The sequence below is a fragment of the Acidocella sp. C78 genome, assembly GCF_907164655.1.
On record NZ_CAJQZK010000070.1, the window covers coordinates 1 to 54,965 of the forward strand.

Below are 54,965 nucleotides of genomic sequence, written 5' to 3' on the forward strand. Positions count from 1 at the left end.
ATCGATGTATTTCTTCAGGATACCGGCGCCGACCGTGTAATTCGGGTCGACGAAATTGCCGAGCCGCACCCGGCCGCACTGGCTCAGCATCATGTAGGCGTCCCACCGGTCGAACCCGTATTCCGCCTCGAGCCACAAGACGAGATCGCGATAGGCGATGCGCGTCGCATCCTCAAGCGGCCGGGCCGAGCCGATCGCCATGATGAAATCCTCGCGCTCCAGCCGCGGCCATTCGAGCGCCCAGTTCTTGATCAGGTCGACACGGATGGTGGTTTCCGAGGCGTATTCCACCGCCGTGCCGCACACCTCGCCATCGCCCTGGCAGCATGGGCATCGCCGATGAACAGCCGCGCGCCCGGCGAGCGCACCGGCAGATAGGTGATGCTGCCCGGCCCCATGTCCGGCAGATCCATGTTGCCGCCATGCGAACCGGGCGTCAGCGAGTTGATGCTGTCGATTTCCGGCGAGGTGGAGAGCGTGCCGATATGCGGCGCATAGGGCAGCACGACGCGCGCGCTCCAGCGCACCTCCTTCTCGTTCACCGGCACCTTGCGGGTGATTTCGGGCAGCGGCGGATTGAGTGTTGCGTAAGGGCTGTGCCGGTGAGCGCGCCGAATTGCGGGATCATGCAGCAGGTGCCGTGCGGATCTTCGCCGCGCGGGCGCATCCGTTCGATATGCACGGCGATCGCATCGCCGGGTTCCGCGCCTTCGATCATGATCGGCCCGTTCTGCGGATTGACGAAGGGCATGCGCAGGCGGCGGCTCGGCTTGTCGCGCTCGGTGCGGATCGCGCCCTCGAAGGCGTCGCGGGTCTCGACCACGATACGGTCCCCGGATCAACCGTCAGCACCGGTTCGGAATAGGGCCGATCGTGTAGTGATACTGGCCCTGCATGTCCTCGGTGAGCTGGTGGACGCGCGGCTTGCGGGCCCAGCCGACGCCCCGCCGCGCCACGATCGATCTCGCAATCCAGTTCGTCGCCTTCGCCATGTCTCCCCTCCATCGCCGCGCGGACACAGCGCCCGCCAGCCGCAAGTGCCGTCGCCTCAACGGCCGGATGATGCGGCGTTTGCGCGCCCCGCGCAATTGCATCCAGCCCCCGGAACCCCACATCCGCCAGCATATCCGTGCCGTCACGAAACAATTTGCCGAAGGAGAAAACGATGGATCTCGGCCTGAGCGGAAAGCGTGTGCTGGTGACCGGCGGCTCGAAGGGCATCGGCTTTGCCTGCGCCGCGGCATTCATCGCCGAGGGGGCGGAAGTCGCGATCTGCTCGCGCCAGCAGGCCAATCTCGATGCGGCGAGGGCGACGTTGCGGGTCGGCGCGGCCTTCGCGGCCGATCTCAGCGATCCTGGTCAGGCGGGCGCAATGGTGGCGGCGGCCGAGGCCGAACTCGGCCCGATCGACATTCTCGTCAACAGCGCCGGCGCGGCGCGGCGCACCCCGCCCGACGAGCTGACCCCAGCCCATTGGCGCGCCGCGATGGACGCCAAGTATTTCAGCTACATCAACGTGATCGATCCGCTGGTGAAGCTGATGGCGGCGCGCGGCGGCGGGGTGATCGTCAACGTGATCGGCAATGGCGGGAAGATCGCCTCGCCGGTGCATCTGGCCGGCGGGGCGGCGAACGCGGCGCTGATGCTGGCAACCGCCGGCCTTGCCACCGCCTATGCGAAACAGGGGGTGCGGGTCGTCGGCCTCAATCCGGGACTGACCGAGACCGGGCGCGTCGCCGAGGGGCTTGCCTCGGATGCGCGGCTCGCCGGGATCAGCGTCGACGAGGCGCGAGCCCGCGGCATCGCCCGGATTCCGCTTGGTCGGATGGCGACGCCGGAGGACATCGCCAATACGGTGCTGTTCCTCGCCTCGCCCCGCGCCAGCTATGTGACGGGCGTGAACATCACAATGGACGGCGCTTCCACCGCCTGCGTCGTTTGACAACGAAAGGTTGGATGACATGACGGATCAAGCCAGACGGCATTATCGCCGCGCCCTGATCGTCGGCGCCGGCAGCGGGCTGAGCGCCGCCCTCGCCCGACGTTTCACCGCGCAGGACATGAGCGTTGCACTCGCCGCGCGGAATCCCGACAAGCTCGCGCCGCTCTGCGACGGTATCGGGGCGCAATCCTTTGCCTGCGATGCCGCCGACGCGGCGGCGGTCGCCACGCTGTTCGAACAGGTGGAAGCCAAGGGCGGTGCGCCGGATGTGGTCGTCTACAACGCGTCGGGACGGGTGCGCGGCCCGGTCGCGACCCTCGATCCCGAGGCGGTTGCGCGCGCCCTCGCGGTTTCGGCCTTTGGCGGCTTTCTCGTCGGCCAGCGCGCGGCGCGGCGGATGCTGGATGCCGGAAGCGGCGCCATCCTGTTCACCGGCGCCTCGGCCAGCGTGAAGGGCTATGCCGAATCGGCCGCCTTCGCGATGGGCAAGTTCGCCTTGCGCGGCCTTGCCCAGAGCATGGCGCGGGAACTCGCGCCGAAGGGCATCCATGTCGCGCATTTCGTCATCGATGGCGGCATCAGCTCCGCCAGCCGCCCGGTGCCGGCGGATGCGCCGGACAGCCTGCTCGACCCGGAGGCCATCGCCGAGACCTATCTCCATGTCCTGCACCAGCCGCGCAGCGCCTGGACCTGGGAGGTTGAACTCAGGCCGTGGGTCGAGCGGTTCTGAGCGTCCGTCCCGCCCGGCGATTGCGCGCGCCGATGGTTTGACGCATGTTCCGCGCACAAAGAAACCAAAGAACGGGAGCCGTCCATGCTGGGCCTGATGCAGCACCATGAACTGATGATCTCGGACTTTCTGGTCCACGCCGCCCGGCATCATCCGCGGGCGGAAATCGTCTCGCGCCTCGCCGGCGGCATTCATCGCCAGAGCTGGGTGGATACGGCGCGGCGGGCCCGCCAGCTTGCCCGCGCGCTCGGCCGGCTCGGCGTGCGGCCGGGTGACCGCGTGGCCACCCTCGCCTGGAACAATCATCGGCATGTCGAACTCTATTTCGCGATTTCCGGCTCGGGCGCCGTGGTCAACACCGTCAATCCGCGCCTCGCGCCCGACGACATCGCCTATATTCTGGAGCACGCCGAGGATGGCGTGCTGTTCGCCGAGGCCGATTTCGCGTCCCTTGTCGAACAGGTTGCCGGCAAGCTGCCGGCGGGATTGCTGCGCCAGGTGGTGTTTCTCTGCGACGCGGCGGACCTGCCCTGCATCACCCTGCCCGCCGGCGTGGCAATCGCCGATTACGAAAGCCTGATCGGCGCCGAAACCGATGACTACGACTGGCCCCGCTTCGACGAGCGGACCGCCAGCGGCCTGTGCTACACCTCGGGCACGACGGGCCGGCCGAAGGGCGTGCTCTATACCCATCGTTCCACCGTGCTGAAGGCGATGGCGGTGAACGCGGCGGATGCGATTGGCCTCAAGGCGGCCGACCGGCTGATGCCGGTGGTGCCGATGTTCCATGTCAACGCCTGGTCCCTGCCCTATGCCGCCGCCGCCGCCGGCACCTCTCTCGTGATGCCCGGCCGCTTTCTCGACGGGCAGAGCCTTTACGACCTGATCGAGGCCGAACGCGTGACCTACGCCTCCGGCGTGCCGACGGTCTGGCTCGGCGTGCTCGCCCATGTGCAGAAGACCGGCGCCCGCTTCACCACGCTCGAACGCATGGCCGTCGGCGGATCTGCCTGCCCGGAGGCGCTGTTCGATGCGTATGACGCGCTGGGCGTCACCATCGTCCATGCCTGGGGCATGACCGAGAGCAGCCCGATCGCCACGGTGGCGACCCCGGTGCCCGGCGTCGATGCCGCAACCGCGCGGCGGCAGCGGCTGAGCCAGGGCGAGTGCTGTTCGGGATCGACCTGCGGGCGCGGCGCGGCGCCGAGGAAGTGCCGTGGGACGGCGAGACCGCCGGCGACATCGAGCTGCGCGGCCATTGGGTAACCACCGGCTATTACCGGATGCCGAAAGGCACGACCGAGGATGGCTGGTTTCCCACCGGCGATGTCGGCATGGTCGACCCCGACGGATTCGTGATCCTCACCGATCGGAGCAAGGACCTGATCAAGTCGGGCGGCGAATGGATCAGCTCGATCGATATCGAGAACATCGCGGTCAGCCATCCGGCGGTCGCCGAGGCCGCGGCGATCGCTGCGAAACACCCGAAATGGGACGAGCGGCCGGTGGTGATCGTCGCGCTGAAGCCGGGCGCGAGCACCACCCGCGAGGAACTGCTCGCGGTCTATGAGGGCAAGGTGGCGCGCTGGGCGGTGCCGGATGACGTGATCTTCGTCGACGAACTGCCGCATGGCGCGACCGGCAAGCTGCTCAAGACCGAGCTGCGCGCCCGCTTCGCCAACCACCTGACCGGCAAGGCGGATAGCGCGACGGGCTGAGCGGCGCCGCCTCCGGCCTCAGCCGCACAGCCGGCGCAGCGCGCGGGCGGCGACCACCAGTGCGGCGAGATCGGGCATCAGGGCGGCTTCGTGCGCGAGTGCGATGGCACCTTCGGCGGCATTGCCCAGGGTAAAGCGCAGGGACGCCGGATCGCCGCCGCCAGCCAGCGTCGCCTCGACCAGCGCGCTCTGGATCTCGTTCAGCTCATCCGCCAGCGCGCCGACCGCCCTTGTCGTCCAGCCGCCACCGGCCGAGACACCGGCAAGCGCCGCGCGCAACGGGTTGAGCATGAAGACCTCGCCGGCGTCGGACCAGATCATGTGCACCATCTGCGGCGCGTGGCCGTGCCGGCCGGCGAGCCGGACCACGATCGGCGCCACCATCAGCTCAGGCAGGGCCACGGTGAAGGCGGCGAGCGGCTGCGGCACCCCATGCGCGACAAGGGCGCGCACGTCTTCCGATTCCGCGAGCCTCGCACAGGAAGCGGCGCCGAGTTCCGCGAGACCGGACCGCAGCGCCTCGACCTCGTCGCCGATCGCGCGCAGGGGCGGGCCGGCCAGCAGGATACGCGCGGCCGCCTCCTGCAGACGGCGCAGGGCGAAGAGCATCGCGAGGCGCTGCGCCGCCGGCACCGCCATGCCCAGCGCCTCGACCTCGTGGCAGCGGGAGGGCAGATCGAACGCGGCGGCAGCGACCAGTGCCGCGAGGGCGATTGCCGGCGGTTCCTGCCCGGATTCGAGCGCGATCCGCCCGAAGGACGCCGCGCCCATCCGGTTGATCAACTCGTTGGTCACCGTCGTGCCGATCAGCGCGCGGCGCAGCCGGTGCCCGTCGATCTCGGCGCGGAAGCGTTCGCGCAGCGTGTGCGGAAAATAGTCGGCGAGAAGGTGGCCGAGTGCGGGATCGTCGACCAGCGTCGAGGCGTCGATCGCAGCGCCGACATGCAGCTTGGCATGCGCCATCAGCGTGCAGAGTTCGGGACGGGTCAACGGCTGGCCAGCGGCCGCGCGCGCCGCCATCGCCACCGCGTCCGGCAGGCCGGCCACCGCGCGGTCGAGCACGCCGGCCGCTTCCAGCTGGCTCATCAGCGCGTTCTGGGCCGGCAGATCGGCGGCGCCGCCAAGCGCATCGAGCGAGATCGCCTGCGATTGCTGGTGATTGTCGCGGAGCACCAGGGCGGCCACCTCGTCCGTCATCGAGCCGAGCAGATCGACCCTCTGATGCGTCGTGAGGCGGCCTGCCTCCATGGCACTCGCCAGCAGGATCTTGATGTTGACCTCGTGGTCGGAGGTCGAGACGCCGGCGGAATTGTCGAGCGCGTCGGTGTTGAGCCGAACGCCGGCCTGCGCCGCCTCGATCCGCCCCGCCTGGGTGACGCCGAGATTGGCCCCCTCGCCGATCACCCGCGCGCGGATCTGCCGGCCATCGACGCGGATCGCGTCGTTCGCGCGGTCGCCGGCATCGGCCTGGCTTTCGGACCCCGCCTTCACATAGGTGCCGATGCCGCCGAAATACAGCAGATCGACCCGCATGGAGAGGATCGCGCGCATGACCCGCTCGGGCTCATGCGCACCGGCTTCGAGCCCAAGCATCGCCGCCGCCGCCGCACTCAGCTCGACGGTCTTGGCGTGGCGCGGAAACACCCCGCCGCCCGCGCTGATCAGCGCTGAATCATAATCGGCCCAGGACGAGCGCTTCAGCCCAAACAGCCGCTGCCGTTCCGCGTGGCTTTTCGCCGGATCGGGGTCGGGATCGAGGAAGATGTGGCGATGATCGAAGGCGGCCAGCAGCTTCGTGTGGCGGCTGACCAGCAGCCCGTTGCCGAAAACGTCGCCCGACATGTCGCCGACGCCGGCGCAGCTGAAGTCCTCCCTCTGGATGTCGTGGCCGAGCTCGTCGAAATGCCGCGCGATATTCACCCAGGCGCCGCGCGCGGTGATGCCCATCGCCTTGTGGTCGTAGCCGACAGAACCGCCGGAGGCGAAGGCATCGCCCAGCCAGAAGCCGCGGGCGACCGCGATCTCGTTGGCGATGTCGCTGAAGGTCGCGGTGCCCTTGTCGGCGGCGACGACGAGATAGGGATCGTCGCCATCGCGCCGGACGATGCGCGGCGGTGTGGTCACGGCGCCGCCTTCGAGATTGTCCGTCACGTCGAGCATCGCGTTGATCAGCAGCCGGTAGCAGGCGATGCCCTCGGCCATGAACGCCTCGCGGTCGGCATTGGCGTCGCCGCTCGGCGCCGGCGGGCGCTTGAGCACGAATCCGCCCTTGGCGCCGACCGGCACGATGACGACGTTCTTGACCATCTGCGCCTTCATCAGGCTCAGGATCTCGGTGCGGAAATCGTCCCGCCGGTCCGACCAGCGGATGCCGCCGCGCGCGATCATGCCGCCGCGCAGATGACAGCCCTCCATCCGCGCGCCATGCACGAAGATCTCGAACATCGGCCGCGGCAGCGGCATGTCGCCGGCATGGGCGCTGTCGATCTTGAGGGCGATCACCGGCGTCGCTTCATCGTGGAAATTGGTCCGCAGCACCGCATCCAGCAGCCGGCGGTAGCGGCGCAGAATGCGGTCTTCCTCGGGATTGGGGACCGCATCGAGCAGGTCGCGCCAGCGCGTATCCAACGCCGCCTCGGCCTCCGGCTCGCGCACCCGGTCAGGGTCGAAGCGGGTGTGAAACAGCTCGATCAGCAAGCGGGTGGCCGCCGGGTTGGCGGCGAGCGCCGCCTCCACCGCGTTCTGGCTGAAGGGGGCGCGCACCTGGCGGCACCATTTGAACATCGCGCGCATCAGCCAGACCTCGCGCCAGTCGAGCCCGGCGCGGAGGATCAGGCGGTTGAACCCGTCGACTTCGACGCGCTGGTCGGATTCCGCCTCGATCGCGTCCAGCACCGCGCCAGCCCGTCCGGCAAGGTCGAAGACGGCGCCATCCGCCGTCTCCAGCGTCAGGCGCTGGAGCATCACCGCGCCGTCACGCGCCGCAAGGCGATATGGCACCTCCTCGATCACCCGCAGGCCGAGGCTTTCGATCAGCGGCACGATGTCGGACAGCGCCACCGCCTCGCCAGCCCGGAAGAGCTTGAGAACCACCCGGTCCTCCGCCATGCCGAAGGGCCGGGCGAGGGCGAGGCGAAAGCGGCCGGAGGCGCGCGCCGCGGAGGCCGCCTCGATATCCCGCACGGCGACATGGGCGGGGGTCGAGGCGGCATATTCCGGCGGAAAGGCATCACCCCAGCCGGCCAGCGTCGCCGCCGCCAGCATGTCGCCCTGCTCGCCGGCCAGCGCATCGGCCAGCCTTTCGCGGAAGCTGCGAGCCGCCTCCTTCATTGCCGCCTCGAGTGCGGCGACATCCAGCGCCCGCGCCCGCTGCGGATCGGCGGCGATGATGAAATTGACCCGCGCCAGCGGCCCATCGCCCATCGCCGTCGCGTAGCCGGCGAGTTCCCCGCCCACGGCGCGGTTGATCATCTCCGCGAGGGCGAGGCGCAGCGCCGTGTCGAACCGGTCGCGCGGCACGAACACGATGGCCGAGACATGGCGCCCGAACGGATCGCGCCGCAGGAAAAGCGCCAGTTCCGGCCGCACTTGCAGCCCCATCACCCGCATCGCCGCGGCGAGGATGTCTTCCGGTGGTCCCTGAAAGAGATCGTCGCGCGGCCAGGTATCGAGAATGTGCCGCAGCGTCCGGCCGTCATGCCCGGAGAGGCCGACGCCCGAATCCTGCATGATCCGCTCCACCTTCTCGCGCAGCATCGGAATGCTGCGGGGGTTGCGGTTGTAGGAGTCGGGCGCGAACAGGCCGGCGAACAGGGTGAGACCGACCGGCCGACCCTGCGCGTCGCAGCGCTTCACCACGACGACGTCGTAGAGCTGGGACCGCTGCACGCGGCTGCGGATGTCGGCCTTGGCGACGGCGACGCGGCCGAACCGGTCGAGCGCCTCCTCCGCCACCGCGCGCCACGATCCGGCATCGCGCAGGATGTCGAACAGCGCGACATCGGGCGCGCGCAGCACGCCAAGCCCCTCGGCGGCGGGGGCGAGGGCGAGATCAGCCGCGAAGCCGATCTGCCGCACCCCGAGGAGGATGAAATTGTCATCGGCGATCCAGCCCAGCAGGTCGCGCTCGGGCCCTTCGGCCAGTTCGGCGAGTTGCGCGGCGAGGTGCCGGTTCATGGCGACGGCATCGGCGACGGCGGCGGCGGCATCCTCCATCGCGCGGGAGATTTCGCCGCCGATCGTCTCCAGCCGGGCCGGATCGGTCTCGGGGCCAAACGCGACCTGGATCATCGATTCCGCGGCGCCGGCACCGATGCGACGCAGCGCCCCGGCCTCGTCGCGCTCGACCGCGAGCACCGGATGCACCAGCGCATGCACGGGCAGATCGAAACGCTGCAGCACCGCAAGGGCGGATTCGACGAGGAACGGCCGGTCGTCGTTGATCAGTTCCAGCACCGCGTTCGCATGGCCCCAGCCCTCGCCGCCACCACGCGGGTTGAAGACGCGCAGCCGGCTTTCGCCCGGCCGGCGTTCCTGGGCGAAGGACCAGAGCGACAGCGCCGCCGCCGCAACCTCCTCCGCCGGTCGCGCCGCGAGATCCGCCGTCGCGATCCCCGCCGCGTAATGATCGAGGAAGACGCAGGCCGCCTCCGCCTGCGGCCCGTGCAGGAAGCGGCGGATGGCGGCGGCAACCCCTCCCAGAAGCGCCTCGCGCGCCGGCCCCTGCCGCGCGCCCACTGTTGCGTCCTGGTTGCCCGAAACGCTGCCAGCCGGGCTCATGACCGGTCCTCGCCGCGGTTCGGTCGGCGCGCGTGCGCGCGGCAGGATGCCGGCGGCACGCAGAACAGACCCGAAATTGCGCGCTGGGTTCTCCTTGTACCGGACAACGCCGCAGCCTTGCCGACACTCGTCGCTGACTCGAGCATGACGCGCTTCCCTTCGTCCGCCGTGTCGCAGGACTGTCGATCCCGGCCGGAGGCTTGTCAATTCACGTCTCCCGCAGCTTGCCTCTCGCCCCGCATGTCCGGTTTGATCCGGCTCAAGGCGGGCGGAGCCGGGAGGGCTAGACTGTCGCCGCAACCTTCAGGGCCCGACGGACATGGACATCAGGCGCGAGCACAAGATCAATTTCTGGTTTCTGATCGCGGCGATGATCGGCGTGCTGCTGATCCAGACCCTCATCGCCCGTCCGCCAGACGTTCGCTCGATCCCGTACAGCACGTTTCTCTCACTGGTGAAGTCTGGCGGGGTGACCGACCTGCGGATCGACCAGGACCGGATCACCGGCCGTTTCACCAATCCCGCGCCCAAGACGCCGGCAACCTTCGAGACCAACCGCGTCGATCCCGCACTGGCAACGACGCTCGGGACCGCGGGCATCAGCTTCGCCGCCACACCCGGGCCCACGCTGATCGAACGCGCGCTCGGCTGGATTCTGCCGGTGTTTCTCTTCGGGCTCATCTGGCTGTTCCTGATCCGCCGCATGGCGGGGGATTCGGGTGTTGGCGGCATGATGTCGATCGGCAAGAGCCGGGCGAAAATCTATGTCGAGAAGGACATCAAGGTGACCTTCGCCGATGTCGCCGGAGTCGACGAGGCGAAGGCCGAGTTGCAGGAAGTGGTCGATTTCCTGCGGGATCCGAAGGAATACGGGCGGCTCGGCGCGCGCATCCCGAAGGGGATCCTGCTGGTCGGCCCACCCGGCACCGGCAAGACGCTGCTGGCCCGCGCCGTCGCCGGCGAGGCGGGGGTGACGTTCTTCTCGATTTCGGGGTCGGAATTCGTCGAGATGTTCGTCGGCGTCGGCGCAGCACGGGTGCGCGACCTGTTCGAGCAGGCGCGGCGGCAGGCGCCGGCGATCGTCTTCATCGACGAACTCGATGCGCTCGGCCGCGCGCGCGGCGGCATCTTCACCGGCGGCGGGCACGACGAGAAGGAGCAGACGCTGAACCAGTTGCTCACCGAGCTTGACGGGTTCGACAGCAGTACCGGCGTCGTTCTCCTCGCCGCGACCAACCGGCCCGAGATTCTCGACGCAGCCTTGCTGCGCGCCGGCCGGTTCGACCGTCAGGTGCTGGTCGACCGGCCCGACCGCAAGGGGCGCATCGCCATACTGGGCATCCACGCGAAGCGGATCACCCTCGCTCCGGATGTCTCGATCGAGCAGGTCGCGGCGCTGACGCCGGGCTTCACCGGTGCCGATCTCGCCAATCTCGTAAACGAGGCGGCACTGCTCGCCACCCGCCGCCGGGCCGATGCCGTGACGCTGGAGGATTTCAACCAGGCGATCGAGCGGATCGTTGCCGGGCTGGAAAAGCGCAACCGGCTGCTCAATCCGCATGAGCGGGACATCGTCGCCCATCACGAAACCGGCCATGCGCTGGTCGCCATGGCGCTGCCGGGTGCTGATCCGGTGCAGAAGATCTCGATCATCCCGCGCGGGATCGCCGCTCTTGGCTACACGATCCAGCGCCCGCTCGAGGACCGCTACCTGATGGACCGGCGGGAGCTGTTCCAGCGGATGACGGTGCTGCTGGCCGGGCGCGCCGCCGAATCGCTGGTGTTCGACGAGGTCTCGACCGGGGCGGCCGACGATTTCGTCAAGGCCACCGAAATCGCCCGCAGCATGGTGCTGCGCTATGGCATGGTGCCGGAGCTGGGGCTGGTCGCCTACGAAACGGATACGGGCAGCGCCTGGCTCGGCGGGGCTGCTTCCGGCGATCTCCGACCGCGCCGGTATGGCGAGCGGACGGCGGATGCGATCGATGCCGCCGTGCGGGACATTCTCGATACCGCCTTCGAAGCGGCGCGGCTGATCCTGCGGCAGAACCGCGCCCTGCTCGACGAGGTGGCGGATGATCTGCTCCGCCGCGAAACGCTCGCCGCCGCCGAACTGCGGCTCGTCGAGGCCCGTGTGATCCGGCCCTCCGCCCTGCCCTTCCTGCCGGCGCCGGATCAGCCGCAGGCGGCGGCGAGCGTCACCACGATCGGGTGATGGTCCGAGCTGCCGCGCGCCAGCACCCGCGTCTCGTGCGCGTGCAAGCCACGCACCATGCAGCGATCGAGCCGGAACGGCACCATCTCGCCGGCACGACAGGTGGTCTGGCGCGGCCCGACATCGCGAAACCCCCTGAGGCGGATCGGGCCGACCGCGTTGTAGTCGCCAAGGATCGCCGCCGGGCCATCGATGAGCCGCGCAATATGACGAAGCTGCAGCCGGTTGAGCATCTGGCCGTGCGAGAGGTGAACGTTGGCAAACGTGATCCCGCCCGCCTCCACCACCAGAGCGAGGCGCGGCGGCACCCGGCCGGGCATCACCGAAGCGGGCAACCGCACCGTTCCGGGCTCGATCAGCGGCACCGGGCTCCATGCCGCGAGTCCGTAGATCCGCCCCTGCATCGGCGCGCGATAGAACCAGCCGCCGCAGAGATCGGTAACCTGCGCGATGGATTCGGTGGCCTCCTGCATCAGCATGAGATCCGGTTTGTGTTCATCGATCAGCGCCGCGACCTCGCGGGCCTCGGCGCCGACCCGGCGAAGCAGGTTCCAGCTGATCAACCGCATCCGCACGTCTCCCGTCATCCGCGCGGCAGGACCCGCCGGCCGCTTGTTGCATATCAGGATATGGTGGCAACGCCCCGATCTTGTGTATGCATGTCGGCATGGCAGCCCATGACGGGTGGCGCGGATGCCGCCGCTGATCCTCCTGGCTCTGGCGATCCATATCGGCATCGCCGCCGCGGTGACCCGGCACGCCCTGCTGCGCAAGGCGGATGTGCGGGCGGCGCTCGGCTGGATCGCCGTGGCCTGGCTTTCGGCGATCATCGGCGGTCCGCTTTACTTCGCCTTCGGTATCAATCGAATCAACCGCCGCGCGGGGCGCCTCTCCACGCAAGCCGAAAACCTCGGCGTCCGCTTCGGCGACGCCGCACCGCCCGAAGCGCCGCCCCCGCTGCAGGCGCTTGCCCGCGTCGGCCAGCGCGTCACCGGCGTGCCTGTGCGGCAAGGCAATGCCGTCGCGATCCTGCATGGCGGGGACCGGGCCTATCCGGCCATGCTCGATGCGATCGGCGGGGCGCGGCACAGCATCGCCCTCGCCTCCTACATCTTCCGCCATGACGATGTCGGTCGCGCCTTCATCGCAGCGCTTGCGGCGGCGCAGGCGCGCGGGGTCGCGGTACGCGTTCTGATTGATGGCGTCGGCGGCGGCTGGCTGCGCGCGGCCACCTTCCGCGCGCTGCGCCGCTCCGGCGTGCCATGCGCGAAGTTTCTCCATAGCTGGGCCCCTGGCGCATGCCGCTGCTGAACCTGCGCAATCACAAGAAGCTGTTGATCGTCGATGGCGAAGCCGGCTTCACCGGCGGTCTGAACATCGGCGCCGAGAATCTTGCGCATGGCGAGGCGCGCAAGCGGGTGGACGATGTTCACCTGCGCATCGAGGGACCACTTGCCCGGCAGTTGATGGCGAGCTTCGCGCAGGACTGGCTGTTCACCACCGGCGAGGCGCTGGACGGCCCGGCATGGTGGCCGGAGATCGCGGACGCCGGCGCAACCCCCGCGCGCGGCATCCGCTCCGGGCCGGACGGCGACCTGTTCAACCTCGAGACGATCCTTGGAGCCGCGCTGACCCTCGCCGAGCGCCGGATCAGAATCGTCACCCCCTATTTCCTGCCTGATACGCGGCTGGAATTCGCCCTCGCCCAGGCGGCGCTGCGCGGGGTCGAACTGCAGATCGTGATCCCGGCGCGGAGCGACCACAGGCTGATGGACTGGGCGATGCGCGCCCATCTGCGCTTCTTTCCCGCCATCCGCCCGCATGTCCGGCTCGGCGCGGCGCCCTTCAACCACGCCAAGCTGGTCACGATCGATGGCGCCTGGTGCCTTGTCGGCAGTTCCAACTGGGATACGCGGAGCCTGCGGCTGAATTTCGAGTTCGACGTCGAATGCTATGATCCCCGGCTCTGCGCCGAAATCGATGCTCTGATCGACGGCAAGGTCGCCGCCGCGGCGGCGTTGCCGCAAGTGCCAGCTTCGACCGGCCTCGCGCCGCTGCGTGACGCGGCGGCGAGGCTGCTTTTGCCCTATCTGTGATTGACGACCGCCTGGCCGGGCGGTGCGCTAGCTTTCAACGCATACAATAGAGGCCCACATCCGATCCGGAAGGATCGCAAACCGATCTACGGCAGCAACCCGAGCGCCGTGCGGGTCAGTTCGCCATCCGGGCGCCGCAGCGCGTCCAGGATGGTGAAATGATCGGCTCCCGCCACCGGCACCAGCGGCCCCGGCGCGTGGCTCGCGGCGCGCAACGCGTGCAGGTCGCGGCTATCGCTCACCAAAGCCGCGAGTTCCCGGCTTCCATAGGCGATGGCGAGCGGCTTCGCGACCACTGGCAGCCGCAGCGGCGACAGCGCGGCCACCTGCTCGTCGGTGAGGTGGAGCTTCTCGTCGAGATAGGTATCGCGCAGCGGCCCAAGCTCGAACACGCCGGAAATGGCGAGGCCGGCCGTCACGCGCGGATGGTTCAGCCCCATCGCCGCGAGATGCCCGCCGGCCGACCAGCCCGAAAGCACCACCGGTCCGGTGACACCTTGGGCGGCGCCGTGTGCGGCCAGCCAGTCCAGCGCCTGATGGATCTCGGCAACGATTTCGGCGAGCGTGACCTCCGGCGCGAGCGTGTAGCCCGGCAGGGCGCAGGACCAGCCATGCGCGCGCACGCCCTCGGCGAGGCAGGCGAAATCCTCCCGCCGGTTGCGCTGCCAGTATCCCCCGTGAATGAACACGAGGCACGGCGCTCCGGGCGTCTCCGCCGGGTAGATGTCCCACAGATTGCGCTCGCGCGGGCCGTAACGCAGGTCGAGCGCCGTGGCGTGGCGGGCGCGGTATTCGCGCGAGGCGGCGATCCGCGCCTCGTTCAGCGCCGGGCTTTCCGGCACCGCTGACGTGTTGTCATAGGCGCGGTCGCGCTCGGTGCGGCTCATCCGGCCCCATTCGGCGCAGAGCCCGCGCAAGGGCGGCATGGTCATGCGTTGTCTCTCCCGGCAGCAGGGTCAGCGATGGCGGGAGACGGCGTAATCCGCCGCCTCCATCATGAGGGCGCGCAGCGGATCGTCCGGCAGGGCGGCCAGCGCGGCCTTCGCCTTGTGCGCGAAGGCGCCGGCTTCGCGAAGGGTCTGCCCGATGGCATCGTGCCTGGCGATGAGATCGAGCGCGGTGGCGAGATCGGTTTCGGTCTGCTCGCCGGTCTCGATGGTCCGCCGCCAGAACGCGCGCTCGGCGTCGTCGCCGCCGGCATGGGCGACCAGAACCGGATAGGTCAGCTTGCCCTCGCGGAAATCGTCACCCACGGTCTTGCCCAGCTCGTTCTGATCGGCCGCGTAGTCCAGCGCGTCGTCGACAAGCTGGAACGCCATGCCGAGTGCCGCGCCATAGGCCGAAAGTGCCGCGCAGATGTCCCGGTCGCATCCGGCGACGACACCGCCAACCTCGCAGGCGGCGGCGAAGAGCGCGGCCGTCTTGCCTTCGATCACCTTGAAATAGCGCGGTATGTCGGTGCCGAGATCGTTCTGGGTCGAAAGCTGGAGCACCTCGCCCTCGGCGATGGTGGCCGAGGCGTTGCAGAGAATCCGCAGCACCTCCAGCGAGCCATCCTCGACCATCAGCTCGAAGGCGCGGGCGAACAGAAAATCGCCCACCAGCACCGAGGCCTTGTTGCCGAAGACGGCGTTGGCGCTGGCCAGCCCGCGGCGCAGCTCGCTATCGTCCACCACGTCGTCATGCAGCAGCGTGGCGGTGTGGATGAACTCGACGCAGGCGGCGAGGCGGATATGGCGCTCGCCGCGATAGCCGCAGAGCCGCGCGGCCGCCAGGGTGAGCAATGGCCGCAGCCGCTTGCCGCCCGCGGCCACGAGATGCGCGGCGAGTTGCGGGATCAATTGGACATCGCTCGCCATGCGGGCGACGATCGTCCGGTTCGTCTCGTCCAGATCGTCCCGCAGGACGGAGGCAAGCCGATTCAGTGAGTCGTCATGCGAATGCATGCGCGCGTTTCCGGCATCCTGTCCCGACGTCAGCAGTCCATCCACAGCCGGTGTCAACCTTGTGTTTCCATTGAGATACGGACAGCATATCGGCCGGAAGGTTGAGGGGTCAAGGCGGCGGGTCATCCGCCCCAACCCGCGGGAGACGAGCGGCGTGGAAACGATCATAGCGTCCAACGACACGATCAGGCTGAATTTCCTGATGGCGCTGCTGCGCGATGCAGGGCTGGCGCCAGTGTTGCTCGATCAGAACATCGCCGCGATCGAGGGCAATATCGGCGCCTTTCCGCGCCGGATCGCCGTTGCCGCGGACGAGGCGGCGCAAGCCCGCCGGATTCTGCTCGAAGCCGGCGAGACATGACCCGCACCGAAGGCACCTTGCTCGCCGGCCGCATCCGATACGCCCAGCCGGCAACCGGGCATCGCAGCGGAATCGAGCCCGTGCTGCTCGCCGCCGTTGTGCCGGCGCGGCGCGGCCAGCGGGTGATCGAGGCCGGAACCGGCGCCGGCGCCGGGCTGCTCTGCCTTTCCCACCGGGTAGCGGGACTATGCGGCGCCGGCATCGAGCGTGACCCTGCGCTGGCCGCCATCGCCCACGCCAACCTGCGCGCGAACGGGCAGGAGGGACTCGCCGTCATTGCCGCCGACATCACCTGCCCGCCTCTCGCCGGGCCGTTCGACCACGCTTTCGCCAACCCGCCCTGGCGCGCCCCGGCCGACACGCCATCGCCCGATCCCGGCCGGCGACTCGCCTATGAGGCGCCAGGCGGGCTGCTGGCGGCCTGGACGGCATCTCTCGCAAGCCTGCTGCGCCCGCGGGGGAGCCTGTCGCTGATCCTGCCCGCCGCCTCGATCGACGCGGCACTCGAGGCCACCCGCGCCGCCGGCTGCGGCTCCCTGCGCATCCTGCCGCTCTGGCCGCGGCCGGGCCGGCCTGCGAAGCTGTTCATCCTCCAGGCCATCCGCGGCGGTCGCGGCCCGACCGTGCTGCTTCCGGGACTCGTATTGCACGAGGGCGAAGGGTTCAGCGAAGCCGCCAATCTCGTGCTGCGCGACGGGGCGGCGATCGATCTCTGAGCCCACGGCCTCATCGCCGCGCGGGATGCAGGCCGGCCGGCAGCACCGGCTCCAGATGCGGCCAGAGGTCCGGGTCGGGCACTTTCACCAGATCGTGCGCCAGCGTGCCGATCAGGTTGCGCGCCGGCAGCGGAGCGAGCGCATCGCGCAGCGTCGTCAGAAGGCGGGCTGGCGCCACCAGGATCAGCCCGCCGAAACTGCCTTCCGGCAGGGCGTTCAGTTCAGAGGCGACGGTGCGGGCAAAATCGGTCTTTTCCATCTGGTGCGGATCATGCCGGGGCTGCACCGCATGATGCGCCGTTGCGCCGGTATGAAACGAGGCGCCGGGGCCATCGCTGCGCAGATCCGACGAACGCAGATGCGCGGTCACGGATTCGAAGCGCCGCTCGGTCTCGAACTTGCCGGGAGGGCGGACCCGCACGAACCGGGCCTGCGCGCCATCGGCGATCACGATCAGGAGATTCTCGCTGCTGGCCATCGTGGCGGGCTCCACACGATCTGATCGGCCGATCCTAGCCCAACGTGCCGGCTGAGGGAGTTGTCTGATCGGGTGAAGATGCGCAGCTTATCAGGCAGACAGGAGCCGGTGCGCGGCCTGTGGGGCCGCCATCCTTGACGATCCGCACGCCAGCCATGCGCAACAACCGTGGCAGCGCGTGGTCCGGTTGATTTCCGTCATGGAAACGTTTCGCAATCGCAGGCACACCGCGCCGCCGGAAATACCGGCAACACAGGGAGTTCACGCGGGATGTATCGTGACCGGATCAGGCAGGAAACACTCTGGGGCAAGGTGATGTCGGCCGAGGAGGCCGCGCTGTCGATCAGGAACGGAATGGTGGTCGGCATGAGCGGCTTCACCCGGGCGGGTGACGCCAAGGAGGTGCCGGTGGCCCTCGCCGAGCGCGCCCGGCACGATCCGCTGCGGATCACGCTGATGACCGGCGCCTCGCTCGGCAACGATATCGACAAGACGCTGGCAGAAGCCAACGTGATCGCCCGCCGCATGCCCTTTCAGGCAGATCCGGCGCTGCGACGGCGGATCAACGACGGCAAGGTGATGTTCATCGACCAGCACCTGTCCGAAACGGTGGAGCAACTGCGTGCGCGCCAGCTTCGCCCGGTCGATATCGCCGTGGTCGAGGCGACGGCGATCAACGAGAAAGGCGGCATCGTGCCGACCACCTCGGTCGGCAACGCCGCGAGCTTCGCGGTGCTGGCGGAGAAGGTGATCGTCGAGATCAACATGACGATGCCGCAGGAACTCGAAGGCCTGCACGACATCTACTTCCCCTCGCGCCGCCCCTATCGCGAGCCGCTCGGCGTGATGCGGCCGAGCGACCGGATCGGCCTGCCCTATGTGCCGATCGACCCGCAGAAGATCATCGGCATCGTCATCACCAGCAAGGCGGACAGCCCCTCGCGCATCGAGCCGCCCGATGACCACACCGCCGCGATCGCCGGGCACCTGCTGGAGTTCCTCGACCACGAGGTGCGCGAGGCCCGGCTCTCACCTTCGCTGATGCCGTTGCAGGCCGGCATCGGCAGCATCGCCAACGCGGTGCTGCACGGCTTCACCGAAAGCCGCTTCGGCAACCTCACCATGTATTCCGAGGTGCTGCAGGACAGCACGATTGCCCTGCTCGACAGCGGCCGCCTCGTCTTCGCCTCCGGCTCGTCGATGACACTGTCGAAACCGCTCTACGAGCGGGTTCTGGGCGATATCGGCCGCTATCGCGACCGGCTGGTGCTGCGCCCGCAGGAAATCAGCAATCACCCTGAAATCGTCCGCCGCCTCGGTATCATCGGCATCAACACGGCGCTGGAGGTGGACATCTACGGCAACGTCAACTCCACCCATGTCGGCGGCACGCACATGATGAACGGTATCGGCGGCTCCGGTGATTTCGCGCGGAACGGCCATCTCTCCGTGTTCGTCACCAAGTCGCTGGCCAAGGGCGGCAAGATTTCGAGCATCGTGCCGATGGTCTCGCATGTCGACCATACCGAGCACGACGTGGATGTGATCGTCACCGAACGGGGGCTGGCCGATCTGCGCGGCCTCGCCCCGCGCGAGCGGGCGTCGCTTGTCATCGACACCTGCGCGCATCCGCTCTACCGCGAGGCGCTGCGCGATTATTTCAACGAGGCAGCCCGCAGCCGGGGCGGGCAGACGCCGCATCTGATAGAGCAGGCGCTGAGCTGGCACGCCCGGCTGCGCGAGACCGGCTCCATGCTGGAGTGAGGCTTTGGTGCCACGCGCGGAAGCTCCGGCGCAACACCGCGGCGTCAGACCCGCATCGGCATGAGAACGAAGATCGCGCTCTCGTCGCCGGCGGCGCGCACCAGGGTCGGCGCGGCGCCGTCGGCGAAGCAGAACTCCACCTTGCCCTTGATCTGCTCCGTCACATCGTTGAGGTAGCGGGCCTGAAAGCCGATCTCGAGCGGTGTCGAATGATATTCGACCTGCGCGGCATCGAGTTCCTCGGTCGCCGTGCCCTGGTCGGGGCTGGTGGCGGAAAGCACCAGGAGGTCGCGCCCCACGGACAGTTTGACCGGCTTGTTGCGCTCGGAGGCGATGGCCGAGACGCGCGCGACCGCGGCCGAGAATTCCGCCGTCTCGACACGCAGCACCTTGTCGTTGCCGATCGGGATGACCTTGGAATAGTCGGGATAGGTGCCATCGATCAGCTTGCTGGTCATCCGCATCGTGTCCAGCTCGAACTGGATGCGGGTTTCCGACAGCCCGATCGAGACATCGCCGGAGGCCTCGTCGAGCAGCTTGCGGATTTCATTCACCGTCTTGCGCGGGACAATCACGCCGGGCATCCCCGCCGCGCCCTCGGGCAGCGGCTCCTCGACCCGGGCGAGACGATGCCCGTCCGTCGCCACGGCACGCAGGACCGGCACACCGTCCGATTCGGCGGCGTGCAGGTAGATGCCGTTGAGATAGTAGCGGGTTTCCTCGGTCGAGATCGCGAACCGGGTGCGGTCGATCAGCCCGCGCAGCGCCTGCGCCGGCACCGCGAAACGGTGGGTCAGCTTGCCGGCGTCGAGCTTCGGAAACTCATCGGTCGGCAGCACGACGAGCTTGGTCGCATAGCGCCCGGCGCGCAGCGCGAGCGGCGCGTCACCGCCCGGATGGTCGAGTTCGATCTCGGCATTGTCCGGCTGACGGCGCACGATCTCATAGAGGGTCGCGGCCGGCGCGGTCACCGATCCGTCCCGCATGGTCGTCGCGGCGACGTCCTCGATCAGCGCGATTTCGAGATCGGTCGCGGCGACCGTCAGCCGCCCTTCCCTCACCGCCAGCAGCACATTGGCCAGGATGGGAATCGTGTTGCGTTTTTCGACCACGTTCTGAACATGGGCCAGCGCCTTCAGCAGCGTTGCCCGATCCGCCTTGAGCTTCATGCGATCCTTCCAGTCAGCCTCGCCGGGCGGCTTCCGCACCCGGGTTTTGCTGCATAGCCCAGTTCGAACCGGAATTGAACCATCCGCGCGCCGGCGGTGGGTGACAGCGACGGAAAGCCGGGCTAAGGCAGGGCAAGCGGGGTGCAGCGCCCGGCTTCAGTTCGACAATCGGCACTCGTTTCAAAGCGGATCGGCACATGACACGACCAGTCCCGCCCGCCCTCGTTCATGGCCGCCGGCTGCCCAACGCGTGGGACGCGGCGGCGATCGCCCTGGTCTTCGCCCTGCTGATCGGGGTCGCGCATGTGGCACAGGGAACGCTGACGCCGCTCGCGCGGATGCAATCGGGCCAGATTCATCTGAACCCGGCGTGGCTGCCCGGCTACGCGCTGCGCACGACGCTGCGGATGTTCGCCGCCCTGCTGGTCTCGCTCGGCTTCACCTTCACGGTGGCAACCCTGGCCGCGAAGAGCCGGCGCGCGGCGATCATCGTCATCCCGATTCTCGACATCCTCCAGTCGATCCCCATTCTGGGCTTCATCTCCTTCACCGTGCTGTTCTTCCTGCACCTGTTCCCGGGGCAGGAACTCGGCGCCGAACTGGCCGTCGTTTTCGTCATCTTCACCAGCCAGGCCTGGAACATGGCGTTCAGCTTCTATCAGTCGCTCACCACCGAACCGGCCGACCTGATCGAGGCCTGCCGCAGTTTCGGACTGACGCCCTGGCAACGTTTCTGGCGGCTCGACGTGCCCTTCGCCGTGCCCGGCCTCGTGTGGAACACCATGCTGTCGATGTCAGGCGGCTGGTTCTTCGTCGTCGCCTCGGAGGCGATCACGGTCGGCAACACCACCTTCACCCTGCCGGGGATCGGCTCCTATGTCGCGGTCGCGCTGCAACACCGTGATTTCGCGGCGATCGTCTATGCGCTGCTGGCCATGCTGGTGGTGATCCTGCTTTACGACCAGCTGCTGTTCCGCCCGCTCGTCGCCTGGTCCGGCAAGTTCCGGTTCGAGACCGTGCCCTCCGCCGGCGAGGCCGAGCCCTGGGTACTGCGGCTGCTGCGCCGGACCTTTCTTCTCCGCGCGGCGGGGGACTGGCTGAGCGACCAGTTCGCCCACGTCGTTCGCCTGCGCCTTGGCAGGGCGGAACGGACATTCGCCTCCGCCGGGCGAGACCGCGCCGCCAGCCGGATCGGCGACGCCGCCTTCTATGCCGTCGTGATCATCGCGGCCGGCATCGCCTCGGCGCAGGTGGTCGCGTTCTGCGCGCGGACGATGCACTGGAGCGATCTTGCCCGTTGTATCGTGCTCGCCTTCTACACGCTGGCCCGCGTGATCGCGGCGCTGGCGATCTCGTGCCTGGTCTGGGTGCCCGTCGGCGTCTGGGTCGGGTTCAGGCCGTGGGCGACGCGCCTGGTTCAGCCGGCCGCACAGTTCCTCGCCGCCTTTCCAGCCAATCTGGTCTTCCCGGTCGTGGTCGCGGGCGTGGTCTATTTCCGCCTCGCCCCTGATATCTGGCTGACGCCGCTGATGATCCTCGGCACGCAGTGGTACATCCTGTTCAACGTCGTTGCCGGCGCCGCCGCGCTGCCTGGCGATCTCCGGGAGGCGGCGGCGAATTTCCGCCTGCGCGGGCTGCTGCGCTGGCGCCGGCTGATCATTCCCGGCATTTTGCCCTATTTCGTCACCGGCGCGCTCACCGCGACGGGTGCGGCATGGAACGCCTCGATCGTCGCGGAAGTGGCGTCCTGGGGCCACACCACGCTGGTCGCGCGCGGGCTCGGCGCCTATATCGCGCAGGCGACGGTTGCGGGCGATACCAGCCGCATCGTGCTCGGCGTGGCGGTGATGGCGGCGTTCGTGCTCGGCTTCAACCGGCTGGTCTGGCGGCCGCTCTACGCCTATGCCAGCCGACGGACCAATTTCGGATAAGGAGGAGAGATGGACCAGCAAACCGCGCCCGGCATCCTGCTCGATGTCCGCAACTGCCGGCAATCCTATCCGAAGGAAGCCAACAGCGAACTCATCGTGCTGGACGACGTCAACGTGACCCTGCGCGAGGGCGAGATCGTCGGCCTGCTCGGACGCTCCGGCTCGGGCAAGTCAACATTGCTGCGGATCATCGCCGGCCTGCTGCGCCCGACCCGCGGCGACGTGTCGTGGAAGGGCGCGCCGGTGAGCGGCCCGGTGCGCGGCGTGGCCATGGTGTTCCAGAGTTTCGCCCTGTTTCCCTGGCTCACGGTGCAGGAAAACGTTGAACTCGGACTGGAGGCGCAGGGCGTGGCCCGGCGCGAGCGCGAGGAGCGCGCCGAGGAGGCGATCGACCTGATCGGCCTCGGCGGGTATGACGGCGCCTATCCCAAGGAACTCTCGGGCGGGATGCGCCAGCGCGTCGGCCTTGCCCGCGCGCTGGTGACCCATCCCGACCTGCTGCTGATGGACGAGCCGTTCTCGGCGCTCGACGTGCTGACCGCCGAAACCCTGCGCACCGACCTCATCGACCTCTGGTCCGAACACAAGCTGCCGGTCAAGTCGATCCTGATCGTGACCCACAATATCGAGGAAGCGGTGCTGATGTGCGACCGTATCCTCGTGTTTTCGTCCGATCCCGGGCGGGTCGCGCACGAGCTGCGGGTTCCGTTTCCGCATCCGCGCAACCGGCTCGACCCCGCCTTCCGCAAGATGGTGGACGACATTTACGCGGTGATGACGCGGCGCAAGTCGCCGGCCGATCTGAAGGCCGAGGCCGCACGCCCGGCGACCGGCTTCGCCACCCCACTGCATCCGATCGGCACCAACCTGATGTCCGGCCTGATGGAAACCCTCGCCGCCCCGCCCTATGACGGGCGGGCCGACCTGCCGGCGCTCGCCTCGGTGCTGCAATACGAGGCCGACGAATTGCTGCCGCTCGGCGAAACCCTGCAACTGCTGCGGTTCGCCGAGCTTGAGGATGGCGACATCCGCCTCACCGAGCAGGGGCGCAACTTCGTCAATGCCGACACCGAGGAGCGCAAGCAGATCTTCGCCGCGGCGGCGCTGGCCAATGTCAAACTGGTCGCCGAAATTCGCCAGGTCATAGACGAGCGCTGGAACCACCGCGCCTCCGCCGTTCGCTTCCGCGACGAGCTTGAGGATCACATGTCGCCCGAGCGCGCCGAGGAAACCCTGCGCACGGCGATCTCCTGGGGGCGCTACGCCGAGATCTATTCCTATGACGAGGAAGCCCAGCAGTTCAGCCTCGAGGATATCGAGGAGGAATAAGCGCCACCAGCCTCGCCCCTGCCCGCTTTAACCGGCGGGAGCGGCACGCCATGTGATTTTGATGAGCACCGGGCCAGAAAGACTGCGTGACGTGCCGGTCGGCATCGATGCGACCGGCACCCGCACCGAGCATGATTCGATGGGCGCGATCAAGGTGCCGGCGGATCGCTACTGGGGGGCCCAGACCCAGCGCAGCCTGCGCCATTTCGCCATCGGCGAACGGATGCCGCTCGCGCTCTACCGTGCCTATGCGCTGGTCAAGAAGGCGGCGGCCCAGGCGAATGCCGAGCTTGGCGCGCTGCCCGGCTGGAAGGCGGCGGCGATCGTCCGCGCCGCCGAGGACGCCATGGACGGCGCGCTGGACGATCATTTCCCGCTGCATGTCTACCAGACCGGCTCGGGCACGCAGTCCAACATGAATCTCAACGAGGTGCTGGCCGCGCGGGCGAACCAGATGCTCGGCGCCGAACCCGGCGCGCACGCGCCGATCCACCCGAATGACGACGTCAACCGTTCACAATCCTCCAACGACACCTTCCCCACGGCGATGCATGTCGCGACCCTCGCGGCGCTGGACGAAGATGTCATTCCCGCGATCGACGCGCTTGCCGGCGCCATCGAGGCCAGGGCCGCCGCCTGGATGGACATTCCCAAGACCGGCCGCACCCATCTGCAGGACGCGGTGCCGCTCACCGTGGGGCAGGAATGGTCGGGCTACGCGCATCAGCTTCGCGATGCGCTGGCGCGGGTGGAAGCAACGCGCGGCGGGTTGCTCGAACTCGCCGCCGGTGGCACCGCGGTCGGCACCGGCCTCGCCGCCCCCGCCGGCTTCGGCCGGGCGATCGCCGCGCGCATCGCCGCGATCACCGGAAAACCCTTCGTCACCGCGCCGAACAAGTTCGCGGCGCAAGCCTCGCTCGATGCGATGGTGGCGACGATGGCCGCGCTGCGCGGCCTCGCCGTGGCACTGATGAAGATCGCCAACGACATGCGCTGGCTCGCCTCCGGCCCGCGCTGCGGGATCGGCGAGCTCGTGCTCCCCGAGAACGAGCCGGGTTCCTCGATCATGCCGGGCAAGGTGAACCCGACCCAGTGCGAGGCGCTGGTGATGGTCTGCATCCAGACGATCGGCGAGGACGCGGCGGTCGCCTTCGCCGGCAGCCAGGGCAATTTCGAGCTGAACGCGATGCGGCCGCTGATCGTCAACAACGTGCTCCGCACCTGCCGGACCATGACGGAATCCTGCACCGCCTTCCGCCGGTTTTCGGTCGAGGGGACCGAACTGAACCGCACGCGGATCGATGAACAGCTCGGCCGCTCGCTCATGCTGGTGACAGCACTGAGCACAGAGATCGGCTATGACCGCGCCGCCGCCATCGCCCATCACGCGGCGGAACACGGCCTGACGCTGCGCGCGGCCGCGACCGGCTATGGCGGGGTCGACCCCGCGACGTTCGACCGGCTCTGCGATCCGGCAACACTCGTCGGTGCCGGGGTGGCGGGCGCCTGAACCCGCCCGGCAAACACTGGCGCCGCCGCGCGCATCCTGGCCGCCACAGCATCGGCCACGGCGCGGATCCGCGGCACGTCGCGCGTATCCTCGTGCTGCACCAGCCAGATTTCCCGCTCCGGCAGAGGCGGTGAATCAAGCCGTGTCAGCCCCGCGCCGGCCGCGACGTGATGCCCGAGCACGGCGATCCCGAGCCCGGCGCGGACGGCGGCGAGCTGGCTCACCCGGCTGTCGGTCCTGAGGGCGACGACGGCTTTCGGCGCCATCGCCGCCAGGGCATCGAGTTCGGGATAGGCGCCGGTCTCGTCGCGCGACAGGATCAGCCGGTGCCCCTCGCCTGCGCTCCCGGGCAGGGCGGGCGCACGATGCGCGGCGAGATAGGCCTCGCTTGCATAGAGGCCGAACGATACCGTGCCGATCCGCCGGCCGAGCAGCGACTGCCCGCGCGGCCGCGCCAGGCGGATTGCAAGATCGGCCTCGCGCGCCGCCAGCGAAAAGGTCCGGTCGTCCGCGATCAGCTCGACCACGATCCCCGGATAGCGGGACGCAAGATCGCAGAGAGCGGGCATCAGCACGGCGGAGGCGAAATCGGCGACGGTGGTCAGCCGCACCATGCCTTCCAGCCGCACATCCCGGCCGCTGACCGCGCGCTCGGCCGCCAGCGCCGCCGCCTCCATCCGCTCCACCTCGGTGCGCGCCGCCTCGCCGGCAGCGGTCAGCCGGAAGCCCCGCGGCGTGCGCTCCAGCAGCCGAACCCCGGCCCGCGTCTCCAGTGCGGCGAGCCGCCGCCCCATCGTCGATTGCCGCACGCCGAGCCGCCGCGCCGCCGCCGACAGCGTGCCCTCGCGGGCAATGGCAAGAAAACTGCGCAAATCGTCCCAATCCATCTTCGGTCCTATGCGAATTCGCATGATGATAACCAAAAATTTTGATATTACCCAACTATTATCGCATGGTTATCTGTGCGGCGAAGGAGATTACGCACATGGACCCGACAATCGACACCCGAACCGCCGGCTACGGCGCGCTGCTGCTCCGCCTGACCCTGGGCTTCCTGTTCTTCGCCCATGACTGGCTGAAATACGCCATCTTCACCCCTGCCGGGACGGAACATTTCTTCGCCAGCCTCGGCCTGCCGGGCTGGTTCGGCCTGTTCGTCATGCTCTGGGAACTGGCGGCCGGCATTGCGCTGGTGCTGGGGATCTGGGCCCGCCTCGCCGCGCTGCTGATCGTGCCCGACCTGATCGGCGCCATCGCGCTGGTGCATATCCATAACGGCTTCTATTTCACGGCGAAGGGCGGCGGATGGGAATATCCCGCGTTCTGGGCAATCGCCCTCGTGGCGCTCGCCCTGATCGGCGATGGTCCCTATGCCCTCGTCCCGACCCCGTTCGGCCGGAGGAGCGCGTGATGCAACCCGTTCTCTTCGTCAGCCACGGCTCGCCGATGCTGGCGCTGACCGAAACCCCGGCGAGGAACTTCCTCGCCGGGCTCTCCGGCATAGTGCCCCGGCCGCGCGCCATTCTCGTTGTCTCCGCGCATTGGGAGACGGACGCGCCGATGGTCAATGCGGTGGCCCGCAACGAGACCATCCATGATTTCTTCGGCTTCCCCCGCGCGCTCTACCAGCTCGCCTATCCCGCGCCAGGCGATGCGGCGCTGGCACAGCGCATCGCCGCCCTGCTCGGCGAGGCCGGTTTCCCGGCCGGGCTCGACCCGGAACGCGGGTTGGATCATGGCGCGTGGGTGCCGCTGCTACTGGCCTTTCCGGCGGCCGATATTCCCGTGCTCCAGCTCTCGGTCCAGACCCGGCTCGGCCCGCACCACGCTTTCGACATCGGCCGGGCGCTCGCGCCGCTGCGGCGCGAGGATGTGCTGATCCTTGGTTCCGGCAGTTTCACCCATGATCTGCGGCGGTTCCGCGGCCAGCCGGTCGACGCGCCGGAGACGCAGGACGTGACGGCATTCAGCGCCTGGATGGACGAGGCCATTGCCGGCAACGACATCGGCGCCCTGCTCGACTATCGCGCCCGCGCGCCGCATGCGCGTGACGAACACCCGACCGAGGAACATCTTCTGCCGCTCTTCGCCGCGATCGGCGCCGGCGATGGCGGCGCGGCGCGGCGGCTGCACAACTCGACCGAACACGCCATCCTGCGGATGGACGCCTACGGGTTCGGTCTTCCGACCTGATACCGCACCGCCCAGCGCAGCGGGATCAGCGAGGCGAGCAGCAGCAGACCGGCGACGACGAGGGCGGTGCCGGATTGCGGCACGTCCGCCGTGCCGTCAGGCCCCAGCGTCGCCGCATAGATCGTGGTGAACAGCAACGGGCCGACCAGCGCGGTCAGCCCGTTCAGGCTGGCGAGCAGCCCCTGCAAGCGGCCCTGCTCGCGCCCGCCGATCCGGTGCGCCATGATCCCCTGCACCGCCGGCATCGCCAGCCCCCAGGCCGAGAGTACCGGCACGCCGATCCAGAACACTCGCGAATCGGGCGCGAGGCCGAACAGCACAAATCCGGCAGCGCCGCCGATCAGGCCGAGGATGAGCGTCCGCGGCTCGCCGAGCCGGCGCACCATTGGCCCGACCATCACACCGCCGACCACGGCAAACCCCACCCCGGCGGCGGCGAGGGCGGCACCGATCAGCAGTGGGCGCCAGCCGAACCGCTCCTGCACGTAGAGCACCATGACCGACGGCACCGCTTGCAGCGCAAGCGTGCCGAGCGCGTAGATCGTCGCCGGGGCAGCCACGCCCGGCCGACGATAGAAGCTCAGCGCATCCAGCGGGTTGAGGCCCCGCCAGCCGATCCGCCGGCGCCGGCGCGGCGCCAGCGATTCCGGCAGCGCGACCAGGCCATACAGGAAATTGGCAAGGGAAAGTCCGGCGGCGAACCAGAATGGCAGCCGCAGCGAAACCGCACCGAGCAATCCGCCGAGCGCTGGTCCGAGCACAAAGCCGATCGCCGCGGCAACACCAGAAACACCGAACGCCGCCGCCCGGCGCTCCGGCGGCGTGACATCGGAGATATAGGCGTTGGCGGCGGCGATATTGGCCGAGGACGCGCCGGAGAGAATGCGCCCGGCGAGCAGCCAGCCCACCGAGGGAGCCAGCGCCATCACGGTGAAATCCACCGCCTGCCCGAGACAGGAAAGCAGGATGACCGGCCGCCGGCCGAACCGGTCGGACAGCGCGCCCAGCATCGGCGAGGCGATGAACTGCATCGCCGCCCAGGCCGCGCCAAAAGCGCCGAAGACATGCGCGCTGAGCACCGACCGGCCGCCCACAAGTCCGGTGATGAGCGCGGGCAACACCGGCAGGACGATCGCCATGGCCAGCATATCCAGCAGGATCGTGGCCATGATGAAACCGAAAGCGGCCCCGCGCCGGCGGGGCGTGGAGCCGCTCATCGGCGATGGCGCGGGGCGTGCGCCATTCCTCAGGCGTAGTCGGCGCTGCTGGTGATGTCGCGCGTGCGGTCCGACTTGATGGCGTGGAACACCGGCGACAGCACGGTGGCCACGAGCACGTTCACGACGAAGGTCGCCAGCGCGATGTAGCAGGGGAACGTCAGGCCGCCGATATGGAACGGATAGATCGATCCCTTGAGGTGGTTGAGCAGTGCGAAATGCGTTGCCAGCCCGATGCCGACGGCCCAGCCCACCAGCAGCGCCCAGCCATTGTAGAACCGGGTGAACAGGCTGAACACGATGGCCGGGAAGATCTGGATCATCCACATGCCGCCGAGCAGCTGCAACTGGATCGCGTATTTCTGCGGCAGGCCGAAAATGAAGATCAGCGCGCCGATCACCATCACGATCGAGAACAGCTTGGCGATCTGCGATTCGGCGCCGGGCGACATGCCGGGGGCAACGAACTCTTTCCAGATGTCGCGGGTGAAGATGTTGGCCGAGGCGATCGCCATGATCGCCGCCGGCACCAGCGCACCGATGGCGATGGCCGCGAAGGCAACACCGACGAACCAGCCCGGCAGCGTCTGGATCAGCAGCGCCGGCACCGCAAAGCTGGGCCCGTAGGTCTTGAAGCCGGCCGCGAATTGCGGCGCCGCGGCGACGCCGGCGGCGATCGCCATGGCGCCGAGCAGCGTGATCAGGCCGAGCATGAATGAGTAGGCCGGCAGAATCACCGCGTTTTTCCGCACCGTCTCGCTCGACCGGGCGGAGAGAATGCCGGTCAGCGCGTGAGGGTAGAGGAACAGCGCCATGGCCGAGCCCAGCGCGAGTGTCGCATAGCCCGAATAGATGCCCGTGGTGTGCGGGCCAGGGGCCGCCAGCAGCAGCTTCGCATGCGCAATCTTGGCGAAGATGTTTCCGAACCCGCCGAGCGAGGACGGGATCGCGATGATCGCGACGATGATCGTCAGATAGATCAGCGTATCCTTGACCACCGCGATCATCGCCGGCGCGCGCAGGCCCGACGTGTAGGTGAAAGCGGCCAGCACGAGGAAGGCGAGGATCAGCGGCAAATGGCCGCCAAACCCGGTGCCGAGATTGAACGCGCCGATCACCACCTGCATGCCGACGAGCTGCAGCGCGATATAGGGCATGGTCGCGATGATGCCGGTGATGCCGACGGCCAGCGCCAGCCAGCGGTTGCCATAGCGGCCGCGAACGAATTCAGGCCCGGTGACGAACCCGTATTTCGCCGCCACCCGCCACATTTTCGGGAACACGACATACAGGATCGGATAGGCGATGATCGTGTACGGCACCGCGAAGAAGGCAATCGCGCCAGCGCCGAACATCAGCGCGGGCACGGCGATGAAGGTATAGGCGGTGTAGAGGTCGCCACCGATCAGGAACCACGAGATCAGCGTGCCGAACTGGCGGCCGCCAAGCCCCCATTCGTGAAGCTGGCTGAGATCGCCGCCGCGCCAGCGCGCGGCGAAGAAGCCCAGAACCAGGACGGCGATGACCAGAACGGCAAAGACAATGCCTGCAGCAAGCATGATTCGGGCTCCTCAGCTCTCGACGCGCCAGACGATCCAGATCAGGATCGCCGACAACACGACCCAGAGGAGCTGGTACCAGTAGAAAAACGGAAAGCCGGCGATTTCCGGCTTTGCGTGATTGAAGAATGGAACCCACAGCGTGGCCACGAAGGGCACCACGAGTAGGATCCGCCAGAACGAAACGCGTGGCTTACGCTCCGTATTGTCATCGGGCATGGGGTAGCTCCGTTTTTCAGTGGGTGTCGATTACGACACTGTTACAGCCCTTTAGACAGACTTGCCTTCCGGCGGCAAGGCTTCCTCAACAATCCGTGAGGTTGCCAGCCTGCAAGCGCGCCGGATGGCCCGCAGATCCGACAGGGCGGCAGCGAAGTCCGTGTTCTCGATGATGAAATCGAATTCCATCTGGTGGGCCAGCTCGCTATCGGCTTCCTCCATCCGGCGCTCGATGGTCTCGGCGTCGTCGCCGCGCGCCACGAGGCGCGCCCGCAGCTCGTCGACGCTGCGGGTGCGGATGAAGACCCCTACCACATCCTTCGGCAGGGCGTTGCGGAGCTGGCGAAACCCCTGCCAGTCAATGTCGAACAGGATGTCCGCCCGGCGGCCAGCGCCGCCTCGACCGGCGCGCGGGGCGTGCCGTAGCGCCGACCGAACACCGTCGCGTGTTCGAGAAACGCGCCAGCCTCGACCATGGCGGCGAACTCTTCGGACGATTTGAAGAAATAGTGTTCGCCATCGACCTCACCGGGCCGCGGCGCGCGCGTCGTCGCACTGATCGACAGCGACATCCACGTATCACCTTCGAGCAGGGCGCGCGAGAGCGAGGTCTTGCCCGCGCCAGAGGGGGCGGCGAGCACGAGGCACATGCCACGCCGCTTCATGCCGGCCTACTCAATGTTCTGCACCTGTTCGCGGAGCTGCTCGATCGTTGCCTTGAGGTCGAGCCCGATCGCGGTCAGCTCCAGCGAGGCGGATTTGCTGCACAGCGTGTTCGCCTCGCGGTTGAATTCCTGCATCAGGAAGTCGAGCCGGCGGCCGACCGCCACGGCGTCGGCGAGCAGCGCGCGGGCGGCGCCGACATGCGCGTCCAGCCGGTCGAGCTCCTCGCGCACATCCGATTTCGTGGCGAGCAGCGCGATTTCCTGGGCGAGCCGCTCCTGTGGCAGCGGGTCGGCATCACCGAGCAGGTCGGCCAGCGCCGCCCGCAGCCGGGCGCGGTGCTGTGCCGCCTGTTCCGGCGCATGGGCCCGTGCTGCGGCGATCAGCCGCTGGATCGCATCGAGCAGGTCGCTGGCGATTGCGGCAAGCCGGCCGCCCTCCTCGCGCCGCGCCTGGTCGAGTGCGGCGAGGGCCGCATCGAACCCGGCCGCGAGAGTGGCGGCGAGAGCTTCCTGCTGCGCCGCCTGCGCGTCATCGGCGGCTTCATCAGCAAGGGCGGGGCGGATCACGCCGGGCAGGGCCAGCAACGCCTCGGCGCGCGGCACCATCGCCCCGGGAATCCGGTCCGACAGCGCAAGGGCGTGGCGCAGAAACCCTTCGAGCGCCGCTTCATCCACCATCATCGCCACCGGGGCCTCGCGCCTGAGTGTGAGCGTGGCCGAAACATTGCCGCGCTTGAGCCGCTTGCCGGCCGCATCGCGCAGCGCCGGCTCGAGCGCGTCCAGCCCCGCGGGCAGGCGCAGCCGCAGATCGAGCCCGCGGCCGTTCACGCTGCGGATTTCCCAGACGAAGCTGGCATTGTCATGGGTGCCCGCGTGGCGGGCGAAGCCGGTCATCGAGGCGAGAGACTTTGTCATGGGCGCAGCGTTTCGCGCACATGATCGAGGGCGACAAGCCGCCCCTCGCGCTCGACATGCCAGAAGGTCCAGCCATTGCAGCTCGCCGCATTCTGTACCGCCGCGCCAACCTGATGGATCGAACCGCGATGGGTGCCGGCGATGATGCTGGCATCGGCCGCGACGGTGGCGCTGACCCGGCGCAACCGGTCGTGCAGCACCGTGCCCGGCGGGATCATGCCCCGCTCGACCAGCACGCCGAAGGCGATGCGCGGCGCATCGCGCCGGCTCGGCATCGCTTTCGTCAGATGCGCCGGCGCCGCCCGCATCTGACGCAGCCGGGCCCAGCCGGCCTCGACATAGGCCGGATGCCGTTCGATGCCGATGAAATGCCGGTTGAGCCGTTTGGCCACCGCCGCCGTCGTCGCCGTGCCGGAAAACGGATCGAGCACCACATCGTCAGGATTGGTCGCCGCCAGGATCACCCGGTGCAACAGCGCTTCCGGCTTCTGGGTGGGATGCAGCTTCAGCCCGTGCTGGTTGCGCAGCCGTTCGCCGCCGGTGCAGAGCGGGATCGTCCAGTCGCTGCGCATCTGGGTGTCGTCGTTCAGCGACTTCATGGCCTGGTAGTTGAAGCGGTAGCGCGACGTCCGCTCGCGCGCCGCCCAGATCAGGGTCTCGTGCGCGTTGGTGAAGCGCCGGCCGCGGAAATTCGGCATCGGGTTGGTCTTGCGCCAGATCACGTCGTTGAGGATCCAGAAACCGAGATCCTGCATGATCGCGCCGAGGCGGAAGATGTTGTGATAGGAGCCGATCACCCAGATCGTCGCGTCCTTGTGCATCAGCCGCCGCGCCTCGCCGAGCCAGGCGCGGGAGAATTCGTCATAGGCCGCGAAATCGCTGAACTTGTCCCAGTCGTCGTCGACACCGTCGACCACGCTGTCATCCGGCCGGCGAAGCTCGCCGCGCAGCTGCAGGTTATAGGGCGGATCGGCGAAGACGCAGTCGATCGATGCGTCCGGCAGCATGCGCATCGTCTCGACGGCATCACCCAGCAGAAGCTGATCGAGCGGCAATTCGCGAATGGCGGTCAAGGGCAATTTGGGCCTCGGTTTGTCTCTCCCTCCTATACCTGACGAACCCGCCGTAGTCGCGTCAATGCCCGATTCGCATCCGGGCGGACGAAGCGGGTTGCATCATCGGCGAATTGGGCCATCCTGCCGCAACAATGCGGAGGATTTCATGCCCTACGAAATGATCATCACCGAAACCGACGGCGCCGTGGCGTTCATCCGGCTGAACCGGCCCGAGGCGCTCAACGCGCTGTGCGACCAGCTCATGACCGAGCTGGGCGACGCGCTGCGCAGCTTCGACGCCGATGCCGCGATCCGCTGCATCGTCCTGACCGGCTCGGAACGCGCCTTCGCCGCCGGCGCCGACATCAAGGAAATGGCCGACCGCGCCTGGCCGGCAACCGGGCTCGACGATTTCATCGGCCGGTCGTGGGAGGTGGTGACCACCATGCGCAAGCCGGTGATCGCCGCGGTCGCGGGCTATGCGCTCGGTGGCGGCTGCGAGCTGGCCATGATGTGCGACATCATTCTCGCCGCCGATACCGCGAAGTTCGGCCAGCCTGAAATCGCCATCGGCGTGATCCCGGGCGCCGGCGGCACCCAGCGCCTCACCCGCGCCATCGGCAAGTCTAAGGCGATGGAAATGATCCTCACCGGCCGGATGATGGATGCCGAAGAGGCCGAACGCGCCAATCTGGTCGCCCGGGTCGTGCCGGCGGCGGAACTGATGGCGGAGGCGACGAAACTCGCGAAGCGGATCGCCGGCATGTCGCCCGTCGCCCTTCTGCAAGCCAAGCGCAGCATCAACGCCGCCTTTGAAACCACCCTGTCCGAAGGCGTCAAATATGAGCGGGCAGCCTTCCTGCCGCTGTTCGGAACCCCGCATCAGCGCGAGGGGATGCAGGCCTTCATCGCCAAGCGCAAGCCGGATTTCGCCTGACCCTGGATGTTCCCCGTCTCCCGCGCCCGGCCGTCAGCGATGCAGGCGAAGGCGATAAGAGCGGGCGCCGGGGCTGAAAATTCGAGGGGGCTGAAAATTCGAAGTCTCAGGATCGCGACACCAGGAGCTGGACGGAGAACAGACGATCCGGATCCGTCCAGCTTTCGGCCACAATCCAGCCGGCCTGCGCGGCCAGCGCGGCGAAGCGGGCCTCGGAAAACTTGTAGCTGTTCTCGGTGTGGATCGTCTCGCCGGCGGCGAAGTCGATCCTGAGCCCGGCAAGGCGCACGCTCTGCGGCACCCGACTTTCAAGATGCATCTCGATCCGGCGAAACCTGTCATTCCACACCGCCCGGTGGCGGAACAGCGCGGGGTCGAAATCGGCCTCCGCCTCCCGGTTCAGCCGGGTGAGGATGTTGAGGTTGAACGCCGCCGTCACTCCTTCGGCATCGTCGTAGGCGGGGATCAGGATATCCAGCGATTTTTCGAGATCCACCCCGATCAGCAGCGGCGATCCGGGCCCGAGCGCCGTGCGCGCCCGGGCGAGAAACGCGACCGCCTCGTCATGATCGAGATTGCCGATCGTCGATCCTGGAAAGAAGCCGAGACGCTGCAGTCCCGCAATCGCCGCCGGCAGGCGCACCGGGGCAAGAAAATCGGCGGCGAGCGGATGCACCGCGATCGCGGGATGACGCCGCCGCATCCGTGCGGCAAGCGCGGCCAGCGCCGGGGCGGCAATATCGATCGGCACATAAGCGGCGCTCTCCAGCGCCCCGAACAGCAATTCCGCCTTCTCCTCGTCGCTGGCGCCATATTCGACCAGCGCCGCACCGGGTTCCACCCATGCGCCGAGCGCCGCCGCAACCCGCGTCAGCAAGGCGCGCTCGGTGCGCGTCGGGTAATATTCCGCGAGCCGTGTGATCGCCCCGAACAGGGCGCAGCCGGCCTCGTCATAAAACAGTTTGGGCGGAAGGCTCTTGCGCGGCGCCGTCAGCCCGGCGAGCGCCTCGGCGACGATACCGGCCTCTGGCGATGCAAGACCCGACACCGTTCAGCAGTCCCACGCGAGACGAAGCCCGCGAACTGCCAGCGTTTGTCCGGATGGAAGAAGTTCCGATAGCTCCGCCGCGCGTGCCCTTCCGGCGTTGCCATTGAAGACCCGCGGAGAACCATCTGATTTATCATGAATTTCCCATTATATTCACCGATCGCGCCGGCAACCGGCCGGAATCGCGGATAGGGGCGATAGGCGCTTTCGGTCCATTGCCAGACATATCCGGTCATCTCCGCGAGGCGCGGATCCGCCGCCGCTGCTTCCCACTCCGCCTCGGTCGGCAGTCTGGCGCCGCGCCAGCGGGCGTAGGCGTCCGCCTCATACCATGAAACATGCATCACCGGAGCGTCGGGATCGAGCCTCAGCACGCCTTCGGGCCAAAGCTGGACCAGACATCGTTGTCGCGCCGCCAGTAGAGCGGCGCCGCCCAGCCGCCAGCGCGCGCCGCTTCCCATCCATCCGCCATCCACAGCGTGCTGGTCCGGTATCCGCCTTCCGCCATGAAGGCCAGCCAGTCGCGATTGCGTACAAGCCGGTCGGCCAGGCGATAGGGTTCCAGCCAGACTTGATGACGGGGCCCTTCATTATCGAAATGGAACCCGGCCTCGGCGAACCCTATCTCGACGAGCCCGCCCGGAAAATCGACGAAACCTTCGCCGCCGGGCACCGCCGGCGGCCGGGTGAAATGGGGAACCGGCGCCGGAGCGAAACGGTTCTGGGCAAAGGCATGGGTGATGTCGGTAACCAGCAGTTCCTGATGCTGCTGCTCGTGATTGAGGCCAAGCACCACCAGATCGGCCGGGGCCCCGCCACGCTCGATCAGCTCCCGCATCGCGGTGTCAACATGCGCGCGATAGGCGGTCACCCGCGCCCCCTCGGGCCGGGTGATCAGCCCGCGCTCCGGCCGTGGTTGCCGTTCACCAACCGACTCGTAATAGGAATTGAACAGGTATTGGAACGCCAGATCGAACACGCGATAGCCGGGAGCGTGGGGCAGCAACACGAACTGCTCGAAAAACCAGGTGGTGTGGGCGCGGTGCCATTTCGCCGGGCTCGCATCCGCCATCGACTGGATGCACTGATCCTCGGCGGAAAGAGCCCGCGCCAGATCCTCGGTATGGGCGCGAACTTGTTCGTATGACCGAACCAGGCCGGGCGGGGTATAGCCATCCATCACAAATCCCTCCGATGCCTGGACCCAGACTGAACGACCGGGCGCGGTTTGTCAGCGTTTTTTTGCCGCGGAAGGCGGGGATTCAGGCGGCGCCCGGCAGGCCTTTCGATGTCGAATATTCGAAGTGCAACGCCTGTTCGGGGTGAACGATCGGATGAATCGCGTGCGCCGCCATCGCGGCTTCAGAGAAACCCTGCAAGATCAGCTTCAGTTTCCCTGGATATTCCGCCACGTCACCGATCGCGAAAATCCCGCGCGTGCTGGTCTCGCACGTCGATGGTGTCACGAGAACGTGATGAAGAGAGAGTTCGAGCCCCCAGGTCGCCACCGGGCCGAGATCGGTCGCGAGGCCGAAAAACGGCAGCAGGATGTCGGCGTCGAGATGCCGTGTCGCCCCGTCGAGATCGGCGACCTCGACGCTGCCCAGCGTGCCATCGGCACCATGCAGCGCGTGGAGCTGATAGGGGATCACGAGATCGATCTCGCCCTGTGCCGCCGCCACGGCGAGCTGGGCCGCACTTTCCGGCGCGGCGCGGAATTTCGGCCGCCGGTGCACCACGGCGATGCTGGCCGCAATGCCCCGCAGCGCCAGCGCCCAGTCCACCGCCGAATCACCGCCGCCGGCGATCACCACCCGCTTGCCGCGCAGCGCCTCGCGCCGCTTCACGTAGTATTGCACCGCACCGCTCGCCTCGTAGGCGGCGAGCCCGGCAAGGGGCGGGCGATTCGGGCCGAAGGCGCCGGCACCGGCGGCGATGATGATCGCCTTGGCGCGGACGAGATCGCCCTGGTCAGTGCCGATGGTGAAATCGCTGCAGGCGCCGGAAATCGCCGTCACCAGCCGGCCGAGCAGGCGCGGCGCGGCAAAGGGGGCGATCTGCCGCTCCAGATTCTCGATCAACCCCGCCGCCTCGATCGCCGGCAGGGCGGGGATGTCGTAGATTGGTTTCTCCGGGTAGAGCGCGGCGCACTGGCCGCCCACCTCGCCCAGCGCATCGATCAGCACGGCGCCGAGTTTCAGCATCCCGCACTCGAAGACGGCGAACAGGCCCGCGGGGCCCGCGCCGATAATGGCCACATCTGTGGTGATCGTCTCTGCCATGCCCCATGCGTAGCCGAAACCGCGCACGGGTCAACTTGCAAAGACCGGCTGATCGGGCAGGATCGAACAATGGGGATTCGAACGATATCGCTCGGCGGCGAGGACGCCACCGCGGCGCTTGCGCGACAACTGGCGGCACAGGCTCGCGCCGGCGACGCCCTCCTGCTCTCCGGCCCGCTTGGCGCCGGGAAATCGACCCTTGCCCGCGCCTTCATCCGCGCCCGCGCCGGCGATGCCACGCTCGACGTGCCGAGTCCGAGTTTCACCCTGGTGCAGACCTACGAACTCGATCCGCCGGTGGCGCATTTCGACCTCTGGCGCCTCGGCGGCCCGGAGGATGTCGCCGAACTCGGGCTGGATGCGGCCCTTGCCGGCATCGTCCTGATCGAGTGGCCCGACCGGCTCGGCCCCCTCGCGCCGCAGGAGGCGCTGACGATCGCGCTTGAGTGGGACGAAGGCGATCACCGCACGGCCACGATTCGCGGGCCGGACGCCCTGCTCGAAAGATTTCTGCCATGATCCCGAAGGTCCGGTTCGTCGGCGCCGATCGCCCGTTCCTGCTTGAGCTTGCCCGCGCCTGGCTGGAAGAGGCGGCGTATGCCGGCCGCGACCCGGCCGATGGCGTGCTGTTCCTGCCCACCCGCCGCGCCGCCCGCGCCGCCGCCGCCGCCTTTCTCGAAGCGAAAGGCGGGCCCCTGATCATGCCCCGCATCGCCGCGATCGGGGCGGCAGACGAAGCAGCACTCGGCATCCTCGCCGGGCTCGACCTGCCGCCGGCGATCGCCGCCGAGGAACGCCGCTCTGTCCTCGCCCGGCTGATCCTCGGCATGGGTGGGCGCGACGGCGCGCCGACCACCCTCGCCGCCGCGCTGCTGCTCGCCGACGACCTTGCCCTCCTGCTCGACACCGCCGCCCAGGCCGAGATCGAGCTTGCGGACACGCTGCCAGGAATCGTGGCACCCGAACTCGCCGAACACTGGCAGCGCACTCTCGATTTCCTGTCGATCGTCACGCGCGCATGGCCCGCGATTCTCGCCGAGCGCGGCGCGGTCGATCCGGCGGTGCGCCAGCGGATGCTGCTCGATGCGCAGGCCGAGCGCTGGCGCCTTGCGCCGCCGCCGCACCCGGTCTGGCTCGCCGGACTTGCCGCAGCACCACCCGCCCTGACGCGGCTCGCGCGTGTCGTTGCAAGTCTCGAACAGGGCTGCGTGGTGCTGCCCGGCTTCGACCCCGACCTGCCGGACGAGGCATGGTCGATGCTCGATCGCACACCGTCCCATCCCCAGGCCGGCCTTCGCCGCCTTGCCGAGGCGATCGGCGCGCACCGCGCCGAAATCCATCCCCTGCGCGACGGGGAGACGACCGGCCGGGCCGGCCGGATCGCACTCCTCCGCAACGCGTTCCTGCCGATTCCACCGACGGCGGATGCTGTGGCGGCGGCGGGCGATGGACTCTGGCGGCTCGATGCCGCCGATGAACAGGACGAAGCGCGCGCCATCGCGCTCACCCTCCGCCACGCGCTGGAAACGCCGGGGCGCGATGCGGCGCTGGTCACGCCCGATCGCGGCCTCGCCTTGCGCGTTGCCGCCGAGCTCGAACGGCTCGGCATCCGCGCCGAGGACAGCGCGGGCGAACGTCTCGCCGACACGCCGCCGGCAATCGTGCTGCGTCTGCTCGCCACCTGCGTCGAGAGCGACTACGACGCCGTGCCCGTGCTCGCGCTGCTGAAACATCCGCTGGTGACGGCGGGTCAGCCGCCGGGGCAGTGCCGTGCCCTCGCCCGCCAGCTCGACCAGCTGCTCCGCCGTGCCCTGCCCGGCCCCGGCTTTGCCGCGATGCGCCACGCCGCCGATCACGAGGCCTCGCCGGATGACGCGCTTCCGGCCTTTCTCGCCGATCTTCAGCTGCGCCTCCGGCCGATATCGTCCGGCCCGGCGAGCCTGCCGCCGGCAACCCTCCTCGGGGGGCTGATCGGAGCGGCGGAAGCGATCACGGACGATCTCTGGGCCGGCGAGGCCGGGGCGGCGCTGTCGGAGCATCTCGCCATCCAGCTCGCGGCGCTCGACGGGCTGGCGGATGTCGAACCCGCGGAACTGGTCCCGCTGCTCGATGCGGTGCTGGGCAATGCCCGGCTGCGCCGCCCGCGTGCGCACGATGCAAACCCGCGGGTCGCCATCTGGGGCATGATGGAGGCGCGGTTGCAACGGGTCGACACGCTCGTTCTCGGCGGGATGGTCGAGGGTGTGTTTCCGGCGGAGCCAGATCCCGGCCCCTGGCTGTCCCGACCCATGCGGCGCGCCGCCGGTCTGCCGGACGATGCCGAGAGGATCGGCGAGGCGGCGCACGATCTCGGCATCCTGATCGGCGCCTGCGACGAGGTGGTGCTATCGGCGCCACGCCGGCGGGGCCGCGCCCCGGCGGTGCCCTCACGATTTCTGGCCCGGATCGAACTCGGCTGCGTGGTGGCGGACACGTTTTGCAGCCTCATCCGGCTGCCCACTGGTCGGCCGGGCTCGACCAGCCCTCCACCCCCATGCCCCGACTGCGTCGCCCGGAGCCGCGCCCACCAGTGGAGGTGAGGCCGGTCACCTACTCGATCTCGAAGATCACGACGCTGCTTGCCGACCCCTACGCCATCTATGCCGGCGAGGTGCTGAAGCTGCGCCCGCTGAACCCGCTACAGGCCGAGACCGACGCGGCGATTTTTGGCACCATCACGCATGACGCGCTGATGGAGGTGGCGGCGACGCCGGGCTGGGCCAGGGACGAGGATGCGCCGCGCAGGCTCGCCCACGCCTTCGCCACCGCCCTGCGCGCACGGCGCCTGCGCCGGGCCCTCGAGGCGTTCTGGCTGGTCAGGCTGGAGCGCATCGCCGGCTGGATCGTCGAGATCGAACGCGCGCGGCTCGCCGAGCAGGGTGAGGCCGACGATATCAGGGTGGAACTCCCCGGCGCGTGGCGGTTCGGCCGTTTCACCGTCAACGGCCGGGCCGACCGGATCGAGCGGCGGGGCGATACAATCGCGATCATCGATTACAAGACCGGCAGCCCACCCGCCGACAAAGCGGTGGAGCAGGGCAAGGCTCCGCAATTGCCGATCGAGGCAGTCATCGCCGAGACCGGCGGCTTCCCCGGTTTTGCCGGCAAGGTTGGGGAACTCGCCTACTGGAAACTGTCCGGCGGGGCCACCGAGGGCGAGACGAGGGCGCTGTTCGGGGACAAGGCCCAATCGCTCGAGGCGGTGATCGAGGCGGCGCGCGCGCAGATTCCCGCTCTGCTCGCCCACTACGCCGATGCCGCGACGCCGTTTCTCGACGCGCCGCATCCCGGCCGCAAACCCAAGGATCAGCCCTTCGCCGGCATTTCCCGCCGTGCCGAGTGGCAGGAGGACGCATGAGCGACGCCATCGCGATGGCCGAGGCGGCGCAGCGCGCGGCCTCCGACCCATCGGTTTCCGCCTTCGTCGGCGCCTCGGCCGGATCGGGCAAGACCAAGCTGCTGACCGACCGGCTGCTGCGGCTGATGCTCTCCGGCGCACCGCCCAGCCGCATCCTCTGCCTGACCTTCACCCGCGCGGCGGCCGCCGAGATGGCGATCCGCCTGCGCCGGCGGCTCGGCGACTGGGCCATCGCCACCGACGACAAGCTCGATGGCGATCTCACAGCGCTCGACATGCCGACCGATGCGGCGACGCGGCAGCGGGCGCGGATGCTGTTCGGCCAGGTGCTTGACCTGCCGGGCGGCATGCGGATCGACACGGTCCATGCCTTCTGCCAGTCGCTGCTGCGCCGGTTTCCGCTGGAGGCGCAGATCTCGCCGCATTTCGCCGTCGCCGACGAGGCCGAGGCCGCCGGCCGCCGCCGCGCCGCGCGCGAGGCCGTTCTGGGTGATGACAGCCGCAATGCGGAAGCCGCGCTCAGGCTTCTCGCGGGGCAGATTTCGGAAACCGATTTCGCCGGCCTGACCGACCGGATGCTGACCGACGCGCAGGCAAGGCTGGCGGGGCTCGCGTCCCGCTATGGGGATGTCGGGAGCATCGCCGCCATGCAGGCGGCCGCGCTCGACGCCCCCGATGAAGACGAGGATGCGATCCTGCTCTCGATCGTCGCATTCGACGATCGCGACATCCGTGCCACCCTTCGGGCGATGAGCGAACGCAGCTCGCCGAAAGCGCGGGAAAAGGCCGCCGCCCTGCTGGCCTGGCTGAACCTGCCGCCAGCGCAGCGCGCCGCCCGGCTCGATATCTGGCGGGATGGCTTCTTCACCGGCGCCGGCGCGCCGCGCGCGATGACAACGTTGTTGAGTAAGACGCTCGATGCCGCGGAACCGGCGCTGCGGACATCGATCGAGGCCGAGCAGGCACGGCTGCTGCGGATGATGGACCGCCTCGCGGCGCGGCGCCTCGCCGATCTTTCCGCCGCCCTCACCCGGCTCGCGCTGCCGATCCACGCCGCCGAACAGGGGGCGAAGCAGCTCAATGCGCGGTTCGACTATGCCGACCTGATCGCCCGCGCGGCACAGCTCCTGGTCGATCCCGGCGCCGCCTGGGTGCTCTACAAGCTCGATGGCGGGATCGACCATATCCTGCTCGACGAGGTGCAGGACATCGCACCGGCGCAATGGGCGGTGATCGACGCGATCGCGGCCGAGTTCTTTGCCGGCACAGGCGCGCGGAGCGACGGGGCGCGCACCATCTTCGCGGTCGGTGATCGGAAACAGTCGATCTACTCCTTCCAGGGCGCCGATCTTGCGAGTTTCGACGCCTGGCGGGCGGGCATCGGCGCCCGCGTGTCAGCCGCCGGCGCGCGCTGGCATGAAGGCAGCCTCGCGACCTCGTTTCGCTCCACGGCACCGGTTCTCGCCCTGGTGGACAAGGTGTTCGAGAGCGGGCCGGCGCGCGCCGGCGTGGTGATGCCCGGCGAGACGCTGGCGCATGGCGCAAGCCGCGCCGGACAGGCCGGCTCGGTCACGCTGTGGCCGCTGATTGCCGCCGACCCCGATCCCGACCTCGCTCCCTGGGCGCCGGCCGAGACCTATGCCGAACAGGCCTCGGCACGGCGGCGGCTTGCCCGGGCGGTGGCGGGATGGATCGCCGCCAATATCGGCACGATGCGCCTTGAGTCGCGCGGGCGCATGCTTGCCCCCGGCGATGTCCTGATCTTGGTCAGGCAGCGCAACGAATTCGGCGTCGCCCTCACCCGCGCGCTGAAGGAGGCCAATGTCGAGGTTGCCGGGCTTGACCGCATGGTGCTGACCGAAACCCGCGCCGTGGCCGACCTGATGGCCCTTGCCCGCGTCGTGTTGCTGCCGCAGGACGATGTCGAACTCGCGACAGTGCTGGCAAGCCCGCTCGGAGGCTTGTCCGACGAGGAGCTGATGCGGCTTGCGCTCGGTCGCAAGGGCTCGCTGCGCGACGCGCTGTTCGCCCGCGCCGACGAGTGCGCTGGCTTCGCCGCCGCGCGCGACCTGATCGCCGAGGCGCAGGCGCGGGCGGATTTCGTCGCTCCCTACCGCTTCTTCGCCGAGGTGCTCGGGCCGATGGGCGGCCGGGCCCGGCTGCTCGCCCGGCTCGGGCCGGAGGCCGCCGAGCCGCTCGACGAACTGCTCGCCACAGCACTCGACCATGGCAGCCGCGAAACGCCAAGCCTGCAAGGCTTTCTCGCAGCGCTCGATGCCGCCGCCGCCGAGGTCAAGCGCGAGGCGGAGGCGGCCGGCAACGCGGTGCGGCTGATGACCGTTCACGGCGCGAAGGGCCTGCAGGCGCCGCTGGTCATCCTGCCGGACACGACCGGACAGCCGGGCAAGGAGGCGCGCGAGATGATCCATTGGCTCGACGCCCCGCAGGATGGAGGTCAGGTGCCCATCTTCTGCCCCCGCGCCGACATGCGCAGCGCGGCGGTAGAGCAGGCTCTTGCCCGGAGCGCCACCCGCGCCGCCGAGGAATACAACCGGCTGCTCTACGTGGCCCTCACCCGCGCCGAGGACCATCTGATCGTCTGTGGCGCGGCGCCGAAAACCAAGCTTCCGGACTCATGCTGGTACGAGAGCGTGCGCGCCGGTTTCACCAGGCTCGACGGCGTTGCCGACCGCGCGGCGGAACCCCCGCTGGAGGGCAGCATCCTCTGCCTCGAAACCGCGCAGACGGCAGCGCCGGACCGGGCCGCCGCTATCGCCACGACGGTCGCTTCACCATTGCCGCGCTGGATCGGCCCGCAAACCGGCTGGCGCGCGGCGCCGCCGCCCGAGCCCGCACTCCGGATCGACCGCCTGGTGCCGAGCCGCAGCGCCGAAGGCGAAAGCTCGGGGCTTGCCGCGGCCTCGCCGCTGGCCGGCCGCGAGACCGGCCGCGCCGCCGCCCTTGCACGCGGGCGGCTGATCCACGCGCTGTTGCAGCATTTGCCCGATCTTGCCCCCGCCGGCCGGCGCGAGGCCGCGCGCCGCTATCTGGCCCAGCCAGGCCACAGCCTTGACGCCGCCGAACAGTCCGCCCTGATCGACGCGGTTTTCGGGGTGCTCGACCATCCTGAGCTGACGCCGCTGTTCGGCCCCGCCTCGCGCGCCGAGGCCCCGGTGGCCGGCATTGTCGGTGGCGTCGAGATCGGCGGCCTGATCGACCGGCTTGCCGTGCTGCCCGACCGGGTGCTGATCGCCGACTACAAGACCGACCGCCGGCCGCCGGACGATCCGGCCGGAATTCCCGAAGCCTATGCGGCGCAGCTCGCCGCCTATGCCGCGGTTCTCGCCGGAATATATCCCGATCGGCGGGTCGAGGCGGTGCTGGTCTGGACATCGCGGGGCCGTGTCATGCCGGTGCCCGCCGCGACGCTGGCCCGGCATGCGCCGAAGCCGGAGCAGCCATAAGCTTGATCGTCACCGGGCGAGACGCCATTCTCGTATGCAACATATCGCTTCAAGGAGCATTATCATGGGTGCAGCCACGAAAGCCGTGTCCGACGCGGAGTTTTCAACCTCGGTTCTCGACTCGAAGGAGCCGGTTCTGGTCGATTTCTGGGCGGAATGGTGCGGTCCCTGCAAGATCATCGGGCCGTCGATCGAGGAACTCGGCAGCGAATATGCCGGGCGCGTCACCGTCGCCAAGGTGAATATCGACGAGAACCCGATGACGCCGACCCAATATGGTGTGCGCGGCATCCCGACCCTGATCCTGTTCAAGGACGGCAAGCCGGCGGCCCAGCATGTCGGCGCCGCGCCGAAGAGCGTGCTGAAGGCCTGGCTCGACAAGAACATCTGACAGACCTGCGGGCGGGCACGGCGCGCCGCGTCCGCCCGGTCACGATCGGGCGCGCCATCCGGACCAATCGGATGGCGCGCGAACCGGCACGACCGACGCCCAGCTACTGCCGCCGGACTGAGCCGTTCAGAGATGCGGCCCCAATAGCGCGAGATCCGCCGCGCCGAGCCGGTCCTTCGCCGTTTGTGCCTGGTGCCAGTAGGGATAATGCAGCGGGCGCTGGCTTACCGCATCCAGCATCGAACGTTCCTCCTTGGTCAGCGTCAGGCTCGCGGCCCGCAGGTTATCCGCCAGCTGCTCCTCGTTGCGTGCGCCGATAACGAGCGCGGTCACCGCCGGCCGCCCGAGCAGCCAGGCGAGCGCGACCTGCGCCGCGGAAACGCCATGCGCGCCGGCAACCTCGATCAGCGCCTCCACGATGTCCCAGAGCCGGTCTTCGTCGTGGATCGGCGGTTCGCTCCATCCGGCAAGCTGGCGTGTGCCGGGCGGCGTGTCCTGGTTGCGACGATGCTTGCCGGAGAGCAGCCCGCCAGCGAGCGGACTCCAGACCAGCACGCCCAGTCCCTGATCGACCGCGAGCGGGATCAGCTCGTTCTCGGCCTCCCGCGCCTCCAGCGTGTAGTGGATCTGCTGGCTGACGAACCTTTCGCGATTCGTTCGCTCGGCGATCGCGAGCGCCTTCATGACATGCCAGGCGGAATAGTTCGAGCAGCCGACATACCGCACCTTGCCCTGGCGGATGAGCATGTCGAGCGCCTGCATCGTCTCCTCGAGCGGGGTCAGGCCGTCCCATTCATGAACCTGATACAGATCGATGACATCGGTGCGCAGCCGCGCCAGGCTCGCCTCGCAAGCCTGGATGATGTGATGGCGCGACAGGCCGCGGTCATTCGGCCCCTGTCCCATCGGAAACCGCACCTTGGTCGCTATCAGCAGCCCCTGCGGCCGCTTGCCGCCCAGCGCCTCGCCGATGATCTCCTCGGAGCCGCCGGTGGAATAGATGTCGGCGGTATCGATGAGATTGACGCCGGCATCGACGCACATGTCGATCTGCCGCCGCGCCTCGGCACGCCCGACATTGCCGACCTTCCCGAACACGCCGCGTCCGCCCATCGTCATGGTGCCGAGCGTCAGCGTCGAAATCTTCAGGCCGGACCGGCCGAGCTGGCGATATTCCATCGGGATGCTCCATTGAATTGTTGCGGCAGATGTCGTGCGGTGCCGCCAGCGGAACAAGGGCACGGCCTGTGAGCGGCCATCGCGCGGCGCCCGCGATGCGCCTTCGTAACAACTGTCATCGAGGCTTCACACTAAAGCGCCTCAGGCTCGTCTACACGCGGTGTGACGGGAGGCGGCCCGCAATGTGGGCGCGCCCTGTCGTGTTTGTCGGGCAAAACGATCCGGCCGAAGTCCTCCCGCGCCGGCACCGGCCTGGGAATGCTCCGGGCGGAGTCTCGGAGAGTCAGCATGACCTTGGATTATATCATTCACCTCGCGAATTATTCCGACGGGGTGCTTTACGTTCTCGCCGGTCTTTTCGTCATCGCTGTCGCGGTGATCATCGATCGGATGTGGTATCTTCGCCGCGCGATCCTTCGCGGCAGCTCGATCGTCCGCCGCATGGCCGCCATGGGCCGTGTGAATGAGGACGATCTCGTGACGCTGCGCGACTATGCCGGCCGGATGCCGGAAGCGCTGCTGCTCGATACCGCCCTGAACCACATGCACGATACCAACCACGCCGCGATGAACAGCCGGATGGACGAGGCGATCATGCTGGTCGCACCCCGGCTCGACCGGCGGATGTGGGTGCTGGACACGATCGTGACGCTCGCCCCGCTGCTCGGCCTGTTCGGCACGATCATCGGCATGTTCCACGCCTTCTCGGTGCTCGCCACGCCCGGCCATGCACCGGCCGAGGTGACCGGCGGCGTGGCCGATGCCCTGGTGGCCACCGCCTGCGGCATCTTCATCGCCATGGTCGGCCTTGCCACCTTCAACATGCTGCAGAACCAGGTCCGCCTGATCATCCACCAGCTCGAGACGATCCGCACCATGGTGCTGAACCGCACCGATGGCGCGCCGGTGGTGCCCCATGCCGGCAGCCGCCCCGCGGTTCGCAGCGCGGTGGCGGCCTGATTTCATGAACATGCGCTATTTCGAGGCCCGGAAAGCGCGCGTCGAGATCATCCCGATGATCGACGTGATGCTTTTTCTGCTGGTATTCTTCATCATCGTCACGCTGCAGATGATCCCGGATGCCGGAATCCCGATGCAGCTGCCGAACTCGACGCAGACGACGCATCTCAAGCACCCCAAATTCACCGTGAACATTCTTGCCGATGGCAGCATCCAGGTGAAGAAGCAGGTGCTGACGCCGGACCAGCTCACCGCCATGTTCCAGGGCGATGGCGATCCGTCCAAGACCGAGGTGACCATCGCCGCGTCGAAGGCAGTGGCCTTCCAGCATTTCGTGACGGTGATGGACGCCGCGCGAAAGGCTGGCGTGACCGATATCGGCATCGCGGCACAGCCGGTTGCCGGAGCTGCGGCTTCTGCCGCCAGAGGAACGACCGCGACAGCAGCGCCGGCAGCCCCCGCCGCCGCCGCCGCGCCGTCCAGCGGCAACTGACCCGACGGGTTGGCCGGGCCTTGAACGGCCCGGCCGGCCTTCAGTCGAGAAACATCTTTCCAGGATTGAGGATACCGCGTGGATCGAGCGCCTGCTTGATCGCCCGCATCACCCCAAGCGCCGCCGCCCCGTGCTCGCGCGGCAGGAACTCCCGCTTGCCGAGCCCCACCCCATGCTCGCCGCTCGCCGCCCCGCCGAACGAAAGCGCCTGGGCGACAATTTCACGATCAAGCTCCCAGGCTTTCGCCCGGCCCTCCTCGCCTTCAGGATAGAGGATCAGCACGTGGAAATTGCCATCGCCGACATGGCCGACGATGCAGGCTTCGAGGCCGGAGCGCGTCACCGCCTCGCGCGCCAGCGAAACCGCCTCGGCCAGCCGCGAGATCGGCACGATCGTGTCGGTCGCAAAGGCGCCCTTGCCGGGATAGGCCGCGCGAGCCGCCCAATAGGCATCGTGGCGGGCGCGCCAGAGCCGGTTGCGCGCCTCGGTTTCGGTCGCGAAGGCGAAGCCGCTGCCGCCATGGGCCCTGGCAATTTCCTCGGCCATGGCCCCCTGTTCGGCAACACCCTGCGCGCTGCCGTGGAACTCGAACATCAGCGTCGGGCCGGCGATGAGATGATCGAGCTTCGAATAGGCGATCGAGGCCGCCATCTGCGCGGTATCGGCGAATTCGATGCGGGCGACCGGAATGCCGGTCTGCATGATCTCGATCACCGCGGCCACCGCCGCGTGCTCGTCGGCGAAACCGCAGACGGCGGCGCCGATCGCCTCGGGAATGCCGTAGAGTTTCAGCTGCACCTCGGTGATGATGCCGAGCGTGCCCTCCGAGCCGATCAGCAGGCGGGTCAGGTCATAGCCGGTGGACGATTTGCGGACCCGCCCGCCAGTGTCGATCACCGTGCCATCGGCGAGCACGGCGCGCAGCCCCAGCACATTGTCGCGGATCGTGCCGTAGCGCACCGTGGTCGTGCCGGAGGCGCGCGTCGCGCACATTCCGCCGATTGTCGCATCCGCTCCGGGATCGACCGGGAAGAACAGCCCGTGATCGCGCAGATAGGTGTTGAGCTGCCGCCGCGTCACCCCGGCCTCCACCCGGCCGTCGAGATCCGCGTCGTTCACCTCGATCACCCGGTTCATCCGCGTCAGATCGAGGCTGATGCCGCCACGCACCGGGGTCACATGGCCTTCGAGCGAGGTGCCCGCGCCAAACGGCGTGACCGGCACGCCCGCCGCGTGGCACAGCCGCAGCAGCCGCGAAACCTCCTCGGTCGACTCGAGAAACGCCACCGCATCCGGCAGGCTGGTGGCCGCGTTGGCCTCGCCATGCGCGTGGGTTTCGCGGATATTGGCGTTAAGGCTGAGCCGCTCGCCGAAAATGGCGCGGGCGGCATCGATCGTGCTCTGCGTTTCCATGATGTCAGGCTAACGGCATTTCATCGCAAAGTCATGTGCCGGAACAGGCGCATGCCGCCCCGACCCGACTTGCCCAACCGGCGCGGAGCGAATACCGCATGTCGCCATGCAGATGACAGCGATGAAACTCCTCTATCTGGGTGACGTGGTGGGCCGGTCCGGGCGCGAAGCGGTCATCGCCGCCCTGCCGCGGCTGAAACGGGAACTCGGCGCCGATGTGGCGGTGGTCAACGGCGAGAACGCTTCCCACGGCTTCGGCCTCGCGCCGGACATGGCGGACGCCCTGTTCGCCGCCGGGGCGGATGCCATCACCCTCGGCAACCACGCCTGGGACCGCAAGGAGATCATCCCCTATATCGCGCAGCAGAAGCGGGTGATCAGGCCGCTCAACTTTCCCCCCGGCACGCCGGGCGATGGCGTGGTCGACATCACCCTGCCGGATGGAAGGCGCGTGCTGATCGCCCAGGTGATGGGCCGGCTGTTCATGGACCCGATGGACTGCCCGTTCCGCGCGCTGGAAGGGGTTCTGGCGCGCGTGCGGCTCGGCGTCACCCACGCGGCGATCATGGTGGATTTCCATGGCGAGGCGACGAGCGAGAAAATGGCCTTTGCCCATCGCTTCGACGGCGCCGTAACCGCCGTGCTCGGCACCCATACGCATATCCCGACCGCCGACCACCACGTCATGGCCGGGGGGACCGGCTTCATGGCGGATGTCGGCATGTGCGGCGATTACGACAGCGTGATCGGCATGACCAAGGAGGCGGCCATTGGCCGGTTCATCCGCAAGATGCCGGGCGAGCGGCTGCACCCGACCGAAGGCGAGGCGACGGTGTGCGGCGCGCTGATCCGCATCGCCTCGGACGGGCGGGCACTGGCGGTCGAGCCGGTGCGCCTCGGCGGCCGGCTTGCACCCGCCATGCCCTCACGCTGAGCGCCGGCCGGGCAGCATCCGCCGGATGATGCGCTCGCCGCGCATCTCGTGCCGCACGGCGCCGCCGACATGGGCGAGCAGCAACAGGATGATGGCGATCCCTCCCCAGAAATGGAGAAATTCGAAAACCTCCTGCACGCCATGATTCTTGCCGACGAGAACCGGCAGCGTGAACAGCCCGAAGAATGGCACCTTGCGGCCATGCGCCTCGACGAACAGGATGCCGAAAACCGGCATCGCCAGCAGCAGCGCGTAGAACAGCATCTGTGTCGCATGCGCCGCGATCTGGAACGGCCGGCCGATCGTCTCCGGCAGAGGCGGCACGCCGGAGCGGCGCCGGATGAACAGGCGAACCACCATCAGCGCGAGAATGGCAAGGCCGAAGCTCATGTGGATGACCGCAAGCGGCCGGTGAACGGATTTCGAAATCAGGTCGTAATGCAGCAGCAGCCCGGCAATCACGAGTCCGATGACGGTTGCGGCGATCAGCCAGTGCAGAACCTGGATGGATGGGCGATAACGGGCGTCCATGGATTGACCTCGAATGATGTTCGTATTGATTGACTACAGGAAAATGGCGCAGCAATGGCAGGCTCGTTGCGGCAACCATACAATTTCGTGAGCCCGGTCCTCGCGGTTCATGCCGACTGGAGCGTGAGCCCCGCGAAGCGCTGGATGAGCGTCGCCAGGCGAGAGGGTGGGCGCTGGCGGATCGGGGCGCCGGAGCCAGTGGGCGAAGCCGCAACCCTTGCCGCCCGCCTGCTCGAACGCGCCGCCGGTGCTGCTGTTGCGCTCGGCGTCGACTTCCCGCTCGGCCTACCCCGTGCCTATGCGCGCGCCGCCGGCATCGACGATTTCGCGGCGTGGCTTGCACGGCTCGATCCCGCCGCGCCCCTGTTTCACCCCTGCGCTAATCTTGCCGAAATCAGCCTCGGGCGACCGTTCTACCCGCTGAAAACCGTCGCCGGCGCCGGGCAGATGGCCCGCCTCGCGGCCGCGCTTGGGCTGGACGACGCGGCTTCGCTGCGCCGCGCGGTCGATTGCCGGACCGCGCGGCGGCCGGCCGGCGCGCCACTGTTCTGGACGATGGGGCCAACCAGTGCGGCAAGGCGGCCATTTCAGGCTGGCGGGATTGCCTGCTGCCCGCCCTGGCACAGGGGCTCACACTGCGCCTCTGGCCCTTTGCCGGAGCGTTTCACAACCTGCTCGCACCGGATGGTATCGCCGTTGCCGAGACCTATCCCGCCGAAGCCATGGTGCAGACCGGCCTCAGACTGGCCGGGAGCAAGCGTCGACAATCGGACCGGTCGAGCCTCGCCCCTGCCCTGCACGCCTATTTCACCGCTTGGCGTCACGATCCCGTGCCGGAGTTGATCGCCCGGATAGACGATGGATTCGGCGCCGCACCTGAGGGCGAGGATGCATTCGACTCCCTGCTTGGCGTGCTGGGGCTGGTCCGGGTGATCGATGGGGCGCCAGATGGCACGGAGACGGGGCTTCCGGGCGATTCGGCCATCATCCGCGCGGTCGAGGGCTGGGTTCTGGGCCAGGTCGATCCGCCGCTGCCTCCCGCTCCCGCATGAGCGTCGCCTCCTCGTCGCGGCCGGATGCGGCGAGCGCGGCAATCACGCCGGCGCGATCGGCCGGCGGGCGGTTCTGGCTGAGCTTGCGCTTCGCGATCACGGAGTCGATCCGCATCACGAGCCCGACGATCCCCTTCAGCTGGGCGACGATGAAGTCGTCCGGCGCATCATCCACAAGCCACGGCACGGGCTGCGATGCCTCCTCGCGGTCGGTCAGAGTCGCCACGATCTGGCGCAGCAGCACCGCATCCTCGACGATCTCCACCGGCCCGCGCGCATGCACCGCCTCGTAATTCCAGGTCGGCACGACACGGCCAGTCTCCCGCTTGGTCGCATACCAGCCGGGCGAGACGTAGAAATCATGTGCCTGGAAAATCGCCATCGTCGGCGCGCCATCGCGCAGCGCCTGCCACTGGCGGTTGGCGCGGGCAAGATGCCCGACCAGCGTGCCGTGAGGCGCCGGATCGGTGCGATGGAACAGCGGGAGATGCGTCGCCTCCAGCCCCGCCGCGCCCGCCGTCACCAGGATCGGCAGGCGACAGGCGCGGATGATGCCGGCGATGACCGCCGGATCATCCTCGGCGAAGGCCGGCGGGGTATACATCGGCGCTGATCAGCCCGCGCCGCAGGCGATCAGCGTCGCCCGAACCGCCTCCACCGGCACCTCGCGGCTGGTGAACGCGCCACCGATGCCGCGGGCCAGCACGAAGGCAAGCCTGCCATCGCGCATCTTCTTGTCACGCTGCATATGGCCGAGCAGCGCATTGGCGCTCCAGCCGCCGATCCGGTGCGGCAGGCCGACCGCTTGCAGATGCGCGGCGATGCGCGGCGCGATCGCCGCATCGCAATGGCCGAGCCGGGCCGAAAGATCGAACGCGCAGACCAGGCCGATCGCCACCGCTTCGCCATGCAGCAGCGCCGTGCCATAGCCGGTCTCTGCTTCGAAGGCGTGGGCGAAAGTGTGGCCGAGATTGAGCAGCGCGCGGCCGTCCTGCTTCGCCTGCTCACGCGGGTCGGCCATTACCACCCGTGCCTTGAAGGCGACGGCGCGGGCGATCGCCTCTTCCTGCAAGCCCTGATCGCCCCCGAGCAGCGCCGCGCCATGCGTCTCGCACCAGTCGTACAGCGCGGGATCGGCGATCAACCCCGCCTTGACGATTTCCGCATAGCCGGCGGCGGCCTCCCGGCGCGGCAGGGTCGCCAGCGTATCGCTGTCGATGATCACGAGGCGGGGCTGGTGAAACGCACCGACAAGGTTCTTGCCATGACGTGAATTCACGCCAGTCTTGCCGCCGACGCTGGAATCCACTTGGGCGAGCAGCGAGGTCGGGATCTGCGCAAAAGGCAGCCCGCGCAGCACGCTCGCCGCAGCGAACCCGGCGAGATCGCCCATGACACCGCCGCCGAGCGCTATGATCGCGGTCTGCCGTTCGGGCTGCAGCGCGAGAATGTCCTCGACCAGCGCGGCGAAACGCGCAAGGCTCTTCGATCCCTCGCCGGGCGGAACGATGAGCCGCTCATGGATGAAGCCCGCATCGTCGAGCGCGCGCTCAAGCCGCGGCAAATGGGTCTGCGCGACATTGGCATCGGTGACCACCACGGCACGGCGCGCCGGCAGCGCCCCGGCAAGGCGGGCGCCCGCGCCATCGAGCAAGCCGCGGCCGATCACGACGTCATAGCCGGCGTCGGGCAGGTCGATCCGCACTGTCTGCGCCGGCGCGTGGCGGGCAAGGGCGGCGGCAACGGTCTGCGTGGTCATGTCCGGCGAGTCCTCGGTGCTGTCAACGATGATGTCGGCTCCGGCATAGACCGGCCCGCGCAGCGCGGAAAGCCGCGACAGAATTTCGCCAGGGTCGCCCTGATTGAGCAGTGGCCGGTGGGTCCGGCCGCGCACCCGGCCAAGCAAGACGCCGATGGTCGCGCGCAGCCACACCGAGACCGCTCGCGCCGCGATCACAACGCGGGTGTCCGGGTCCATGAAAGCGCCCCCACCGGTCGCGAGCACGACTGGTGAACCGCCGAGCAGGCGGGCAATCACTTCCCGTTCGCGGGAGCGAAAAGCTGCCTCGCCTTCGGTTGCGAAGATCTCGGCAACCGTCTTGCCCGAAACCGCCTCGATTTCGGCATCGGAGTCGTGGAACGGCAGCTGGAGCCGCGCCGCCAGCCTCCGGCCCACCGCCGATTTCCCCGCGCCCATCAGCCCGATCAGCACGATGCTGCACCCTCGATAAGCGCCGGGCACGCCAGCGGCATGAAAACTCTTGTCGGACATCGTTGCGCGGATTACCACAAAATCCGCATGGCACTAGAGCGGCATATCGAAGCTTTCCTCGAATCGATGGTTGCCGAGCGCGGGCGGCGCAGAACACCGTTCTCGCCTATCAGGCCGATCTCGCCGATTTCGCGGCATTCTGCACCGCGCACGGCAGCGGACCGGCCGCCGCTGATGCCGCGATCGTGACCGACTATCTCGCGAGCCTGGCCGCGGCAGGCCTCTCCGCCCGGACCCAGGCGCGGCGCCTCTCGGCGCTGCGGCAGTTCCAGCGCTTCCTGCTGCGCGACGGGCAGCGCCCCGACGACCCCACCGCCCTCACATCCTCGCCGAAGCAGCCGCGGACGCTTCCAAACACGATCACCGAAGCGGAAGTGAGCGCGCTGCTCGCTGCGGCGGCTGCTCTCTCCGGCACCTCGGGGCGGGTGGCCGAGGCGGGGCTGGAAATTCTGTATGCGACGGGGATGCGGATTTCAGAAATGCTGGCCCTGCCCGCCAATGCGCTGCCGCAGGATGGCAACATGCTGCTGATCCGCGGCAAGGGCGGACGCGAGCGGATCGTGCCACTTTCCGAAGCCGCACGGGACGCGGCGAGGAAATTGCTGGACACCAATCCCGAGCGGCCGGCGCGCTACCTCTTTCCCGGCCGCCGCAAAGGAATGCCGATGACCCGACAGGCCTTCGCGCGTCTGCTGAAGCGGGTCGCGCTCGCCGCCGGGATCGATCCCGGCCGGCTTTCGCCGCACGCCCTGCGCCATGCCTTTGCGACCCATCTTCTCGCCCACGGCGCGGATTTGCGGAGCCTGCAGACGCTGCTCGGCCATGCCGACATCTCGACAACACAAATCTATACGCATGTGCTCGCGGCGCGACTGCAAAAACTCATGGAAGACCATCATCCGATGGCCCGCGGCGGTTCAGGGCCCGGCGAACAACACTCCTGAACACCCGGCCCTATTTCGCGAGCAGCCGACGGGCAATCGACTGCAGGGCCGCCGCGGTGGGGGATTGCGGGAATTCGGAGAGAAACAGACGCTGGCCGCGGATCGCCTCACCGATATTCTCGTCCCGCTGGATGATGCCGAGCAGCGGAGGATCAAGGCGCAGGAAGCCGCGGGCGGCACGCGCCAGAGCGGCATGAGCCCTTCGGCCGGCGCGTTCGGTCTCGATCTGGTTGATCACGATCCGCGCGTCCACGGGCGCGCCACGCTCCGCCCGATCGCGCTGGAGCAGCTTGAGAACGGCATATCCATCGGTCAAACTCGCCGGATCGCCGGTCGAGATCAGAACCAGCGTGTCGGCCAGCGCCGCGAGATGGCGCGATGCAGGCTCGACGCCTGTGCCAAGGTCGAGCAGGACGATGTCGTATCTGGCCCTCGCGTCGAGCAGATTGCGAACAAGGCGCTCGATCACCGCCGGCTCGATGCCGGAGAAAGTGCCCGAGCCCGCCTCTCCCGCCAGGAGATCGAACCCGCCCTGCCCGACCGTGACAACGCTATCCGCCAGTGAGGCCTCGTTGCGCAGAAGCGCCCCGATATCGGACTCGGCGAGATGACCGATCTGGATATCGGCATTGGCGAGCCCAAAATCAGCGTCGAGAACCAGAATACGCGCCCCGCGTGCGCTCATCGCCTGCGCCAGCGAGAGGGTAAGCCAGGTTTTGCCAACGCCGCCCTTTCCCGAGGCAATGGCGATCAGGCGCGGCTGCCGGTGCGGCGCTGGCGTCACGGGATGACGCTGCGCGCGGTCATTGAGAGCAGACATGCCGGCGGGGCGGAGAAAGACGGGCTCAGGCCGCATGAGCAACAGCGTCGCTGGCGGTGCTGGCGGCGAGCAGGCGCTCGACGATGAAGGCGGGAGTTACAGGCTCAAGCGCATCGCTGACGCGGCCGGAGGTTCCGGCCTCGGTCAAGGTGAGGGGCACGGCCCCGGCCGTCGCCACCAGGCCGCCGAGACGGCGGGATATGTCGAGCCGGGTCGGGATCAGCGAGGTTGCACCCGCCTCATGAAACCGCGAGGCGATCTCGACGCTGTCGGTCGCATCGAGGCCGGCCGGCAGCACCAGCGCCACGGTGCCGCCAACCTCCTCTGCCATCGAACGGAG

The 54,965-nt window shown here is 68.5% G+C and carries 51 protein-coding genes and 3 pseudogenes (1 of these 54 running past the window's edge); 26 read left to right on the plus strand and 28 right to left on the minus strand.

The annotated features are described in order from the left end of the window. The 4 genes and pseudogenes from ACIDOCELLA78_RS85540 to ACIDOCELLA78_RS85555 form a co-directional block, all read right to left on the minus strand. Positions 1-291, minus strand: a pseudogene (locus ACIDOCELLA78_RS85540) (acetamidase); the annotation flags it as partial. After that, on the minus strand, positions 252-542 hold the full coding sequence (locus ACIDOCELLA78_RS85545) for an acetamidase/formamidase family protein (RefSeq protein ID WP_249675369.1): 291 nt from the start codon (positions 540-542) through the stop codon (positions 252-254). The pseudogene ACIDOCELLA78_RS85540 and the gene ACIDOCELLA78_RS85545, both read right to left, overlap by 40 nt. Further along, positions 539-823 carry an acetamidase/formamidase family protein gene (locus tag ACIDOCELLA78_RS85550; RefSeq protein WP_249675372.1) on the minus strand — a complete coding sequence of 95 codons (285 nt, stop codon included), beginning with the start codon at positions 821-823 and terminating at the stop codon, positions 539-541. Before ACIDOCELLA78_RS85550 ends, ACIDOCELLA78_RS85545 begins: the two co-directional genes overlap by 4 nt. Before the next feature lie 22 nt (positions 824-845). Further along, a complete protein-coding gene (locus ACIDOCELLA78_RS85555) occupies positions 846-992 on the minus strand; it encodes a hypothetical protein (RefSeq protein ID WP_249675375.1) in 147 nt (48 codons plus the stop codon). A gap of 173 nt (positions 993-1,165) precedes the next feature. Between ACIDOCELLA78_RS85555 and ACIDOCELLA78_RS85560 the strand changes: the two genes are divergently transcribed. The 4 genes from ACIDOCELLA78_RS85560 (at position 1,166) to ACIDOCELLA78_RS85575 (ending at position 4,390) form a co-directional block, all read left to right on the plus strand. Continuing rightward, positions 1,166-1,942, plus strand: a complete 777-nt coding sequence (locus ACIDOCELLA78_RS85560) for an SDR family oxidoreductase (protein ID WP_201728146.1) — start codon at positions 1,166-1,168, stop codon at positions 1,940-1,942. Between the two features lie 19 nt (positions 1,943-1,961). Further along, complete coding sequence (locus ACIDOCELLA78_RS85565; RefSeq protein WP_201728147.1) at positions 1,962-2,672, plus strand: SDR family NAD(P)-dependent oxidoreductase; 711 nt, start codon at positions 1,962-1,964, stop codon at positions 2,670-2,672. An 84-nt stretch (positions 2,673-2,756) separates the two neighbouring features. Next, entirely contained in the window at positions 2,757-3,938 is a 1,182-nt protein-coding gene (locus tag ACIDOCELLA78_RS85570; protein ID WP_283770816.1) for an AMP-binding protein, read from the plus strand. Beyond that, a complete protein-coding gene (locus tag ACIDOCELLA78_RS85575) occupies positions 3,839-4,390 on the plus strand; it encodes an AMP-binding enzyme (protein WP_283770817.1) in 552 nt (183 codons plus the stop codon). Before ACIDOCELLA78_RS85570 ends, ACIDOCELLA78_RS85575 begins: the two co-directional genes overlap by 100 nt. Before the next feature lie 18 nt (positions 4,391-4,408). Here the strand turns inward: ACIDOCELLA78_RS85575 and ACIDOCELLA78_RS85580 are convergent, their stop codons facing one another. Then, positions 4,409-9,169: an NAD-glutamate dehydrogenase domain-containing protein gene (locus ACIDOCELLA78_RS85580; RefSeq protein ID WP_201728148.1), complete on the minus strand. Its 4,761-nt coding sequence runs from the start codon at positions 9,167-9,169 to the stop codon at positions 4,409-4,411. 319 nt (positions 9,170-9,488) lie between these two features. Between ACIDOCELLA78_RS85580 and ftsH the strand changes: the two genes are divergently transcribed. After that, positions 9,489-11,384 carry an ATP-dependent zinc metalloprotease FtsH gene (gene ftsH / locus ACIDOCELLA78_RS85585; protein WP_201728149.1) on the plus strand — a complete coding sequence of 632 codons (1,896 nt, stop codon included), beginning with the start codon at positions 9,489-9,491 and terminating at the stop codon, positions 11,382-11,384. Here the strand turns inward: ftsH and ACIDOCELLA78_RS85590 are convergent. Beyond that, the gene (locus ACIDOCELLA78_RS85590; RefSeq protein ID WP_201728150.1) at positions 11,345-11,953 is read right to left on the minus strand and encodes an endonuclease/exonuclease/phosphatase family protein; all 609 of its coding nucleotides are present in this window, start codon (positions 11,951-11,953) and stop codon (positions 11,345-11,347) included. The genes ftsH and ACIDOCELLA78_RS85590 overlap by 40 nt on opposite strands. A 124-nt stretch (positions 11,954-12,077) precedes the next feature. Here ACIDOCELLA78_RS85590 and ACIDOCELLA78_RS85595 point away from each other — a divergent pair, with 124 nt between their 5' ends. Both ACIDOCELLA78_RS85595 and ACIDOCELLA78_RS85600 read left to right on the plus strand, forming a co-directional pair. Continuing rightward, entirely contained in the window at positions 12,078-12,695 is a 618-nt protein-coding gene (locus ACIDOCELLA78_RS85595) for a phospholipase D-like domain-containing protein (RefSeq protein ID WP_249675378.1), read from the plus strand. Further along, positions 12,683-13,480, plus strand: a complete 798-nt coding sequence (locus ACIDOCELLA78_RS85600; RefSeq protein WP_249675381.1) for a phospholipase D-like domain-containing protein — start codon at positions 12,683-12,685, stop codon at positions 13,478-13,480. The genes ACIDOCELLA78_RS85595 and ACIDOCELLA78_RS85600 overlap by 13 nt, the downstream gene beginning before the upstream one ends. Before the next feature lie 86 nt (positions 13,481-13,566). On the opposite strand, the gene ACIDOCELLA78_RS85605 is transcribed toward ACIDOCELLA78_RS85600, so the two are convergent. Together ACIDOCELLA78_RS85605 and ACIDOCELLA78_RS85610 are read right to left on the minus strand one after the other, a co-directional pair. Further along, positions 13,567-14,412, minus strand: coding sequence for an alpha/beta hydrolase (locus tag ACIDOCELLA78_RS85605; protein WP_201728151.1), 846 nt, complete (start codon positions 14,410-14,412; stop codon positions 13,567-13,569). A 24-nt stretch (positions 14,413-14,436) separates the two neighbouring features. Continuing rightward, complete coding sequence (locus tag ACIDOCELLA78_RS85610) at positions 14,437-15,426, minus strand: polyprenyl synthetase family protein (RefSeq protein ID WP_201728152.1); 990 nt, start codon at positions 15,424-15,426, stop codon at positions 14,437-14,439. A gap of 154 nt (positions 15,427-15,580) precedes the next feature. On the opposite strand from ACIDOCELLA78_RS85610, the gene ACIDOCELLA78_RS85615 reads away from it, so the two are divergent. After that, positions 15,581-15,787, plus strand: coding sequence for a DUF2007 domain-containing protein (locus ACIDOCELLA78_RS85615; protein WP_201728153.1), 207 nt, complete (start codon positions 15,581-15,583; stop codon positions 15,785-15,787). Beyond that, positions 15,784-16,503: a tRNA1(Val) (adenine(37)-N6)-methyltransferase gene (locus ACIDOCELLA78_RS85620; RefSeq protein WP_201728154.1), complete on the plus strand. Its 720-nt coding sequence runs from the start codon at positions 15,784-15,786 to the stop codon at positions 16,501-16,503. Before ACIDOCELLA78_RS85615 ends, ACIDOCELLA78_RS85620 begins: the two co-directional genes overlap by 4 nt. Positions 16,504-16,513: 10 nt before the next feature. Here ACIDOCELLA78_RS85620 and ACIDOCELLA78_RS85625 read toward each other — a convergent pair whose 3' ends face one another. Further along, positions 16,514-16,981, minus strand: coding sequence for a host attachment protein (locus ACIDOCELLA78_RS85625; protein WP_201728155.1), 468 nt, complete (start codon positions 16,979-16,981; stop codon positions 16,514-16,516). A 270-nt stretch (positions 16,982-17,251) separates the two neighbouring features. Here ACIDOCELLA78_RS85625 and ACIDOCELLA78_RS85630 point away from each other — a divergent pair, with 270 nt between their 5' ends. Beyond that, on the plus strand, positions 17,252-18,745 hold the full coding sequence (locus ACIDOCELLA78_RS85630) for an acetyl-CoA hydrolase/transferase family protein (protein WP_201728156.1): 1,494 nt from the start codon (positions 17,252-17,254) through the stop codon (positions 18,743-18,745). A 44-nt stretch (positions 18,746-18,789) separates the two neighbouring features. On the opposite strand, the gene dnaN is transcribed toward ACIDOCELLA78_RS85630, so the two are convergent. After that, a complete protein-coding gene (dnaN, locus tag ACIDOCELLA78_RS85635) occupies positions 18,790-19,914 on the minus strand; it encodes a DNA polymerase III subunit beta (protein ID WP_201728220.1) in 1,125 nt (374 codons plus the stop codon). Between the two features lie 197 nt (positions 19,915-20,111). Here dnaN and ACIDOCELLA78_RS85640 point away from each other — a divergent pair, with 197 nt between their 5' ends. The 3 genes from ACIDOCELLA78_RS85640 to ACIDOCELLA78_RS85650 all read left to right on the plus strand — a co-directional run bounded on the left by ACIDOCELLA78_RS85640 (position 20,112) and on the right by ACIDOCELLA78_RS85650 (position 24,684). Continuing rightward, positions 20,112-21,845 carry an ABC transporter permease subunit gene (locus ACIDOCELLA78_RS85640; protein ID WP_201728157.1) on the plus strand — a complete coding sequence of 578 codons (1,734 nt, stop codon included), beginning with the start codon at positions 20,112-20,114 and terminating at the stop codon, positions 21,843-21,845. Between the two features lie 9 nt (positions 21,846-21,854). Next, a complete protein-coding gene (locus tag ACIDOCELLA78_RS85645) occupies positions 21,855-23,174 on the plus strand; it encodes an AAA-associated domain-containing protein (protein ID WP_201728158.1) in 1,320 nt (439 codons plus the stop codon). Between the two features lie 61 nt (positions 23,175-23,235). After that, entirely contained in the window at positions 23,236-24,684 is a 1,449-nt protein-coding gene (locus ACIDOCELLA78_RS85650) for a lyase family protein (protein WP_201728159.1), read from the plus strand. Here the strand turns inward: ACIDOCELLA78_RS85650 and ACIDOCELLA78_RS85655 are convergent. Beyond that, positions 24,603-25,571, minus strand: coding sequence for a LysR family transcriptional regulator (locus tag ACIDOCELLA78_RS85655; RefSeq protein ID WP_201728160.1), 969 nt, complete (start codon positions 25,569-25,571; stop codon positions 24,603-24,605). The two genes, ACIDOCELLA78_RS85650 and ACIDOCELLA78_RS85655, sit on opposite strands and share 82 nt — an antisense overlap. A gap of 98 nt (positions 25,572-25,669) precedes the next feature. Between ACIDOCELLA78_RS85655 and ACIDOCELLA78_RS85660 the strand changes: the two genes are divergently transcribed. Together ACIDOCELLA78_RS85660 and ACIDOCELLA78_RS85665 are read left to right on the plus strand one after the other, a co-directional pair. Further along, a complete protein-coding gene (locus ACIDOCELLA78_RS85660; RefSeq protein ID WP_201728161.1) occupies positions 25,670-26,095 on the plus strand; it encodes a DoxX family protein in 426 nt (141 codons plus the stop codon). Continuing rightward, a complete protein-coding gene (locus ACIDOCELLA78_RS85665; RefSeq protein ID WP_201728162.1) occupies positions 26,095-26,877 on the plus strand; it encodes a class III extradiol ring-cleavage dioxygenase in 783 nt (260 codons plus the stop codon). The genes ACIDOCELLA78_RS85660 and ACIDOCELLA78_RS85665 overlap by 1 nt, the downstream gene beginning before the upstream one ends. Here the strand turns inward: ACIDOCELLA78_RS85665 and ACIDOCELLA78_RS85670 are convergent. The 6 genes and pseudogenes from ACIDOCELLA78_RS85670 to ACIDOCELLA78_RS85695 all read right to left on the minus strand — a co-directional run bounded on the left by ACIDOCELLA78_RS85670 (position 26,853) and on the right by ACIDOCELLA78_RS85695 (position 32,465). Beyond that, positions 26,853-28,046, minus strand: coding sequence for an MFS transporter (locus ACIDOCELLA78_RS85670; RefSeq protein WP_201728163.1), 1,194 nt, complete (start codon positions 28,044-28,046; stop codon positions 26,853-26,855). The two genes, ACIDOCELLA78_RS85665 and ACIDOCELLA78_RS85670, sit on opposite strands and share 25 nt — an antisense overlap. 77 nt (positions 28,047-28,123) lie before the next feature. Next, a complete protein-coding gene (gene mctP, locus ACIDOCELLA78_RS85675; RefSeq protein ID WP_201728164.1) occupies positions 28,124-29,653 on the minus strand; it encodes a monocarboxylate uptake permease MctP in 1,530 nt (509 codons plus the stop codon). 12 nt (positions 29,654-29,665) lie between these two features. Next, positions 29,666-29,872: a DUF3311 domain-containing protein gene (locus ACIDOCELLA78_RS85680; protein ID WP_174502592.1), complete on the minus strand. Its 207-nt coding sequence runs from the start codon at positions 29,870-29,872 to the stop codon at positions 29,666-29,668. 51 nt (positions 29,873-29,923) lie between these two features. After that, a pseudogene (gmk, locus tag ACIDOCELLA78_RS85685) lies at positions 29,924-30,537 on the minus strand (guanylate kinase). 6 nt (positions 30,538-30,543) lie between these two features. Further along, complete coding sequence (locus tag ACIDOCELLA78_RS85690; RefSeq protein ID WP_201728165.1) at positions 30,544-31,452, minus strand: YicC/YloC family endoribonuclease; 909 nt, start codon at positions 31,450-31,452, stop codon at positions 30,544-30,546. Further along, a complete protein-coding gene (locus tag ACIDOCELLA78_RS85695; RefSeq protein ID WP_201728221.1) occupies positions 31,449-32,465 on the minus strand; it encodes a site-specific DNA-methyltransferase in 1,017 nt (338 codons plus the stop codon). The genes ACIDOCELLA78_RS85690 and ACIDOCELLA78_RS85695 overlap by 4 nt, the downstream gene beginning before the upstream one ends. A 208-nt stretch (positions 32,466-32,673) precedes the next feature. On the opposite strand from ACIDOCELLA78_RS85695, the gene ACIDOCELLA78_RS85700 reads away from it, so the two are divergent. After that, on the plus strand, positions 32,674-33,444 hold the full coding sequence (locus ACIDOCELLA78_RS85700; protein WP_201728166.1) for an enoyl-CoA hydratase-related protein: 771 nt from the start codon (positions 32,674-32,676) through the stop codon (positions 33,442-33,444). A gap of 106 nt (positions 33,445-33,550) precedes the next feature. Here ACIDOCELLA78_RS85700 and egtD read toward each other — a convergent pair whose 3' ends face one another. From egtD to ACIDOCELLA78_RS85720, 4 genes are all read right to left on the minus strand, one after another. Beyond that, the gene (gene egtD / locus ACIDOCELLA78_RS85705) at positions 33,551-34,492 is read right to left on the minus strand and encodes an L-histidine N(alpha)-methyltransferase (protein ID WP_201728167.1); all 942 of its coding nucleotides are present in this window, start codon (positions 34,490-34,492) and stop codon (positions 33,551-33,553) included. Next, complete coding sequence (locus ACIDOCELLA78_RS85710; RefSeq protein ID WP_307850877.1) at positions 34,435-34,953, minus strand: SUMF1/EgtB/PvdO family nonheme iron enzyme; 519 nt, start codon at positions 34,951-34,953, stop codon at positions 34,435-34,437. Before ACIDOCELLA78_RS85710 ends, egtD begins: the two co-directional genes overlap by 58 nt. Continuing rightward, complete coding sequence (locus ACIDOCELLA78_RS85715; protein ID WP_283770818.1) at positions 34,860-35,672, minus strand: SUMF1/EgtB/PvdO family nonheme iron enzyme; 813 nt, start codon at positions 35,670-35,672, stop codon at positions 34,860-34,862. The genes ACIDOCELLA78_RS85710 and ACIDOCELLA78_RS85715 overlap by 94 nt, the downstream gene beginning before the upstream one ends. Before the next feature lie 82 nt (positions 35,673-35,754). Next, positions 35,755-36,774: an NAD(P)/FAD-dependent oxidoreductase gene (locus tag ACIDOCELLA78_RS85720; RefSeq protein ID WP_201728168.1), complete on the minus strand. Its 1,020-nt coding sequence runs from the start codon at positions 36,772-36,774 to the stop codon at positions 35,755-35,757. Between the two features lie 69 nt (positions 36,775-36,843). Between ACIDOCELLA78_RS85720 and tsaE the strand changes: the two genes are divergently transcribed. The 5 genes from tsaE (at position 36,844) to trxA (ending at position 44,026) form a co-directional block, all read left to right on the plus strand. After that, on the plus strand, positions 36,844-37,293 hold the full coding sequence (tsaE, locus tag ACIDOCELLA78_RS85725; protein ID WP_201728169.1) for a tRNA (adenosine(37)-N6)-threonylcarbamoyltransferase complex ATPase subunit type 1 TsaE: 450 nt from the start codon (positions 36,844-36,846) through the stop codon (positions 37,291-37,293). Further along, on the plus strand, positions 37,290-39,353 hold the full coding sequence (locus ACIDOCELLA78_RS85730; protein WP_249675386.1) for a hypothetical protein: 2,064 nt from the start codon (positions 37,290-37,292) through the stop codon (positions 39,351-39,353). The genes tsaE and ACIDOCELLA78_RS85730 overlap by 4 nt, the downstream gene beginning before the upstream one ends. Continuing rightward, positions 39,344-40,171 carry a PD-(D/E)XK nuclease family protein gene (locus tag ACIDOCELLA78_RS85735; protein ID WP_249675388.1) on the plus strand — a complete coding sequence of 276 codons (828 nt, stop codon included), beginning with the start codon at positions 39,344-39,346 and terminating at the stop codon, positions 40,169-40,171. Before ACIDOCELLA78_RS85730 ends, ACIDOCELLA78_RS85735 begins: the two co-directional genes overlap by 10 nt. After that, on the plus strand, positions 40,168-43,635 hold the full coding sequence (gene addA, locus ACIDOCELLA78_RS85740) for a double-strand break repair helicase AddA (protein WP_201728170.1): 3,468 nt from the start codon (positions 40,168-40,170) through the stop codon (positions 43,633-43,635). Before ACIDOCELLA78_RS85735 ends, addA begins: the two co-directional genes overlap by 4 nt. Before the next feature lie 64 nt (positions 43,636-43,699). Then, positions 43,700-44,026 (plus strand): thioredoxin, encoded by a 327-nt coding sequence (gene trxA, locus ACIDOCELLA78_RS85745; RefSeq protein ID WP_201728171.1) that lies wholly within the window; start codon positions 43,700-43,702, stop codon positions 44,024-44,026. Positions 44,027-44,152: 126 nt separating this feature from the next. On the opposite strand, the gene ACIDOCELLA78_RS85750 is transcribed toward trxA, so the two are convergent. Beyond that, positions 44,153-45,205, minus strand: a complete 1,053-nt coding sequence (locus ACIDOCELLA78_RS85750) for an aldo/keto reductase (RefSeq protein ID WP_201728172.1) — start codon at positions 45,203-45,205, stop codon at positions 44,153-44,155. Between the two features lie 288 nt (positions 45,206-45,493). Between ACIDOCELLA78_RS85750 and ACIDOCELLA78_RS85755 the strand changes: the two genes are divergently transcribed. Together ACIDOCELLA78_RS85755 and ACIDOCELLA78_RS85760 are read left to right on the plus strand one after the other, a co-directional pair. Then, on the plus strand, positions 45,494-46,165 hold the full coding sequence (locus ACIDOCELLA78_RS85755; protein WP_201728173.1) for a MotA/TolQ/ExbB proton channel family protein: 672 nt from the start codon (positions 45,494-45,496) through the stop codon (positions 46,163-46,165). Positions 46,166-46,169: 4 nt separating this feature from the next. Continuing rightward, positions 46,170-46,658 carry a biopolymer transporter ExbD gene (locus ACIDOCELLA78_RS85760; RefSeq protein ID WP_201728174.1) on the plus strand — a complete coding sequence of 163 codons (489 nt, stop codon included), beginning with the start codon at positions 46,170-46,172 and terminating at the stop codon, positions 46,656-46,658. Positions 46,659-46,698: 40 nt separating this feature from the next. Here the strand turns inward: ACIDOCELLA78_RS85760 and ACIDOCELLA78_RS85765 are convergent, their stop codons facing one another. Then, entirely contained in the window at positions 46,699-48,072 is a 1,374-nt protein-coding gene (locus ACIDOCELLA78_RS85765) for an FAD-binding oxidoreductase (RefSeq protein ID WP_201728175.1), read from the minus strand. A gap of 121 nt (positions 48,073-48,193) precedes the next feature. Between ACIDOCELLA78_RS85765 and ACIDOCELLA78_RS85770 the strand changes: the two genes are divergently transcribed. Further along, entirely contained in the window at positions 48,194-49,006 is an 813-nt protein-coding gene (locus ACIDOCELLA78_RS85770) for a TIGR00282 family metallophosphoesterase (protein WP_201728176.1), read from the plus strand. Here the strand turns inward: ACIDOCELLA78_RS85770 and ACIDOCELLA78_RS85775 are convergent. Further along, entirely contained in the window at positions 48,998-49,537 is a 540-nt protein-coding gene (locus ACIDOCELLA78_RS85775; RefSeq protein WP_201728177.1) for a cytochrome b, read from the minus strand. The genes ACIDOCELLA78_RS85770 and ACIDOCELLA78_RS85775 overlap by 9 nt on opposite strands. A 509-nt stretch (positions 49,538-50,046) precedes the next feature. Between ACIDOCELLA78_RS85775 and ACIDOCELLA78_RS85780 the strand changes: the two genes are divergently transcribed. Beyond that, on the plus strand, positions 50,047-50,589 hold the full coding sequence (locus ACIDOCELLA78_RS85780; RefSeq protein WP_249675391.1) for a hypothetical protein: 543 nt from the start codon (positions 50,047-50,049) through the stop codon (positions 50,587-50,589). Here the strand turns inward: ACIDOCELLA78_RS85780 and ACIDOCELLA78_RS85785 are convergent. Together ACIDOCELLA78_RS85785 and aroB are read right to left on the minus strand one after the other, a co-directional pair. After that, complete coding sequence (locus tag ACIDOCELLA78_RS85785; protein WP_201728178.1) at positions 50,522-51,193, minus strand: FMN-binding negative transcriptional regulator; 672 nt, start codon at positions 51,191-51,193, stop codon at positions 50,522-50,524. The two genes, ACIDOCELLA78_RS85780 and ACIDOCELLA78_RS85785, sit on opposite strands and share 68 nt — an antisense overlap. Before the next feature lie 9 nt (positions 51,194-51,202). Further along, positions 51,203-52,861 (minus strand): 3-dehydroquinate synthase, encoded by a 1,659-nt coding sequence (aroB, locus tag ACIDOCELLA78_RS85790; protein WP_201728179.1) that lies wholly within the window; start codon positions 52,859-52,861, stop codon positions 51,203-51,205. On the opposite strand from aroB, the pseudogene ACIDOCELLA78_RS85795 reads away from it, so the two are divergent. Further along, positions 52,841-53,805: pseudogene (locus ACIDOCELLA78_RS85795) on the plus strand (tyrosine recombinase). The gene aroB and the pseudogene ACIDOCELLA78_RS85795 overlap by 21 nt on opposite strands. A gap of 10 nt (positions 53,806-53,815) precedes the next feature. Here ACIDOCELLA78_RS85795 and ACIDOCELLA78_RS85800 read toward each other — a convergent pair. Beyond that, positions 53,816-54,625, minus strand: a complete 810-nt coding sequence (locus ACIDOCELLA78_RS85800) for an AAA family ATPase (RefSeq protein ID WP_249675397.1) — start codon at positions 54,623-54,625, stop codon at positions 53,816-53,818. 25 nt (positions 54,626-54,650) lie between these two features. After that, a protein-coding gene (locus tag ACIDOCELLA78_RS85805; protein ID WP_249675400.1) for a GTP-binding protein crosses the window boundary here: on the minus strand, positions 54,651-54,965 show its 3' portion. The gene runs 537 nt beyond the window's last position; only the last 315 of its 852 coding nucleotides appear in the window; its start codon lies off the right edge, out of view; its stop codon occupies positions 54,651-54,653.

Excerpts from the sequence above, each read along its gene's own strand:
- ACIDOCELLA78_RS85555 (WP_249675375.1), bottom strand. The coding sequence starts at position 992 with ATGGCGAAGGCGACGAACTGGATTGCGAGATCGATCGTGGCGCGGCGG.
- ACIDOCELLA78_RS85560 (WP_201728146.1), top strand. The coding sequence starts at position 1,166 with ATGGATCTCGGCCTGAGCGGAAAGCGTGTGCTGGTGACCGGCGGCTCG.
- ACIDOCELLA78_RS85565 (WP_201728147.1), top strand. The coding sequence starts at position 1,962 with ATGACGGATCAAGCCAGACGGCATTATCGCCGCGCCCTGATCGTCGGC.
- ACIDOCELLA78_RS85570 (WP_283770816.1), top strand. The coding sequence starts at position 2,757 with ATGCTGGGCCTGATGCAGCACCATGAACTGATGATCTCGGACTTTCTG.
- ACIDOCELLA78_RS85580 (WP_201728148.1), bottom strand. The coding sequence starts at position 9,169 with ATGAGCCCGGCTGGCAGCGTTTCGGGCAACCAGGACGCAACAGTGGGC.
- ftsH (WP_201728149.1), top strand. The coding sequence starts at position 9,489 with ATGGACATCAGGCGCGAGCACAAGATCAATTTCTGGTTTCTGATCGCG.
- ACIDOCELLA78_RS85590 (WP_201728150.1), bottom strand. The coding sequence starts at position 11,953 with ATGCGGTTGATCAGCTGGAACCTGCTTCGCCGGGTCGGCGCCGAGGCC.
- ACIDOCELLA78_RS85595 (WP_249675378.1), top strand. The coding sequence starts at position 12,078 with ATGCCGCCGCTGATCCTCCTGGCTCTGGCGATCCATATCGGCATCGCC.
- ACIDOCELLA78_RS85600 (WP_249675381.1), top strand. The coding sequence starts at position 12,683 with ATGCCGCTGCTGAACCTGCGCAATCACAAGAAGCTGTTGATCGTCGAT.
- ACIDOCELLA78_RS85605 (WP_201728151.1), bottom strand. The coding sequence starts at position 14,412 with ATGACCATGCCGCCCTTGCGCGGGCTCTGCGCCGAATGGGGCCGGATG.
- ACIDOCELLA78_RS85610 (WP_201728152.1), bottom strand. The coding sequence starts at position 15,426 with ATGCATTCGCATGACGACTCACTGAATCGGCTTGCCTCCGTCCTGCGG.
- ACIDOCELLA78_RS85620 (WP_201728154.1), top strand. The coding sequence starts at position 15,784 with ATGACCCGCACCGAAGGCACCTTGCTCGCCGGCCGCATCCGATACGCC.
- ACIDOCELLA78_RS85625 (WP_201728155.1), bottom strand. The coding sequence starts at position 16,981 with ATGGCCAGCAGCGAGAATCTCCTGATCGTGATCGCCGATGGCGCGCAG.
- ACIDOCELLA78_RS85630 (WP_201728156.1), top strand. The coding sequence starts at position 17,252 with ATGTATCGTGACCGGATCAGGCAGGAAACACTCTGGGGCAAGGTGATG.
- dnaN (WP_201728220.1), bottom strand. The coding sequence starts at position 19,914 with ATGAAGCTCAAGGCGGATCGGGCAACGCTGCTGAAGGCGCTGGCCCAT.
- ACIDOCELLA78_RS85640 (WP_201728157.1), top strand. The coding sequence starts at position 20,112 with ATGACACGACCAGTCCCGCCCGCCCTCGTTCATGGCCGCCGGCTGCCC.
- ACIDOCELLA78_RS85645 (WP_201728158.1), top strand. The coding sequence starts at position 21,855 with ATGGACCAGCAAACCGCGCCCGGCATCCTGCTCGATGTCCGCAACTGC.
- ACIDOCELLA78_RS85650 (WP_201728159.1), top strand. The coding sequence starts at position 23,236 with ATGAGCACCGGGCCAGAAAGACTGCGTGACGTGCCGGTCGGCATCGAT.
- ACIDOCELLA78_RS85655 (WP_201728160.1), bottom strand. The coding sequence starts at position 25,571 with ATGGATTGGGACGATTTGCGCAGTTTTCTTGCCATTGCCCGCGAGGGC.
- ACIDOCELLA78_RS85660 (WP_201728161.1), top strand. The coding sequence starts at position 25,670 with ATGGACCCGACAATCGACACCCGAACCGCCGGCTACGGCGCGCTGCTG.
- ACIDOCELLA78_RS85665 (WP_201728162.1), top strand. The coding sequence starts at position 26,095 with ATGCAACCCGTTCTCTTCGTCAGCCACGGCTCGCCGATGCTGGCGCTG.
- ACIDOCELLA78_RS85670 (WP_201728163.1), bottom strand. The coding sequence starts at position 28,046 with ATGGCCACGATCCTGCTGGATATGCTGGCCATGGCGATCGTCCTGCCG.
- mctP (WP_201728164.1), bottom strand. The coding sequence starts at position 29,653 with ATGCTTGCTGCAGGCATTGTCTTTGCCGTTCTGGTCATCGCCGTCCTG.
- ACIDOCELLA78_RS85680 (WP_174502592.1), bottom strand. The coding sequence starts at position 29,872 with ATGCCCGATGACAATACGGAGCGTAAGCCACGCGTTTCGTTCTGGCGG.
- ACIDOCELLA78_RS85690 (WP_201728165.1), bottom strand. The coding sequence starts at position 31,452 with ATGACAAAGTCTCTCGCCTCGATGACCGGCTTCGCCCGCCACGCGGGC.
- ACIDOCELLA78_RS85695 (WP_201728221.1), bottom strand. The coding sequence starts at position 32,465 with ATGCGCATGCTGCCGGACGCATCGATCGACTGCGTCTTCGCCGATCCG.
- ACIDOCELLA78_RS85700 (WP_201728166.1), top strand. The coding sequence starts at position 32,674 with ATGCCCTACGAAATGATCATCACCGAAACCGACGGCGCCGTGGCGTTC.
- ACIDOCELLA78_RS85710 (WP_307850877.1), bottom strand. The coding sequence starts at position 34,953 with ATGGGAAGCGGCGCGCGCTGGCGGCTGGGCGGCGCCGCTCTACTGGCG.
- ACIDOCELLA78_RS85715 (WP_283770818.1), bottom strand. The coding sequence starts at position 35,672 with ATGGATGGCTATACCCCGCCCGGCCTGGTTCGGTCATACGAACAAGTT.
- ACIDOCELLA78_RS85720 (WP_201728168.1), bottom strand. The coding sequence starts at position 36,774 with ATGGCAGAGACGATCACCACAGATGTGGCCATTATCGGCGCGGGCCCC.
- tsaE (WP_201728169.1), top strand. The coding sequence starts at position 36,844 with ATGGGGATTCGAACGATATCGCTCGGCGGCGAGGACGCCACCGCGGCG.
- ACIDOCELLA78_RS85730 (WP_249675386.1), top strand. The coding sequence starts at position 37,290 with ATGATCCCGAAGGTCCGGTTCGTCGGCGCCGATCGCCCGTTCCTGCTT.
- addA (WP_201728170.1), top strand. The coding sequence starts at position 40,168 with ATGAGCGACGCCATCGCGATGGCCGAGGCGGCGCAGCGCGCGGCCTCC.
- trxA (WP_201728171.1), top strand. The coding sequence starts at position 43,700 with ATGGGTGCAGCCACGAAAGCCGTGTCCGACGCGGAGTTTTCAACCTCG.
- ACIDOCELLA78_RS85750 (WP_201728172.1), bottom strand. The coding sequence starts at position 45,205 with ATGGAATATCGCCAGCTCGGCCGGTCCGGCCTGAAGATTTCGACGCTG.
- ACIDOCELLA78_RS85755 (WP_201728173.1), top strand. The coding sequence starts at position 45,494 with ATGACCTTGGATTATATCATTCACCTCGCGAATTATTCCGACGGGGTG.
- ACIDOCELLA78_RS85760 (WP_201728174.1), top strand. The coding sequence starts at position 46,170 with ATGAACATGCGCTATTTCGAGGCCCGGAAAGCGCGCGTCGAGATCATC.
- ACIDOCELLA78_RS85765 (WP_201728175.1), bottom strand. The coding sequence starts at position 48,072 with ATGGAAACGCAGAGCACGATCGATGCCGCCCGCGCCATTTTCGGCGAG.
- ACIDOCELLA78_RS85770 (WP_201728176.1), top strand. The coding sequence starts at position 48,194 with ATGAAACTCCTCTATCTGGGTGACGTGGTGGGCCGGTCCGGGCGCGAA.
- ACIDOCELLA78_RS85775 (WP_201728177.1), bottom strand. The coding sequence starts at position 49,537 with ATGGACGCCCGTTATCGCCCATCCATCCAGGTTCTGCACTGGCTGATC.
- ACIDOCELLA78_RS85785 (WP_201728178.1), bottom strand. The coding sequence starts at position 51,193 with ATGTATACCCCGCCGGCCTTCGCCGAGGATGATCCGGCGGTCATCGCC.
- aroB (WP_201728179.1), bottom strand. The coding sequence starts at position 52,861 with ATGTCCGACAAGAGTTTTCATGCCGCTGGCGTGCCCGGCGCTTATCGA.
- ACIDOCELLA78_RS85800 (WP_249675397.1), bottom strand. The coding sequence starts at position 54,625 with ATGTCTGCTCTCAATGACCGCGCGCAGCGTCATCCCGTGACGCCAGCG.